The organism is Salipiger sp. CCB-MM3 (genome assembly GCF_001687105.1).
In the GTDB taxonomy this organism is placed as follows: domain Bacteria; phylum Pseudomonadota; class Alphaproteobacteria; order Rhodobacterales; family Rhodobacteraceae; genus Salipiger.
In genome coordinates this window covers 1,398,545-1,456,215 of record NZ_CP014596.1, presented here as the reverse complement: position 1 = coordinate 1,456,215, position 57,671 = coordinate 1,398,545, and the positions used below count along the sequence as shown (strand labels likewise).

Genomic DNA, 57,671 nt, shown 5'->3' with positions numbered 1-57,671 from the left:
TGCGGCTGCAGGAAAAGCCCGGCCATGCGCCAGTCCGAATCCTTGGGCACCGGGTGCATTGGGACGCCGAGCGCAGCCTGTGGTTCTGCGACATCGAGCTCAACCCCGGCACCGCCTATATGCCCTTCGTGCGACTGGCTTTGGTACGCTACCAGCCCAACGCCCTGCCGCAGGTGAAGATCTCCAAAGTGGTGCTGGCCGAGTTCGCGCAGGTCCTGCCGCGCCGCAAGCTGACCGCGCGCATGGACGGCAGCACGCTTAAGGTGACGCTGCACGGGCCGAACCCGAAGAGCGGGCCGATCCACTTCACGCGGGATTCCTCGCATCAGGGCGTGTCTTACATCAACGGCCCGTTCGAGACCGGGCGCAACCGGGTGGAACTGGTCCTGCAAGAGCAGCGCGACGGCATCGACAGCGATCTGGCGTGGGAGGATGTGAAGGTGCTCGAAAGCCATGTGGTCGGCGCAGAGGAGCAGACGGGGAGTGGCCCCTCGGTGTTCGAGCCGCTGACGCCGATCGGCGGGGTCACGGTGACGCCCGCGCGCACAGGCGCGCGCCAGCCCGTGGAAACGGGCCGCGTCGTCCGCCCGGCGGCTGGGGGAAGGGTGCGCCTGCCGGGGGCGGTCAACCTTGGCACCATGGCCCTGCGCCGCTCGGGTGGCCTCGGCACGATCCTCGACGACGGGCGCACGCGCTTCCCGGCTCCTGGCGATCTGGAGGTGTTCGATCCCTTCATCACCGACCCGCCGTTCTGGCAAGGGCAGGCGAAACTGCCCACGGGCGGAGGGCCGCGCCGTCTGGTGCTGCGCGAGTTCGAGCGCTTCTACTCCGATGACATCGCGCCGCCGCGGCGCGGCTCCCGGCTTGCGGCGCAACGCATCATCGAAGAGCGCCTCGTCTTCGCCGAGACCTTCGAGACAGAAGGGCTCTGACGTATTGCGAATGGAGAGACTCGGGGTGCTGTGGGGGTCTTCTCCCGATAGGCCGATTAGGGCTTGCGATATGGTTAATTTACGCTGGGCCTATTGCCTCGAAAAAGACACAATATCCGAGACGCGGTTTTCTATTCGGATACTGCATCTTCAATTATAAAGTGAGCTTTGGATTGTAACGCTCTGAAAACGACAGAAAGCTGAAGTATCGCTCTGCGGTCCCACGCCGGGCCATGCGGCGCCGGATGCCCTCCGATCAGGGTTGGCTTGGGGTCTGAGAGGCTGGAAAATATAGCGAAAAGTTGACCGATGGTGCGTTGTGGGCCAAAGTTGATGGATTGAATGAAGGCCCATTTCACCCTCCGCTGGAGGTACTCATGTTTCCGATAAAGCATTTGTCGCGGTCGGATGAGATTGCCGCCGCCAATCAACTGGGGGTCCCCGTCTCGGTCATAAAGGCCGTCAAGGCGGTCGAGGCGCGACAACGCGGATTTATTTCTGGAACCGACCGCCCCTGTATCCTCTTCGAAGGGCATCATTTCAGTCGGCTGACCAAAGGAAAATACGACAGGGCGAATCCCGATATCTCCTATCCGAAATGGACGCGGGTGCACTACAAGGGCGGGCGCGGGGAATATGACAGGCTGCTCAAGGCGATCCGCATCAACCGCGGCGACAGCGATCCGGCGCTAAAGTCAGCGTCCTGGGGGCTGTTTCAGATCATGGGGTTCAACCATGATCTGGTCGGCTATGAAACCGTGGGCGCCTTTGTCAACGCCATGGCTCTGGGAGAGCCGCAGCAACTGACGGCCTTCGTTCGCTTTGTCGAGCACAACAATCTTGCCGACAAGTTGCGCAGCGAGAGATGGGACGAGTTCGCGCGCGCCTATAATGGCCCCGCCTACCGAGCCAACAAATACCACATCAAGCTGGCCGCAGAATTCACCAAGGCGCGGGCGATGATCGACGAGGAACGCACCGGCGGGCAGGTCAATCTCGAGCGCGGCGACACGATGCAGTTGCAGGCGGCGCTCAACGTGGCGATCGACACCGGGCTCGTTGTCGATGGCTGGATTGGCGACAACACCCGCGCCGCGATCCGCACCTTTCAGGAGCGCGAGGGCATGCCGGTCGACGGCAAGGTGAGCAAAGAGCTGCTGGATCGTCTCGAACTCGAAGTGCCCAACTATGACGCCATTGTGGAGGCCTGAGCCATGGTCGCAAGCGCAACCGCCCTCTCCGCCGCCCGGATCATCGCCGGTCGCTTTCTGCCAGTTCTGCTTGGCAAGCTCTCCGGCTCGCGTGCGGGGGACCTTGCCGAGCGTGTGGTGAGCACCGCCGCCGGGGTCGTCGGGCTGCCGCTCGACGCCAGCGTCGACGAAATTGTTGCCAAACTGGGGGACGATCCTGAGGCCGAGCGGCGTTTCACCCTCGCGATGATGGAGATTGAGCGCGACGTCTACCGGCTGGAGCTTGAGGATCGCCGCGCCGCCCGCGAAAGCCAGAACGCGCGCGGGCAGCAGCGCGCGGACATGATGCTGAAGATGGTGGTGACCGGTCTGCTGGCCTGCATCCTCGCCGTGGTGGCGCTCGGTATGGTTGGGATGGAGAACGACACCGCCCGCGCCTCGCTGATCGCGCTGCTGACGACCATCGCGGGTGCTTTGCTGAAGATGTTTAGTGATGCGTTTGCCTTCGAGTTCGGCAGTTCGCGCGGCTCGAAGAACAAGGACGAGCAGATCGAGGAATTCAATCAGGCGCTGCTGGCTGTGGGGCGCAAGCAGCAGGACCGGACGCAGGAGATGCTGCGAGAGAACCTCGACAAACGGACCGTGGTCGCCGTCGAGGCGGAGGCGAGTGCTACCACCGTCGCGGCGGCGCCGGGCAAGCGGGACTTCGTGGCCGAGCTGGAGGCCGAAGCGGCGGCTTGAAGAGGGAAGGGAGCGCGGCTTTGCGCCGGAGATCGACACATGGCTGAAGGTGAGGAGAAGCCGGTTCCTGGAGGGCTTTGGACGCGGCTCTGTGCATGGAATGCCAGCGTCTTTCAGGGGGCGAAACTGCTGCGCGCGGTGCTGATGGCGGCGGCGATCTTGGGCGTTTTGTCTCTGCTCTTCGTGCTTGGATCCTATGCTGCGCCGCTGCTGACCCAGCGCTACCAAAATGCGCGCTCGGATGTGGCCCGCTCGCTGCGCGGGGATCCCGATCGTCCGGGCGTGTCGGGCCTGATCTACGTCGAGAGCCCTGAGGTTTATACCCGTCAGCGTCTGGTGAACGATCGCTACCTGCAGGATGCGTGGCTGCGCGAGCGGCTCGAAGAGATCGACGACCCCGATGCCGGTTGGATCGAAGAGGCGCAGGCCGAGATGCGGCGGGCGGTACTGAGCATCGTCGCCGGACGCGAGGCCGTAAAGCCGGAAGATGAGGCGGCGTCCGAGTCTGCCACGAGCATTTCGGACACAGCGTTGCAGGAACTGCTGAAGGTACCTTTCGACGCGCGGTTCCAACTTCAGTCAGAGGCGCGCGACAAGATCCGTCAGTTGATTCTTGAGAACGCGCTCGATGACCGGCACGATCTCAGCGGGAACACCGTGTTCGGGCTGAAATTCGACACCTCGATCCTGCCGGGCTCGGAGACCTACCTCAATCCCACGGTCGCTGTGCGGATGCATCAGAACCCGCTCGACCGGCTGTTTGATCTGCACCGGAGCGGGCCGGACGGCACCGCTGTCGGGCCGCGCGGCCCCGAGGATTTCGTCCGGCACTTCATGCGTTACGAGGAAGTCTCGGGCGGGGATAGGCAAAGCCCGCCGTGGAAGTTCAGCAGCGACGAGCTCGATATTCTCGAGCAGATAGACGAGTATTTCGCGGGTTGGCTGTTGAGCCTCGAACGGCGGCTGGCCGAATATAGGGGTGATGTGGGTGATAGCTGCCCCGATGCCGAGAGCGCGGCTGTTCGGGCGCTTTTGCGAGCCCCCATCTGCGAGGCGGATGCGGGCGGTGGCCTGCGGCTCAGCACGCCTGCGCGGGCGCGTATCGAGACGGTTTTGGCGCAGGTCGAAAGCGTCGACGATGCGCTGAGCTTTATCACCCGCGCCCCGCATTTCGGACGCAAGACCGCCGAGAAGCTGCGTGCGCAGGTGATCCGCAACGCCGAGGACATCTGCGGCGTGTTCGGCGATGACAAGGTGACGCTGGAGCAATTCCTTTCTGAACAACAGTCCAGCATCCCCTCGGCGCAGGGGCGCGTGCCCGGCGTCTGGGGGGTATTTCTTGATGCCAAGACCACCTTCCGGGATTCCTATAAGCCGGGCTTGTGCCCCTTCGACATCGACATGTCCTTCGGCGGCAGCAGCGTCACGCTCTTTGTCACCTATCAAGAAGGTGTGCAGAATTTCGGTCCTTCGGCCGATCCCAGTTTCCTGCGCGAGGGCGGGCTGCTGCCGCTGGTTTGTGAACGCGAGTTCTGCCCGAATTTTCATGTCTGGCTGGACGCGGGCCCAGAGGCGGATGAGGCGCAGATTGAGGAAATGAAGAACAGCCTTAGCCCCGAGGCGCTGGCGACGATTGGGCGCGAGGCTGCGGCGATCTCGGAACGGGTGGTGTGCCGCTTGCAGATCGGCGGTTCCGGACCCGGTCGTCGGGTGACCGGCCCCGACCGTGAGACGCTGCTGGCGCAATACAAGGCGCTGGTCGGAGACGATGGGGCGGGTGTTGAGGTGACTGATTGCGTTGCGGGCCGCTCTCTGCGGCTGCGGCTTGGCGCCTTCGAGTTCTTCCGGCGCATGGCCGAGGTCGAAAGCTACACCTACGCCGCCTTTCCACGCGGCGACGTGACCGGCGTGGTGCGCGAGGTCGGAGAGCATCAGTCGCTGGGGCTCGAAGGGGAGGCCAGCGGCGCCTCGGGTCGCGCGGGCTATGAGCGCAGCAGCCGTGAGCGCACAATCGAGGCCGTGCCGAGGGTGATCAATTTCGCCTCCGGGCAAAGTCGCTCGTCGCAGCCAGAGCTCGAACGGAGCAAGCATTTCGATTTTGGCTGGACGGTGGTCAAGGAGGGCGCGAAGGAGCCGATGATGGTCTCGCAGCTCGTGCTGATTTCCATGCCCGCCTATATGGACGAGATCAGCCTGACGCTGTGGAAAGGGTTTCTAGATCTCGACAAGGTGCCCGCGGACCGCTCGGCGCTTCTGCCTGAGCTTGAAAAGGCGCTGCAGGACGTTGCGGAGGCGGAGCGTGTGGCCGGAGACGCGGGCTATGGCGATGCAGCCGGGGATGGACCTGCGCCCCCGGCGCGGCGGTTCAACGACATGGGGTTCGAAGAGCGCATCCGCTTTTTGATGAAAGGCTATGAGACGGGAACGATCACGCTGAAGGTTCCCCCCGATTTCACCGCGCTCGACAGCATTGTGATTGGCCGAAGCAAGATCCTCGGCCCGCAAATCAATGCCTCGGCGCTGGATCAGGCGGTGCGGCCCGAGCAGATCAACGGCTCCCATCGCGAGGAATGCGTGCGCTGGTCGAAAATTGTCGAGGAGGCCGCGACCGACGCCGATAAGGATGAGGTCTATTATCACGTCGAGATGGTCGTGCCCGGCGAGCGTCTCTGGCGCTCGACGGTGGTCACCCTTGGGGGGGCCAAGGCGCAGCGGATCGAGGTGATGCCGGACATGCGCGGCATTCTCGCGACCTTCCGCCTGCCCGAGCCTCCGGTCGCCGGGGAAGAGCGCATCTGGGTCTGGACCAGCGAGGGCCGCGACACCGCTGTCGTGCGCGTGTGCAATTCCGAGGGGAAGTTCGGGCCAGAGCCCGTCGCGGCGGCGTCGGCGCCTTAGCGATGCTTGATCAGCGGACCACCTGCCCGATGTAGCGCCCGCATTTGCAGGGCGAATTGATCGGCTGCGGCGCTACGGTGCAAATGCCATTGGGCGTCTCGCAGACAGTGCCGGTGCTTTGCTGTACAAGCTCGCGCAGCGCGGGTTTGCCGGAGGGTGTGTAACTGCGCTTTTCCGGCAGTTTTTCGGAGGAGGACATCGGCACCGTGGCGACCGGCGCCGGGGTGGCGCTTTCTTCGGCGAGTGCGACGCGCTGGCCATCTTGATTCGGAAGCAGGACGTAGCCGATGGCAAGAATGCCAGCGACGGCGAGAAGGATCCCGAGGGCTAGGCCTTTGACTTTTTTCACTGCTTTGAACCTCTGGTCGTTCAGGGCGGGCTATGGCGCCTCTTGGTTGATCTGCAGTGTACCGGATCGGCGGACTGCGGCCAATAAATACGGGGTCAGTGGGCGAAGACCTGCCTTGCACCTCGGGCCGATCAAGGGCCGCGCGGCTCTGTTTCGGCGGGCGGGGCGGTTACATTGCCCAAGCTTCGGTGAACCCTTCCACGCCAAACTCGCGGTCGATCGTCGGCAGGTCGTGCGGGCTCAGCAGCAGAACGCCGGTCGTGGCGGCAAGGCGGCGCGCGCTTGGCGTGAACCCCGCCGTGGCAAGCACCGCCGCGCCGGCGAGCCCATAGTAGTTCTTGCCGGTGAACGCCTCTTGGATGGCCTTGTTGCCGACCGGAGAATTGTAGCGTTTGACCTGCAGGCCGATGACCAGCGCGCCTTTGCGCGCGACGATGTCGATGCCCTGATCATAGCCGCGTTTGGTGACATCGGCGTCCCAGCCGAAATGCCGCAATTGCGCCGCGCACCAATGTTCGAACTCGGCGGGATCGCTCGGGTAATCCTCGGCGTCAAAGCCGCCGTCCTTGGCCTCGCTTTCGATCCGTTCGACCTCGGCCAGCACGTAGTCGACCACCGCGGGCTCGATCCGGTGGTAGTCGAAAGACAGGTCGATGCTGTCGAGAAACTCCAGCGCGATCTCGTGCCGTTCGTCGGCGATCACCCGGTTGTAGTCGTTCTTTTTGACCGCCAGCCGCAGGTTCCGCGACAGGGCGGCGGAATGCGCTTCCACATGGCGGGTCAACTCGCGGCGCTTGGCGGGGCTGAGCGCGAGGCCAAGCGCCTTGAACACCAGCACCAGCACCGTGAGATAGCCAAAGCCGATGAGCGGCAGAGCCCGTGTCGTGGCGACTGAGGCTTCGAGCGCGTAATAGGCATAACCTACGCAGACCAGCGCCAGAAAGGTCACGGCGCCAAGGATCGTTTCGTATTCTTTTCTCATTCGCTGCCGCCTCGGTGCGTTGTTTTCCCTTAGTCTACCTCGAGGGGAACATTTCGGCAACATGTGACGTGAGAGTCGGCGCGTAAGCGCTTATCACAATGGTATGAATCTGGTTTGTGCCATGTCCTGGGCACTTGCTTTGTCCGCCGATAGCAAAAGGCCCAGAGCAACGCTCTGGGCCTTCCTGTCATCTTGTGGCGGCGGGTTTCAGGCCGCGATGGCGTCGTCGATGGTCGTGAAGAACTCGCCGCGCGTGAAGGGCATGGTCAGAATGCCGCTGGCGCCGAGGCCCTTGGCGAGCAGTGTTGTTGCGACCTTGGCGTAGCGGTTCAGCACGACGATCGGCTGGCGGTCGTTGCGCGCGCGCAGATCGCGCAGGAACGAGAAACCGTCCTGATCGGGCAGGTCGGGATCCATCATCACCAGATCGTACTGGCCGCTTTCGATCAGTGGGCGGGCGTCATCGGCGGTGGCGGTCTGGAAGGCGGCGTGGCCGCCCTCGGAAAGAATGCGATCCAGCGCGCGGCGCTGGTCGTGGTCTGGCAGGAGCAGAAGGATCCGGGCCATGCTGATCGCCTCATCTGTTGGTTTCGACAGCCCAAAGATGCGGTCGCAGAGGCTTTCGCTCAACCGAGTCGTCCAGAGGTTTACGCTACGTCCACGGGGATAACTGCGGGGGAAGTGTGGGGGAATTGCGGGGGTGAAATTCAGGCCGCTTTGGCGCGCTACGGGGGCGCCGCCGATGCATCACGAGACCGCGTATCCGGACCTAACGCAAAACGGCACCCGCTTTGGCGGCGCGCCCGGCGGGGGAAATCCCTGAACCCGAAGCGCGCCCCGAAGCGGGTGCCGTCTGTTTGTTTGGCCTGCGGGCGGCTCAGGGACGCCCGCAGAAGACCGCTTTTGGCGATCAGAAGTGGACCGAGCGCGCGGTGCCCGGCACCTCTTGCGGCGGCGCGAATTTGGTCAGGTCGATGCCTTCGACAGCCGACTTGTACTCATCCGCGTTGGGCGTGCGGCCAAGAATGGCCGAGAGCACCACAACCGGCGTCGAGGCGAGAAGGCTTTCGCCCTTCTTCTCGGCGGAGTCTTCCACCACGCGGCCTTGGAACAGGCGGGTCGAGGTGGCGAGAACCGTGTCGCCCTTGGCGGCCTTTTCCTGGTTGCCCATGCAGAGGTTACAGCCCGGACGCTCGAGGTAGAGGATGTTCTCATACTCGGTGCGGTTCTGGGTCTTCGGGAACAGATCGTCGAACTCGAAGCCCGAGTACTTCTGCAGGATTTCCCAGTCGCCCTCTTCCTTCAGCTCGTCGATGATGTTGTAGGTCGGCGCGGCCACCACGAGCGGTGCCTTGAACTCGACCTTGCCCTGCGATTTCTCGAGGTTCTTCAGCATCTGCGCGACGATCTTCATGTCGCCCTTGTGCACCATGCACGAGCCGACAAAGCCCAGGTCCACCTTCTTCTCGGCCCCGTAATACGAGATCGGGCGGATGGTGTCGTGGGTATAGCGGCGCGACGGATCGGCGTTGTTGACGTCCGGGTCGGCGATCATCGGCTCGTCGATCAGGTCGAGATCGACGACCACTTCGGCGAAATACTTGGCGTTGGCATCCGGGGTCAGCGCGGGCTTCTCGCCCGAACGGATCTCGGCGATGCGCTTGTCGGCCTTGGCAATCAGACCTGCGAGCGTGCCCGCCGCGTTGTCCATGCCCTTGTCGATCATCACCTGAATGCGGTGCTTGGCCAGTTCCAGCGAGCCGATCAGCGTCTCATCGTTGGAGATACAGATCGAGGCCTTGGCCTTCATCTCTGCGGTCCAGTCGGTGAAGGTGAAGGCTTGGTCCGCCAGCAGGGTGCCGATGTGCACTTCGATGACGCGGCCCTGGAAGACGTTGTCGCCGTGCTGCTGGAGCATCTGCGCTTGGGTGGCGTGCACCACGTCGCGGAAGTCCATGTGATCGGCCATCTTGCCCTTGAAGGTCACCTTCACGGACTCGGGGATCGGCATGGTCGCCTCGCCGGTCGCCAGCGCCAGCGCCACGGTGCCGCTGTCCGCACCGAAGGCCACGCCTTTGGACATGCGGGTGTGGCTGTCGCCGCCGATGATCACGTCCCAATCGTCCACGGTGATGTCGTTCAGCACCTTGTGGATCACGTCGGTCATCGCGTGATAATGGTCCTTCGGGTCACGCGCGGTGATCAGGCCGAAGTCGTTCATGAACTTCATCAGGCGCGGGATGTTGGCCTGTGCCTTCTTGTCCCAGACCGAGGCGGTGTGACAGCCGGACTGATAGGCGCCATCGACGGTGGGCGAGATGACCGTGGCGGCCATCGCTTCCAGTTCCTGCGAGGTCATCAGGCCGGTGGTGTCCTGCGAGCCCACGATGTTGACCTTCACGCGCACGTCCGAACCGGCGTGCAGGGTCTTGCCCGAGGTCACGCCGAGTGCGTTGCGGTTGAAGATTTTCTCGACGGCGGTGAGGCCCTGACCTTCGATCGAGACCTCTTTCGAGGGCGCGTAGACCGGGGTCGGCTCGACGCCGAGCGTCTCTGCGGCGAAGGTCTGCAGCTTCTTGCCGAAGACAACGGCGTAGGAGCTGCCGGCCTTCATGAACTCGACCTTCTGCGGGGTGAAGGCAGAGGCGACGTCGGCCAGTTCCTTGCCGGTTTCGTCGAGCAGCTTCTTGTTCTGGGTGTCGATCTTCAGCACGGTGCCGGTGGCGACCGAGTATTTCTGCTCGAGCACCGGGTTGCCGTCGTTGTTGAGGATCGGCTTGCCGTCAGCGTCGACCTTCTTGACCCAGTTCTTCAGGTCGAGACCGATGCCGCCGGTCACGCCGACGGTGGTCAGGAAGATCGGCGAGATGCCGTTGGTGCCCGCGACGACCGGAGCGATGTTCACGAAAGGAACGTAGGGGCTGGCCTTCTTGCCGGTCCAGAGCGCCACGTTGTTGACGCCGGACATCCGCGACGAGCCCACGCCCATGGTGCCCTTCTCGGCGATCAGCATCACGCGCTTGTCGGGGTGCTGTGCCTGCAGGTCCTGAATTTCTTTCTGCGCTTCGGGCGAGATCATGCACTTGCCGTGCAACTCGCGGTCGGAACGCGAGTGCGCCTGATTGCCGGGCGACAGAAGGTCGGTCGAGATGTCGCCTTCGGCGGCGATATAGGTGACGATCTTCACCTCTTCGTCGACGTCGGGCAGCTTGGTGAAGAACTCGGCCTTCGCATAGCTTTCCAGCACGTCCTTGGCCACGGCGTTGCCAGCCTTGTAGGCGCTGCCGAGGCGCTCCATGTCGGCCTCATAGAGGAAGACCTGCGTTTTCAGCACGTCGGCGGCCTGTGCAGCAATCGCGGCGTCGTCTCCGAGCGCGAGGTCGAGCAGCACTTCCACCGAGGGGCCGCCCTTCATGTGCGACAGCAGCTCGAAAGCGAACTCGGGGGTGATTTCCGCAACCACGGCCTCGCCGAGGATGATCTTCTTGAGGAAGGCGGCCTTCACGCCTGCGGCGCTCGTGGTGCCGGGCAGGGTGTTGTAAACGAAGAACTCGAGCGAGTCCTTGCGGTGCTCGTTGCCCTCGTCCTCGATCTGCGCGATCAGCTCTGCGACCAGTGCGCCGTCGTCGATCGGCTTGGGGTGCAGCCCCTCGCCCTTGCGCGTTTCGATTTCCTGCAAGTAATCGGTGTACAAGCTCATGACGGTTCCTGCGACTGGTGTTTGGCAAAGCTGCAGCGCCGAAGGGTCTGATCTGGTTCGGCGAGCGGCGGCGGGCTTATTGTATGCGCCAGTATACCAATCCCCCGGCGGCATCAAGATCCCAGACGTGGACAATCTGTCCGACCCAGCGACAGGAAGGGGCTGCGCCTTTTCCATGGGCGTGCCGATCGCTGGGCTGATGGCATGCGGAAGCAGGGCAACACAAGGGCTTGGGGGCAGTGCCTCGTGCTTGCGGTCGTTTCTGAGTGGGGAGGGTGAGTTGGGATAAGAGCGGCACGATATGGCCGATGTCGTGCCGCAACCTTTCAGATTTTCGGCTTAGCGCCTGACTGCAGCGACCCTTCCGGCACTGATCTTTGCTGACCCGCGGCGCGGAGGTTCAGGTTCGGGCGCACTGGAGAGCAGGGCGCGTCTCCGCGCCCTGCCGTGTCTGATTATTGCATCGCGTTGTCGAGGAAGTCCGCGACCACATTCGACATGTCGAAGGAGGCGCCGCCCTGCACCGGCGGGTATTCCGCCAGCGTCTGCAGGTGCTGGCCCATCAGCACGCTCATCGGCTGCATCAGCCACGAGACCTTCTGCATCAGGTGACCATAGGCATCGGTGCTGCTGTAGCTTTCGAACGGGTCCATCCGGATGTTGAAGACCAGCGGCGCGGTGCGCGCTTCGAGGCTGTCGTAATAGTCTTCCTTGGTGGAGAAGTGGAACTTCCACGGGCCCATCCGTGCGGCGGTCAGCTTGCTTTCATAGTAGTAGAAAATGCTGTTCCGCGCCGACTGGTCCTGCTCGCCTTCCCAGTAGGGCAGGTTGTTCACACCGTCGATATACTGCTGCTTTTCTTCCATGACCTCGGCAGCCACATCTTCGATCCCGGCAGCGGCGGCCAGCGAGGTGAACATGTCCTGATGGCCTTGGATGCCGTTGAGGATCTTGCCCTCGGGCAGGTGGCCTGGCCAGCGGATCATCGACGGCACGCGCACGCCGCCTTCGTAGGTGGTCATCTTCTCGCCGCGGAACGGCGAGGTGCCGCCATGCGGCCACGAATTGTGCTCGGGGCCGTTGTCGGTCGAGTACCAGACGATGGTGTTGTCAGCGAGGCCCTGCTCTTCGAGCCAGTCGAGCAGCACCCCGATGTCATGGTCATGCTGCAGCATGCCCGAGCCGTAGAAATCGGCCTCGGAGGTATATTGCTCGGCCGCATAGCGCCATTCGTCGTTGAGACGGGTGTAGAGGTGCATACGGCTGGTGTTGAGCCAGACGAAGAAGGGCTCGCCCGCATCCTTGGCCCCCAGCATGAAGTCCTGCGCCAGCGGGATCACCTCGGCCATGTCGAAGTCCTTCATCCGCTCTTGGGTCAGCGGGCCGGTGTCTTCGATGGTCTGCATGCCGATCTTGCCAAAGCGCGGCTGCTCGGTGGGATCGTCGGTCTCGGAGGCGAAGGAGTGGATCACGCCACGCGTGCCGAACTGCGCTTCATATTCTTCCAGCGAGCCCGAGAAGGCCTTGCCGAAGTTCTGATAGTCGCGCTGCTCGGCCTCTTCTTGGGTGTTGAGGTGGTAGAGGTTGCCGAAGAACTCGTCGAAGCCGTGCACCGTCGGCAGGTGCTCGTTGCGGTCGCCAAGGTGGTTCTTGCCGAAATGGCCGGTTCGGTAGCCGATCTGCTTGAGCTCTTCTGCGAGCGTGGGCGAGGCGGCCTGCAGGCCAAGCGCAGAGCCCGGCTGGCCCACCGTCGTCATGCCCGAGCGGATCGGGTATTGCCCGGTGATGAAGGCGGCGCGGCCTGCGGTACAGCTTGGCTGCGCGTAGTGATCGGTAAAGCGGATGCCCTCCATCGCGATGCGGTCGATATTGGGCGTGGTGTAGCCCATGGTGCCCATCCCGTAGGACGACAGGTTCGACCAGCCGATGTCATCACCCCAGATAACGAGAATGTTCGGCTTCTCGGTTTGCTCCTGCGCCAAAGCGGCCCCTGTCAGGCCAGCGAAGGCTAGGGGAATCGCCAGAATATACGGCCTCAACATCACTTTTCTCCCGTGCGTCAATTGCTTGGAACCTAAATAGTGAGGCGACCCTAGCACACGTTCTGAGAGAGTCATCCCTCAACCGTCCGTGATCGGATGTTTTCTTGTCGCAGGGTAAGGCGGCGCATGGGACGGGAAATCCCTCCGCTTTATGCGGCGCGCCGGACAAGACCCGCGCGCCGCAAATGGGTCAGGCCTCTGCTTCGTCCGCGCGTTCCAGTGCCTGCCGGCGCAGCGAGGCCAGATGCCCCACCACCAGCGCAAGAATGGCGAGGCCAAGGAAGGCCGCCACCGGGCGCTGGAAGAAATCGGCAAAGACCTCGACCCGCGCCATGGCCGGGCGGAACTTCGTCTCCATGATCCCGCCCAGCACCAGCCCGAGGATGATCGGCACCGGCGGCAGGTCCTGCCGCTTGAGGATCAGCCCGATCCAGCCAAAGACCGCCGCGATGATACAATCGGTGATCGAGTTGCGCAGGCTGTAGACGCCGACAAAGCTCAGCGTCAGGATCATCACCCCCAGAAAGCGCGTCGGAATGCGGATGATCTTCAGCAGCAGGTTCGACGAGACCATCATGAACAGCACCACGATCACGTTGAGCAGGATCATCGCTGCATAAAGCGCGTAGACGAAATCGATCTGCCCCTGAAAGAGCTGCGGGCCGGGGATCACATTGTGCACGTAGAACACCGACAGCATCATGGCGGTGAGCGCCTCGCCGGGGATGCCGAGCGCCAGAAGCGGGATCATCGCGGCGGCGGGCACGGCGTTGTTGGCCGCCTCCGAGGCGACGAGCCCCTCTTCGCTGCCATTGCCAAAGGCGTCGGGGGTCTTCGAGGTCTTCTGCGCGTAGGTGTAGCTCAGGAATTGCGCGGTGAACTCGCCGACGCCGGGGATCATCCCCATCAGCACGCCGAAACCTGTGCCCGCCGCGACCAGTCGCTTGTGGCGGAAGGTGCGGCCCATGGCGCGCGCCATCGAGCCCTTGATCGGCTTGGCATCGGGCGCGTCCTCGGGGCCCGAGAGCAGCAGGAAGGCTTGGCTCAGCGCGAAGAGCCCCAGCACCACGACGATCAGGTCAAAGCCCGAGGCCAGCCAAGGCTGATCGAAGGTGAAGCGCTGGGTGTATTTGAGCGGCTCCAGCCCCACGGTCCCCAGAAAGACACCGAAGCCCGCGAGCATGCCCGCCGCCAGCGCCTGCCCGCGGTGCGCGATGACCACCAGCACGAGGCCAAGGAGGGCGGCGAGGAATATCTCCTTCGAGCCGAACATCGGTGCGACCTTGGCCAGCACCGGCGAGAGCAGGATCAGCGCGAGGATCGACAGGATGCCGCTGCCGAAGGAGGCGCCATAGGCCAGCCCCAGCGCCTTCAGCGCCTCGCCGCGTTTGGTCATCGGGTGGCCGTCGTAGGTGGTCAGCGCATTGACCGCCGTGCCGGGCGTGTTGATCAGGATCGCTGGCAGCGCACCGCCGAACATCGACGAGCCGTAGATGCCCAAGAGCATGACCAGTCCCACGAGCGGCGGCAGGGCGAAGGTCGCGGGCAGCAGGATGGCGATGGCCACGGCGGGGCCGACGCCGGGGATGGCGCCGATGATGACGCCGCCGACTGAGCCGATCAGCAGGGCCAGCAGCACGTCGAGATGCATCAGCATGCCGATGCCGGAAAGGAGCATGTCCATGGCGGGGCCTCAGAAACGGGTCATCAGGAAGGAGCGGAAACCGCCAGGCGGCAGCAACTCGTAGATCGCGCCCGACGGGATGTTCACGCCCAGAAGGCTGCGGAAGACCAGCACGGTGCCGAGCGCAAAAAGCGTGGCCAGCCCTATCCAGCGCAGCGAGCGGTAGCCGAGCCGCCAGCTCAGCGCGCAGGTGAACAGGGCGGTTGCCAGCAGGTATCCGGCCCACGGCACGAGCTGCACATAGGCAAGAAACCACGCCGCGAATTCCAGCGGGCGCAGGCAGCCCTTGATCTCCTGCCATGCGCCGCCCGAGGGGTGCGCGGCGAGCGCGCGCAGCAAATATCCGGCGGAAAAGACCAGCATGGTAAGGGTCGCCACCGCGGGCCAGAAGCGCGGCTGGACGAAGGCTTTGGTGCGCGGCAGCCAGTCGGTCTGGAACGGCAGCAGCAGCAGAAGGATCAGTGACAGGCCAAAGAACCCGGCGGCAAAGATCACCTCTCCCGGCCCGGCGGCGCGGCGCGGCGCGCCGGTGACCTGCCGCAGGCTGATGGTGCGCAGCACGCGCTGGAAGCGCGTGCCGGTGCGCTGCCCCGGGCGTGGAGGAATGTCCACGCCCGGCACCGGTTTGGCGATCGGGTCACTCATCGAGAAGCTCGGCGATCTTCGCCCGCGCGGCCATATCGGCTTCGAGCTGCGCTTGCGATTCCTCGGCGTTCTGCCAGTAGATCAGCGCCCCGGTGTCGGCTGCGAGCTTCTTGGCGGCCTCCGAAGCCATGACCTTTTCGGCCACGGCGGCGATCTTGTCGCGCGCTTCCTGCGGCACGTCCGACTTCACGAAAAGCCCGTTCCACAGCGCAAGGTTCAGTTCGGGCACCACTTCGCCCACGGTCGGCGTGTCGGGGGTCAGCGGGATGCGCTCGGAGCCGATGGAGGCAAGCACCTTGATGTCCTCAAGGCAGGGAAAGACCTGCTGCAGCGTGGTGTTCATCACGTCCACATCGCCCGAAGCAAGCGTGTTGCAGTCGAGCGCGTCGAAGGCGCTCTCATAGGCGAAGTCGAAGCCCTTGGCCTGCGCCACGGCAAAGGTGATCTGCGTCGGGGTCAGCATAGACCCGAAGTGTCCAAGCGCGACGTCGTTGTCCTTGGCATAGTCGGCCAGCTCGTCCAGCGACGAATAGGGCGCGTCACCCGAAGTGGCGATGACGAACGGGTAGGTGACAAAGATGCCGATCGGCTCGAAGGGGTTCGGCGAAAGCTGCGGGATGCCAATCTCGGGGCCCGAGAGCGGCACATCCGAGACGAAAGAGCCGATGGTGTAGCCGTCCGCCGCGGCGCCTGCGACTTCCACAGCGCCGGGGAAGGGGCCACCGCCGCCACCGGGCTTGTTCACCACCGCGGCGGCGACGCCGTATTCGGTCTGAAATTCGTCGGCGATCATCCGGGTCAGGATGTCTTCGAGATCGCCGGGCGGGAAGGGAATGACGAACTCCACCGGCTTTTCGGGGTATTCGGCGAGGGCGGCGACGGGGAGGGCCGCAAGGACGCCGGTGAGGGCGAGAGGGGCAATGCGTGTCATGTCTGTCTCCTGTTGGATCGTTGGTTTTTCTTCTTCAGGTGAGGCCCACGCCCATACCGGCGGTGGCCAAGGTCATCGGGGCGATCTCGCCCAGCCGGGCAAGGTCACGGCACAGCAGCGCGCGCAGGCTCAGCAGCAGGCCAAAGCTCGCGTAGAGCGCCAGCGCCAGCGCGGCGCCCTGCAGGTAGAGGTCCGGCCCCGGCGTCGGCAGGCGGGTGAGGCCCTGCACCGTGAGCAGCGGAATGGCACCGCTGGCGCAAAGCGCGCTGCCGTTGAGGACAAAGAGCGCCCCCAGCACCAGCGCCATCACGAGGTTCGACGCGGCGCGATGCGCGCAGAGCGCAGGGGCCGCGCCGCGTGCGGCCAGCGGCACCAGCGCCAGCAATCCCGCCGCTCCCAGCATCAGCCCCGGCGTGCCGCCCGCCATGGCAAGCGCCATGGCCAGCAGCGAAGCCAGCGCCGCGCCGCGCTGCGCCCGGTCCGTCCCGGCCATGCAGGCCAGCGTGCCGAGCGCCGCGAGGGCCAGAAGGGAGAGGTGCCAGCCGGACAAGGCTTATTCCGCCGCGATCTTGTTCGACCGGCAGCACTGCGCGCCGTTCGGGTCCTTGGGCACATCGAGCGTCGGGTTGCGGTCGAAGAAGTTCTCGGGGCGCAGCTTGAAGCCCGCGTAATCCACCGGCATCACCGGCCAATCCTCGGTGCGCGGGAAATGGGTCAGGCCGAAGGTGTGCCAGACCACGATGTCCTCGCCGTCCACCGAGCGGTTCGCCGCGGCATAGGCCGGAAGCCCCGCACCGCCTGGATGCTGGTTCGGCGTGTAGCCCGCCGCCCACATCTCGTCGCGGTCGAACTTGGTGACCCAGAGCGATTTGGTGGCAAAGCCCGCGCGCTGGGTGATCGAGGCGTCGTCATCCGCCAGCAGCAGCGGCAGCCCTTCGGGCGCCAGCACATAGGCGGTGGGCTCGCCGAGGTAGTTGGTCGCCTCCGCCGAGGAGATGCGCCAGACCCGGCCCAGCTCGTTGCGGGCGACGCGCTGCGCATCGCTTTCGGTCTCAAGCCGGGTGATCTGCCGGGTGAAGGCGTTGCCCACCGGGTTGCCCGGCCCCATCGGCACGCGCTTGACGTCGATCTCGTCGACGCGGTTCTTCAGCCCGTCGATGGCAAAATCGAGCCGTGCCGAGAACATGTGCTGGTGCTGCGGCGCGCCCAGTTGCGGCGCGAGCTCGGTGGCCCATTCATAGTCGCCCTCGGGGCGGCCGGAGGTGAAGACGATGCCGGTCGCCTTGCATTCCAGCTCGATTTTCCCGTCGAGGTAGAAGTACCAATAGAAGCCGTAGTCGTAGTTGCCCACCGTGACGAAGAAGGACACCACGAGGCGGCGCTGGCGGCGCACGTCGGAGCGGCCGGTAAAGATGTCGGTGTGCTTCCACAGCGTGCCGAAGTCTTCTTCGTGGATGCAGATGGCGTTCTTGATCTCGATCGGGTTGCAGAAGTCATCGACCACCGTGGCGTCGACATAGTGGATCTCGCCAAGGCAATCGCAGCCCAGCACCAGCGAGTTCGCCAGACGCCCGAACTGGTATTCGCCCGCGTCGAAGTAATTCTGCCACTCATGCGTCGGCTGCGGCTCGCCGTAGGGCACCACCATCTCCGACACCGAAGCGCGGTTGAGGATCGAGCGGTCGCGGTCGCCGTCCTTGAAACGGATGTCATGCAGGGTCAGCCCCTCGCGGCCGTTGAAGCCGACGCGGATGGACCAGTTTTCCCAGTTCAGCACATTGTCCTCCATGGTGAAGGATCCGCCCTGTGGCTGGGTGATGTTGAGCGGTTTCATGGTTTCGCGCTTCTCGATCGCCGGATCGAGATAGTCGTCGTTCTGCGCGGGCACGGTGGGAAAGCCGGTGTCGACGAAGCGCAGCACTTTCCGCTCGGTGAGGTCGACGTGGCAGACGACGCCTTCGATCGGATGGGCCCAGAGCGCGTGGATGGCATCGGCGCTCGGCGCTTGGAAGCTGAGCACGCGCAGCATGCGGCGGCCTTCCTCTTCCTCGAAGCCAAAGACGCCCGCCGAAAGCGGACAGCAGAACACGGTGTCGAGATCGGTGATGCCGCGCTTGGCCAGCGCCTCGATGAAGCGCGGATCGGCCTTGGCGATCTCTTCGGCGGCGACATAATCCTCGTCGAGCACCGGGCCCCAGCCGTCGACCTTGGGATCGAGGCTGCGCCGATGGATGATCTTCTCGGCGGGAATGTCGACAATGATCTCGGTCAGCGCCCCGGCGGCAAGGTCAGTGACCAGCACGCCGATCTCGCGCGGGATGGCGGCGCCGGGGGTGAAGCTCGCCAGCGTTTCGCGCGCCGGTTCGCGCAGCATGACGTAGGAATAGCGCGTGCTTTCCCCGGCAAAGCCCGCCGCTGCAAGGACGGCCTTCAGCGTGGTGACCTCCTGCGCGGAGATCGGGTCCAGCGGGTGTTTGACGGGCTGCGTTGCGGCGGCTTCTGCGGGCGGTGTGTCGGTGATCGTGTCGCTCATGTCGTCCTCTCGGGGTCGCGGTTTTCCGAAAGGCTGAAGAGAGGCGCAGCGTGCATCTATTGCGATACGCGCCAAAAATTCGATAAAATGCGCCAAATGCGCCGACAGCCGCGCTTTCTTGCCGCAACCTGCGGTGGCGCGGCGCGATGGCCGGAAAAGGCGTTTTCACGCTGCATCTTTGCTGGGCGCTTTGTGGCGCGGTCTGATTGCGCGCGTGGCAGAGCGCGAATTCACGCCGAGGTGAGTCGCCTAGGTGCGGCGGCGCGAGGGGGCGTCTCCGGTCCAGTCGCGGAAGGCGCGCCAGAACACGGTTTCGTCCGAATAGCCCAATGTGGCGGCCACGGCTTTGAGGCGCGTTCCCGGATGCGAAAGCTGCTGCTCGGCAATCGTCTGGCGCTGAGCGCGGACCAGATCGCGCAGCGAACTGCCCTCGGCGGCGAGGTGGCGCTGCAGGCTGCGCGGGGCCATGCCGAGCGCCGCCGAGACCGTCGCCAGATCAACGGGCGCATGGCCGAGGTTGCGGCTGATGACCAGTTGCACCCGCTCGCTCACGCTGCGCTCGGGGTCCTGCGCGTGAACCAGATCGGCCACGTGGCGCTCGATGACAGCGATCAGCCCGGCGTCCTCGGTCCGATGCGGGGTGTCGAGGCCGCTTGTGTCGAAGAGGATCCTGTTGGCGCTTTGCTCGAAACGCACGGGCGCACCAAACAGCCGTTCCAGAAGATCGGGGCGGCGCGAGGGGGCGTGGGTGAAATGCACCTCTTCGGGGGCCCAATGCCGGTCGAACGAAAGGCGCAGCAACTGGCACAGGCAAGACAGCGAGAACTCTGCATCCTGCGCGCCGGGGGCGCCGGTGGGGCTGCGGATCTGGTAGCTGATGCTGTGCCAGCCGGTGTCGTCCTTGGCCTGCGTCAGCGTCATCTCGGTGGCGCTCTGCAGCGCCGCCAGCGCCCCCATGAAGCGGTGCAGCCCGCGCCGGATGGTGGCCGATTGCGCCAGCAAGAGCCCGGTCGGCCCAAGGTCTGCCGGGGTGATGGCGCGGCCCAGACGGGCCCCCAGCACCGGGTCCTTGGCGGCACGTGCGGCGCCTTCAAAGATCGTCAGATAGGCCGAGAGCGGGATCTCTTCATAGGGATCGCGCAGCGCCGCAAGATCGAGCCCCTCGGCCCCGACGATCTCCGCCAGCGCCTCGTGCTGCGCCTCGAAATGGCGCAGCACCGGCACGAGCGCGGTGGCACGAACGAAGGGGCGGCCCAAAGTAGGGGCGGACGGTGTGGCGGCAGGGGGCATGAGGCTCCTCGTCGGTTGAGGGGCAAGTATTCCCCGCCGGGCGGCCCTCGGCAAGCGCCGCCAAGCTGCCGCGGTACCGGCCACCCTAGCTCAGCCCTGCAGCAGCGACATGAGCCTTTCGGTATCCATCGCGCGGCAGGTGCCGACCGCGGGCCGGGCCATGGGCACGTCCTCGGCGGCGCAGAGCGCGTTGAGAACCGCTTCGTCCACCGCTTCAACGGCGGCCATATAGACCGGGTCGAGAAGCTCGTCGTTCAGGCAGGTCATCTGCCGCCACGGGCCCGAGAGCTGCGGAAGCGGCATCTCATTGGCGGTCGAGAAAGCAAGGAAGATGTCGCCCGAGTTGTTGCCGCCCGGGCTTCCGGCGCGGCCGATGCCGATGGCGGCGCGGCGCGACAGGCGCTCGAGCTGGCTGGGCGAGAGCGGCAGGTCGGTGGCGAGGATCACGATGATCGAGCCGCGCTCGGTCATCATGTCCACGATCCGATGCTCGGTCATCTGCGCCCCGACGGGGCGGCCGGCCACGGTGAGCCAGGGCCGCAGCCCGTGGTTGGCCTGCACCAGCGCGCCCATGGTGAAACTCGCGCCGTCCACCTCCAGCGTGCGTGAGGCGGTGCCGGTGCCGCCCTTGAACTCGTAGCAGATCATCCCCGCACCGCCGCCGGAGTTGCCTTCGCGCAGCGGACCGGGTTTCGCCGCATCCAGCGCCTGCCGCGCCAGCGCCTCGGTCACATGCAGCCCGTTGATGTCGTTGAGCACGCCGTCATAGGTCTCGGCCACCACCGGCATCGCCCAGAGGTGGTTGTCCTCCCACGTGCTGCCGTAGGTCTCGATCATCCAGCGCACCGCCGCCGTGTGGCAGGGGCCGATGGCGTGGGAGTTGGAGATCATGATCGGCCCGGCCAGCCAGCCAGCCACCGTCGCGCACCCAATGCGCGCCGGTCATCTCGCCATTGCCGTTAAGGCTGAACTGTCCGGCCCAGACCGGCTTTGGCTCGGGGTCGCGGCCACGCGGCAGGATCGCGGTCACGCCGGTCTGCACCTGAATGCCGCGGGTGGCGAGCGAAGGGTCGCGCGATGACAGCAGCTCGGTGGTGCCCACTTCGATCCCCGGCACATCGGTGATGGCGTTGAGCGGTCCGGGAGTGCCGGGCAGGGGAATGCCCAGTTCGCGCGCGCGCGGTTTGGTCGTCACGGTCATTTCTGTCGTCTCGATCTGAAGTAGAGGCCGATGGCGGCGATCAGCAGGGTGAACAGCAGCATCAGCGTGGCAATGGCGTTGATCTCGGGCTTGTTGCCGCGGCGAAGCAGGCCCCAGATGTGGATCGGCAGCGTGGTATAGAGCGCGCCCCTGCGGATGGACCAGGTTGGCCGGTTGAATTTACCTCCTGCGGGCTTTCAGAGGAAGAAAGCCTATGCCCAGACGCCACCGAAGCCATAGTACCGAATTCAAGCGCCAGGTCGTCGCCGAGTTTCAGGGCGGCGAGACGCTTCACGCGCTCGACCGCCGCCACGACCTGTCGCGCAACCTGGTCAGGGTCTGGATCGAAAAAGCGGAAGCAGGCGCGCTCGACGAAGACGTGGCGGCGGCCGAGCTGATGGCCGAAGACACCGCGCGGCGGCTGGCGCTGGCGCGGCCCCGGGTGCGCTTCCTGTCGGGCCACGACAGCATGCTCTCGGAATGGCTCGACCCGCCCGCGCCGGGGGGCAGTTGCCTGCTGATCATCGACGTCATCCCCTATGCCGCCGAATGCGAGACGCTGGCGCGGATGGCGCGCGAGCAGGGGCGCTCGGTGGTGGTGATCACCGACGAGTATTGCCATTGGGCGCATGAGGTGACCGACGCTGTGATCAACACGCCTTCGAAGACCGGGCTGTTCCTCGAATCCATCCTTGGTCTCAACGCCGCGACGAGCCTTTTGGTGCACGCCACGGCGACGGCCTCGGGCGCGGACATGGACCAGCGGATGCGCGACTGGAAGCGGCTGGCGCATCGCATCGGGATTTTCTGACGCAGCGAAGCTGGCGCAGCCGTGAGCGGGGTACTGTTGACCATGGGCACGCTGTCTGGCGATATGTCGGGCCAAGGAGGTCCGATGCGCCAGCTTTGCATCATGTTGCTCGTGGGATGGATGACCGTCCTTTTGGCGCCGGTTGCCGCGCAGGCGATGGGCGTGACCATGAGCCATTCCGCCGCTTGTAGCGAGTGCGCCCATCCGGACGGACGCGCGGGCACCAATGCGCATCACGACGAGCATCCCTGCGCGGGCGCCTCGCCCTGTTGCGCGATGCTTGAGGCGTGGCAGGCCACTGCCCCGCGCGTGGTGGCCGTCGGGCTGCCCGGCCACGGCGTGCCCACGCCGCGTATCCTGCGGGCCCGTAGCGTCGCCACCGATCCGCCCCCTCCGTGCGCCTGACAAAAAATGATCGCTGCCGGGACCGTCCGGCACCACCATTTTCCGGATCGCCCCGATAATCAGGGACGATCCCAGTCAGGATAGCTCTAATGAAGACCAAACCCCTCATCGGCCTCGCGGCCGTCGCCCTTGCCGGAGTTGCGGGATGGGCCGTTTTTGTGCCGCAAAAGACAGAGCCGGACGAGGCGGCGCAGACCGCGCCCGCCGAGGGCGCTCCGATCGCCGACGTGACGCTGCCTGCACGTTTGTCCGAGACCGCCAGCTTGGGCAAAACCGCCTTCGACGCGGTCTGCGCCGCCTGTCATGGCGAGAACGCCGCGGGCAAGCAGGGCTTCGGCCCGCCTCTGGTGCATAAGATTTACGAGCCCTCGCACCACGGCGATGCCGCCTTTCAGGTCGCCGCCGCGCAGGGCGTCCGGGCGCATCACTGGCGGTTCGGCAATATGCCTCCGCAGGACGGGGTGACAGCAGGCGACGTGACGGCGATCATCGCCTATGTCCGCGAATTGCAGCGCGCCAATGGGATCGAATGACATGACACAAATGATGTCTCGCCGCGCGGTCTGCGCGGGCCTTCTCGCAGCGCCATTGATCCGCCCCGGCAGAGCGGCGGCCAGCGCGCCCGCTCCGCTCACTGCCCGCGCCGCGTCGGTGCAACTGGCGCCGCCGGGCTACGGCATGACCGAGGTCTGGAGCTACGACGGTAGTTTGCCCGGTCCGGTGCTGCGCGCAGCGCAGGGTGGGCGGCTGTCGCGGCGGCTGGTCAACGAACTGGAGGTGCCGACAACGGTGCACTGGCACGGCATCCGCATTGACAACGCCATGGACGGCGTGGCGGGGCTGACGCAAGAGGCGGTGCCGCCCGGCGGAAGTTTCGACTATGACTTCGCGCTGCCGGATGCGGGCACCTATTGGTACCACGCCCACACCAACTCGATGGAGCAGGTGGCGCGCGGGCTCTCGGGGCCTCTGATCGTCGAGGAGGCGACGCCGCCGGATGTGGACGCGGATGAGATCCTGATGCTGGACGACTGGCTGATCGATCCGGACACCGCGCAGTTCTACGCAGATTTCACCGCCCCGATGATGCGCAGCCATGCCGGGCGGATGGGCAATCTGATCGGGGTCAACGGGCGCTTCGATCACCGGCTGAAGGCCGGACAGAACGCGCGGCTGCGGCTCCGGCTGATCAACGCGGCCAACGCCCGCATCTTTGTGCTGCGGCTGCAGGGGATGGAGGGCTGGACTGTGGCGCTCGACGGCATGCCGCTGGCGTCGCCCGAGCCGCTGGTCGAAGAGATCATTCTCGCTCCGGCGCAGCGCGTGGACCTGATCGTCGATGTCACCGCCGAAGAGGGCACGCCCGCAGGTCTGCTCTACGCGGCGGATGACGACAGCTGGCAGGCGCTGGTGGAACTGGAGGTCAGCGGGAGAGCCTCCGACGCGCGGCGGGCCGCGCCGCAGCCGCTGCCGCGCAACCCGCGTATGGAGATCGGTGGCCTTGAGGAGGCCACGCCGCGCGAAATGCGCATGGAGGGCGGCGCGATGCGCGGCATGGCCTCGGGGCGTTTCGAGGGCCGGCAAATGGACTTTCAAGAGCTCATACAGCGCGGCCAGTTCTGGGCGCTGGCCGGACAGGTGGGGCGCGGCGCTGATCCCTTTGCCCGCTATAGGCTTGGCGAGACGGCGCGCATCACTTTGGTCAACGACACGGTCTTTCCGCACGCCATGCATCTGCACGGCATGCATTTCCGGCAGTTGAACGAGGGCGCTGCGGGGCCGATGCGCGACACGCTTCTGGTGATGCCGCAGCAGAGCGCCGAGATCGCCTTCGTCGCCGACAACCCCGGAAAATGGCTGCTGCATTGCCATATGCTGGGCCATGCGGCTTCGGGGATGAGCAACTGGATCGAGGTGGTCTGACGCGCGCCGTCAGATGTTTTCCGGGGTCACGATGTCAAAGGGGATGGTGCGCTGCAGCGTGGCGCTCTGGGTGTCGTCGTGGATCACGTCGATCATCGTCTGCACCAGCAGCGTCGAGGTGGCCTCGGGCGGGTGGCAGAGCGCCGCGGTGATCAGCCCCTCTGACAGCCCCTTGCGGGTCTCGGGGCCAATGTCGCGGCAGATCAGCCGGATGTTCCGGCGACGCTCTTCCGGTGCCTTGCGCAGCGCCTGCAGCACCCCCGAGATGCCGCCGCCAAGAATGAGGATGCCGCGCAGATCGTCGGTGGTCTCGAGCAGGTCGCGCACCATCTCATAGGCGACGCCGGATTCCTCATGCGTCGGGCGGCTTTCCTCGACCGTGAGATGCGGCGCATGCTCGCGCAGGTAGGAGCGCAGGCTGGCGTCGGCCACGTCCTGACACTGGTAGCGGTGGTTGCCGATGAAGCTGGCGACGCGCCCCGGCTCATGGGTCATCTGCGCGATGAGCCAAGCGGCGGTGCGTCCGATCTTCCAGTTGTCAGCGCCCACATAGGCGGCGCGCTCGGGGGCCGACTGGTCGGTGATATAGGCGACCACCGGCTTGCCCTTTTCGCGCAGCGCGCGGATGCCCTGTCCGATCAGCGGATGGTCGGCGGCGATCACTGCCACCGCGTCGCACTCCTGACCAAGCGCGGTCAGCCGAGCCGAAATATTTTCCGGCGTCAGCAGGTCGACGAAATCCACCAAGGGCTCGATCACCTCGTCGCGCCGCGCGCGGCAGGCGGCGATGATGTGCCGACTGAACAGTTGGTAAAGCTCTCGGTTCGACTGTTGCAGCAGGAATCCCAGCCGGTAGGTCGGTGCCGATTTGCGCAGCCGGTCCTCGATCGCGCCGATCCCATAGAAGCCGATCCGTTCCGCGGCCGCCTGCACGCGTTGCATCGTGCTGCCACGCACCGAGGCGGTGCCGCCAAGAATGCGGTTCACCGTCGAGACGGAAACCCCTGCTTCTTCTGCAAGATCTGCGATTGTCGGCCGGTTCATTCGGGCTCCTCCCCAGGGCTCATGTCATTTTGAATGACACATTTTGAAACGAATGACACTAATGATCTTATTTTCTGTTCCAGAAATTTCAAGCTTCGCGCTATATATCTCGGCACTGAGACCCCCACGGAGGAGGTGGGGACAGGGAGGAAGTTCAATGACCAAATTCAGCCGTATCGCGGCCACCGTTTCGTATGCCGCCGTTGCAGCCGTCGCCGCCACCGCGGTCTCCGCTGCCAATATCTTCGTTGTTGGCGGCAAGCCCGACGATCCCTTCTGGTCCATCGTGAAGCGCGGCGCAGAAGATGCCGGGCTCGTCGCCGAGGCACAGGGCGGATCCGTCACTTGGCTCGGGCCGCAGAACTACGACAACCTCGGTGTCGATGCCGCGGAACTGATCCGCCAGGCGATCGATCAGGGTGCCGACGCCATCGTCGGGCCGAACTGGGTGCCCGAGGCGATGGACCCGGCCTTTCAGGCGGTGGTCGAAGCCGACATTCCGCTGATCATCTACAATGCCGGTGGCCTCGATGCCGCAGACCGTCTGGGCGCGATGAACTATGTCGGCTCGGACGACTACAAGGCCGGTGTCGCCGGCGGCGAGTATCTCACCGAGAACGGCCAGACCAATGGCGTCTGCATCAACACGCTGCCGGGCGCGGCCAACATCGAGGCCTATTGCAACGGCTTCGTCGAGGGCATGGGCAACGGCGGCGGCGAAGGCTCGGTGCTGCCGCTTCCGGCAACCTCCTTCGGGTCGGCCACCGCGGTGGCGCAGGCGGTGCGCGCGCATCTGCTGCAGCACCCCGAGATCGACGCTGTGTTCACCGTCGGCAACGTCGACGCCAACTCGGCGATCAGCGGCATCCAGCAGTCCGGCAAGATGGGGCAGGTGCATGTCTGCGGCATCAACTTCGACGAGACCATCCTGAACAACATCAAGGACGGCAAGCAGACCTGCGCCATCGATCAGCAGGGCTACCATCAGGGCTTTCTCGCGGTGTCGATCCTCAACAGCTACGTGAACTACGGGCTGACCGTGCCGACCCGCGAGATCCTCACCGGTCCGGGCATCATCGACAGCTCCAACGTCGAGGCCACAATGGCCGGCGTGAAGGAAGGCACGCGCTAAGCGCGTCCCCTGACCTCATGAGCATCGGCCGCGCGTGATCCGCGCGGTCAAGGGAAGACACGGCGCAGCCCGGGCTGCGGCGCGGAGCCTCGTGTCTTCCCGACCCACCGGACCGAACCAGCACGGGGGAGCCAAAATGGCCACTGCCACCCAACAGAAATCCACGACGGCGAGCGCGAGACCATCGCTGCAGTCCTCTCTGGGTCAGCTCGTACGCCGGCCCGAGACGGGCTCCGTGCTCGGCATGATCGCGGTCTTCGTCTTCTTCGCCCTTGCCGCGGGCAAGATCTTCCTGTCGCCCGCCGGTTTCGCCAGCTGGCTCAATGTCGCCGCAGAGATCGGCATCGTCGCGCTGCCCGTCGGCCTGCTGATGATCGCCGGAGAGCTTGACCTGTCGGTCGGCGCGGTGATCCCGGCCTCGTCGCTGACGTTGGCGGTGATCTCCGGCCACTACGGCCAGCCCGAGATCGTCGGCATCCTCGCGGCGCTGGGGGTCGGCCTGCTGGTCGGCGCAGCCAACGGTTTTCTGGTGATCCGCACCGAGGTGCCCTCGCTCATCGTTACCATCGGCATGATGTTCGCGGTGATGGGGCTGACGCTGGGCTTTTCGGTGATGCTCACCGGCTCGACCAGCACCTCGATCGTGCCGGACGCCTTCTACAAGGGTCTTCTGGGGCAGTTCATAGGTGGCATGTTCCAGGTCACCATCTTCTGGTGGATCGCCTTCGCGCTGGTCATTGGCTACGTGCTGCATGTCGCGCCTTGGGGCAACTGGATCTACGCCTTGGGCGGCGACAAGATCAGCGCCCGCAACGCGGGTATCCCGACCGAGCGGCTTACCATGTCGCTGTTCATGACCAGCGGCTTCTGCTCGGCCTTTGTCGGCATCAGTCAGGCCATGGTCTACCAGAGCGCGCAGGTCGCGGGCGGCCAATCCTTCATCTTTAACTCGATCATGTGCGTGGTCATCGGCGGCGTGCTTCTGACCGGCGGCTTCGGCTCGGTGATCGGCATCGTGCTCGGCACCATCACCTTCTCGATGGTCAACCAAGGCATCTATTTCACCGGGTTCGACCCGAACCTCGGCAGCGTGATCATCGGCGCGCTCCTGCTTCTTGCGGTGCTGATGAACGACACCTTCCGCCAGATGGCGCTGTCCTACTCCACCAAGAAGAAAAGCTGAGGAGAGAGACAATGTATGACCTCATCGTCGGAAAACTCCTGAAGCGGCCCGAGGCCGGATCCATCCTCAGCCTCATCGCCGTCATCCTGTTCTTCGTGCTCTTTGGCGGCGTCGATCTGACAAGCCTCTTCGGGGCCGCCAGCTGGGTGAACTTCGCCGCCAACCTCGGCATCGTCGCCATCCCGATGGGGATGCTGATGATCGCCGGAGAGCTCGACATCTCGATCGGCGCGATGATCCCGGCAGGCTCCATGAGCATCGCGATCATCTCGGGCTATTACGAGATGCCCATCGTGATCGGCATCCTCGGCGCGCTCGGCATCGGCGTCATCGTCGGACTGATCAACGGGATCCTGACCGTGCGCACCTCGGTGCCCTCGCTGATCATCACCCTCGGCACGCTGGTCGCCATGCAGGGCATCGTGCTCTCGGCCTCGGTGCTGCTGACCGGCAATGCCTCGGTGCCGCTGCAGGCGCCCGGCTGGGCCAAGGCGATCTTTGGCACGCTGCTTGGCGGATCGTTCCAGATCATCATCCTGTGGTGGCTCGCCTTCACCGTCGTGATGGTCCTCGTGGTTCACCACACCCGCTACGGCAACTGGATCTTCGCCATGGGCGGCGACAAGATCAGCGCCCGCAACGCCGGTATCCCGACCGACCGGATGACCATCGCGCTCTTTGTTCTCTCAGCCACCAGCGCCTCCTTCGTGGGCATGTGCGGCGCCATCCTGTTCAACTCGGCGCAGGTCTCGGGCGGCATGAACTACATCTTCAACGCCGTCGTCGCGGTGGTCGTCGGAGGGGTGCTGCTGACCGGAGGCTTCGGCTCGATCCTCGGCATCTTCTTCGGAACGCTGACCTTCGCGGTGGTCAGCCAAGGCATCTATTTCACCGACATCGACCGCAACTGGTCGAGCCTGATCATCGGCGTGATGCTTCTCGTGGCCGTGCTCATGAACAACAGCTTCCGCAGCGCAGCCCTCAACTTCTCACCCATGAAAAAGAAAGCGGGGACCAAGGCATGACCCATCCGGTTCTGGAACTTCGCAACGTCAACAAGAGCTTTGGCCCGATCGACGTTCTGCACGACATCACTCTGCAAGTGAACGCGGGCGAAGTGCTCTGCCTGCTCGGAGACAATGGCGCAGGCAAGTCCACCCTCATCAAGACCCTCGCCGGCGTGCACAAGCCGACCTCGGGCGAGATGTTCATGGACGGCGAGAAGGTGAGCTTCGACAAACCCAAGGACGCCGCCGACCGCGGCATCGCCACGGTGCACCAGTTTGGCGGGACCTTTCCGCTGATGTCCATCGGGCGCAGCTTCTTCGTGGGGGTCGAGCCGACCAAGAAATTCGGCCCGTTCCGCATCTTCGACAAGAAGACCGCAAATGAGACCGCGGTGAAGGCGGTGCAGGAATTCGGCATCACCCGCATCGACGACGGCGACCGGCTGATCGGCGGTCTCTCGGGCGGCGAGCGCCAGTCGCTGGCCATCGCCCGTGCGGTCCACTTCGGTGCGCGCGTGCTGATCCTCGACGAGCCCACGGCGGCGCTCGGGGTGAAGCAGGCCAGCCACGTGCTGCGCATCGTGCTCGAGGCGCGCAAGCGCGGTCTGGCGGTGATCTTCATCACCCACCAGGTGACCCACGCCATGGCGGTCGGCGACCATTTCGCGGTGCTGATCCGCGGCGCGCTCGCGGCCAACTTCATGCGCGGCGAGAAGACCCGGGAAGAGATCACCGATCTCATGGCAGGGGGGGAGGCCCTCGCCAGTCTGGACGCCGACATCGAAGGGTACATGGAGACCCACGAAGGTCATCCGCCCCAGCCGGTGGCCTGAGGACAAAAAGCCGCGCCGCCCGTCACGCGGCGCGCGCCCCGACATCTCTTAGGGAGGAGACAGAGCCATGAAGATTGCGCTCGACCCGTTCATGCACCGCCACCTGAGCCTTGAAGAGCTGCCCTCGAAGGTCGCCGAGCTTGGCTACGAGTGGATCGAACTCAGCCCCCGCGCGGATTTTCTGGAGTGGTTCAAGGCACCCCGCGTCTTCCCGGATCGCGTGAAGAGCTTCAAGAAGGCGCTCTCGGACTCCGGCGTCGGCATCGCGTCGCTGCTGCCGATGTACCGCTGGGCCAGCCCCGACGAGGCCGAGCGGCAGGCCGCGGTGCGCCACTGGAAACGTGCCATCGAGATCTGCATCGAACTGGGCGTCGACACGATGAACAGCGAATTCGGTCGCGGCCCGCACCCCGACAAGGGCGGCTGCTACTGCTGCCACACCGGCTCGATGATCGAGAGCTGCGAGGATGCGTGGTGGCGCTCCATGGAAGAGCTCGTGCCGATTTTCGAGCGCGAGGGGATCATGCTGCACATCGAGCCGCACCCCGAGGATTGGGTCGAGGAACTGCAGCCTGCGGTCGACATCATCCGCACGGTGAACTCCAAGCAGGTGAAGTTCCTCTATTGCGCGCCGCACACCTATTACTTCGGTGACGACACCAAGGCTATGCTGCGCGAATGCGCCGACGTGCTGGCGCATGTGCATGTGGCCGACACGTTCAACCACAAGGCCAGCTCGGGCCTGCGCTACATCCTCAACCCGCCAGGCACCAACGCCCGCATCCACCAGCATCTCGACATCGGTCAGGGCGAAGTGCCTTGGGACGACTTCTTCGGCACGCTCGCCGAAATCGGCTTCGACGGCATCATGACCGCCTGCGTCTTTGCGTGGGAGGACCGCATGGACGCCTCGGGCACCTTCATGCGCTCCGAGATGCAGCGCTACATCGACAAGCATTTCGGGGGTGCAAAATGAGCCTTCGTGTTGGCGTGATCGGGACGGGGATGATCGGGCAGGATCACATCCGCCGTCTGACCCAAGTCCTCTCTGGGGTCGAGGTGGTCGCAGTGAGCGACATCGACCGCGACCGTGCAACCTCTGCCGCGCCGCAGGGCGCCGAGGTCTATGACACCCCTCAGGCGCTGATCCGCGCCGAGAATGTCGACGCCGTGGTGATCTGCTCGTGGGGACCGGCGCACGAAGAGCAGCTGCTCGACTGCATCGCCGCGGGCAAGCCGGTGTTCTGCGAAAAGCCGCTCGTCACCTCGGAAGAGGCGGCGCTGCGGGTGATGGAGGCCGAGGTCGCCTTTGGGCGCCGGCTTGTGCAGGTGGGCTTCATGCGCCGGTTCGACGCCGATTATCGGCGGCTGAAGGCGGTGCTCGACGGCGGCACGCTGGGCCTTCCGCTGATGTATCATTCGGTGCACCGCAACGCATCGGTTCCGCCGGGGCTCTATACCTCGGAGATGCCGCTCAACGACACGCTGGTGCATGACGCGGATATCTCGCGCTGGCTGCTGTCGGACGAGATTGCCTCGGTCGAGGTGCGCCTGCCGCGTAAGTCGCGTCAGGGCGGCGAGCTGCGCGATCCGCATTTCGTGCTGCTGCATATGGCGGGCGGGGCGATCGTGGATGTCGAGATCTCGGTGAACATCGCCTACGGCTATGACATCCGCGGCGAGGCCTCCTGCGAGCGCGGTGTCGCGGCGCTGCCCAACCGTCCGGCCACGGTGGTCTCGGACGCCAGCGGTATCCGCCAGACCATCCCCGAGGATTGGCGGGAGCGTTTCATCGAAGCCTACGATCAGGAGTTCCGCGAATGGATCGCCGCCGCCCGCGAGGGCACGGCGACCGGGCCGAGCACCTGGGACGGCTATGCCTCGACGCTGGTGGCCGATGCCGCGCTGCGCGCGGTCGCCAGCGGCGGCCGCGAGATGATCCGCATGCGCGACAAACCGGCGCTTTACGAAGCGCCGATCTCGCGGGCGGCCTGAGAGGAGCGGATATGATCAACGGCGAACGCACACTCTCGCGCCCCCTGCGTTGGGGCATGGTCGGCGGCGGGCGCACCGGGCAGGTGGGCTACAAGCACCGCACCGGTGCGCTGCGCGACGGCACCTACCAGCTGCTGGCCGGGGCCTTCGATCTCGACGCCGAGCGCGGTCGCGACTTCGGCACCAACCTCGGCGTGGCGGCGGACCGCTGCTACGCCACCTATCAGGATCTGATCGCCGGTGAAGCCGGGCGCGAGGATGGCGTCGAGGTGGTCTCGGTCGCCACGCCCAACTTCACCCACTACGAGATCACCAAGGCGCTGCTGCAGGCAGGCATCCATGTGATCTGCGAAAAGCCGCTCTTCTTCACCGTGGCCGAATGCGACGAGATCGCCGCGCTGGCCGAGGAAAAGGGGCTGATCGTCGGCGTCACCTACGGGTTCACCGGCCATCCGCTGGTGCATCAGATGGCGGCGATGGTGGCCAAGGGAATGCTGGGCGAGATCCGTATCGTCGACATGCAGTACACCCACGGCTTCAACGCCGGGGACGATACCGATGCGGGCGAAGCGGTGAAATGGCGCACCAACCCGGCAACCGCGGGTTCGACCTTCGTGCTCGGGGATATCGGCACGCATCTCTACTATCTGTCGGAAGTGGTGCTGCCCGAGCTCCGGATCGAAAAACTGCTCTGCGACCGCAAGGCCTTCATCCCCAGCCGCGCTCCGCTCGAGGACCATGCCACGGTGCTCATGCATTACGACAATGGCGCGCGCGGGCGGCTCTGGGTCAGCTCGGTCAACGCCGGGAACATGGGCTCGCAGCACTACCGCTTCGTTGGCTCCAAGGCCTCGGTGCAATGGTCCGACAGCCATCCCGATCAACTGATCTATGAGGTGCAGGGCGAGCCGAACCGCATTCTGCACCACGGCATGCCCTATCTCGAGGACGAAAGCCTCGCGGTGGACCGTATGGGCGCGCTGCACACCGAAGGGCTGGGGGACAGCTGGGCCAATATCTACCTGTGGATCGCCGAGGCCATCGACGCCAAGGCGCGCGGGGATGAGGCCTTCCTCGACACCCACCACTACCCGGGCATCACCGCCGGCACCGAAGGTGTGCGCTGGCTGGAAAATTGCGTCCGCTCCGCCGATGGCGGCTCGGAATGGGTCACCTACCAGTGACCCGGCACGGCGGGGCGGCCTCTGGTTCTCCTCCCACTCCCAAATCGGGGCGGCCCCGCCGGACTGTATTTACTTCTTCGGAGTCAACGAGATGAAACTTTCCATCTGCACCGACGTGATGGGTGATCTGTCCTTCACCGACATGCTCGACAAATGTGTCGCCCTCGGCGTCGAGGGGATCGAGATGACCGGCGGCGGCTGGTCGCCCGCACCGCATTTCCGCGCCGAGACGCTGCTGGCCGACCGCGCCGAGCTGAAGCGCCGTCTCAAGGAGATTGAGGCGCGTGGCCTCGAGATCGCCGCGCTCAACTGCTCGGCCAACCCGCTCGATCCGGGCGAGATGGGCAAGCGTCACCGTAAGGAGATGGAGGACACCATCCGTCTCGCGGGCGAGATCGGCGTGAAGAAGATCGTCACCATGTCGGGCCTGCCCGAAGCGGCACCCGGCGATATGGTGCCGAACTGGCTGGTCTATACCAAGTCGTGGCCCGACGAGATGCCCGAGCGCGACCGCTACCAATGGGAAGACCGGGCCTTCCCGCTCTGGCACGACCTCGTGAAGCACGCCAAGGCCTGCGGCGTCGAGAAATACGCGCTGGAGAACTTCTCGGCCATGCTGGTATGGAACCCCGAGACGCTGTTCCGTCTGCGCGATGGAGTGGGCGACATGGTCGGCATGAACCTCGACCCCAGCCACCTCTTCTGGAAAGGGGCCTGCCCGATTGCCGTGGCGCGCGCGCTTGGCCCGGCGATCCACCACGTACACGGCAAGGACACCCGGATCGAGCGTGGCCTCTGCGACGTCAACGGCCTGCTGGAACTCAAGGAGGTGACCGATGTGGCCAACCGCGCATGGAACTATGTGGCGGTCGGCGCGGGCCATGATCTGCAATGGTGGAAGGAGTTCTTCTCGGTGGTCGGCATGATGGGCTACGACGGCTGGGTCTCGCTGGAGATGGAGGACTTCACCATGTCCACCAACGCCGGGATCCAGTCCTCGATCGACGCCCTTCAGGCCACGATCATTCGCTGAGGGCAGAGATCATGAAGATCGGCGTTGTCGGATACGGAACGGGCGGGCGGCACTTTCATGCGCCGTTCATCGCGGCGGCGCGGGGCGTCAGCCTCGCGGGTGTCGTCGCGCGAGCGCCCGCCACCGTGGCCGCCGTGCAGGCGGAGCTGCCCGGCACGCCGATCTTCTCCAGTCTTGCGGCCATGCTCGAGGCGGGCGTCGATGCGGTGACCATCACCACGCCGCCGCAAACCCGCCGCGCGCTGGTGATCGAGGCTATCGCGGCGGGCGTCCATGTGATCGCCGACAAGCCTTTCGCCCCCTCAGCCACCGCCGCGCGCGAACTGGCCGAGGCGGCGCGGGTCAAGGGTGTCACGCTCGGCGTCTACCACAATCGCCGCTGGGACGCGGATATCCGGACCCTGCGCAAGCTGATCGACGATGGTCGGCTCGGCGCGGTCTGGCGGCTGCACTCGCGCATGGATTTCGACGATCCCGCCACGCTCGAAGCGGGCCCCACGGGCGGGCTGCTGCGCGATCTCGGCAGCCATGTGGTGGATCAGGCGCTCTGGCTGCTGGGGCCGGTGGTCTCGGTCGATGCCCAGCTTGATATGGTAGACCTGCCCGAGGGGCCGACCGACGCTGGCTTCGTGCTGACCCTGCGCCATGAAAATGGTGCGCATTCACATATTTCCGCCAGCAAGCTCAACCACCTCAGCTGCCGCGAACTGCGCGCCTATGGCAGCGCGGGCAGCTATGTGGCCGCTGGCACCGACGTGCAGGCGCAGGCGATCTTTGCCGGGCAGCGCCCAGTGGATGATCCTGAGGGCTGGGGCTACGACGCCGAGCCGCATTGGGGCACGCTGCGCACCGCCGCGGGGGCGGTGAAAATCCCCTCCGAGCAGGGGCGCTACCACGCCTATTACGAAGGCTTCGCCGAGGCCGTGCGCGACGGCACGCCGCCCCCGGTCACTGCCGAAGCGGCCATCGCCACGCTGGCCGTGCTCGACGCCGCCCGGCGCAGCGCCACCGAGGGGCGCAGCATCGCCCTTTCTGAGATCGAAGGGGCCTGAGCCATGTATAAATTCATCATCACCATCGAGCTGAAGCCCGGCACCCGCGACGAGATCCTCGCCCGCGCGCCCATCGCGCAGGCCGCCACCCGCGCCGAGCCGGGCTGCCTTGCCTATGATTTCTTCACCTGCACCGACGATCCCGACAAGCTGGTCTTCGTCGAAAGCTGGGTGGATGAGGCCGCGCATGGCTTTCACATGGAGCAGCAGCACACCAAGGATTTCATCGCCTTCCACGAGCAGTTCCACAAGCGGCTCACCTTCGAAACCATTAATGTGGCGGGCTGAGATGAGCGGGCCGATCTCCATAACCTGCGCGCCCTGCTGCTGGGGGGTGGACGATGTGAGAAACCCACATCTGCCGCCTTGGGAGCAGGTGTTGGACGAAGCCGCCGCAGCGGGCTTCGGCGGGCTCGAGTTGGGGCCGTACGGGTATATGCCGCTGGATGCGGGTCGGGTCGGAGGCGCACTTGAAGAACGCGGCCTATCCATCGTTGCAGGAACGATTTTCGACGATCTCGTCTCAACGTCCAATCGCGAGGAACTGCTGCGGCAGACCGCCGAGATCTGTGCCCTGATCACCGCACTGCCGAAGCCGCAAGTCCATGCGGGCCAGCGCTTCGAGGCGCCGTATCTGACGGTGATGGACTGGGGTCACGACGTGCGCGATTACGCCGCCGGTCATTCGGACCGCGCGCCGCGCCTGTCGCCGGACTACTGGCGCGGCATGATGGACAACATCCGGGCCATCGCAGAGCTGGCTCGGGACCGCTACGGCGTGCGCGCGGTGATCCACCCTCATGCGGGCGGCTATATCGAGTTCGCCGACGAGTTGGATCAACTGGCACAGGACATTCCCGCGGAAACCGCGGGCCTCTGCCTCGATACCGGCCATATGGACTATTCCGGCATGGACCCCGTGGCCACGCTGCGCGCCTATGCAGGTCGCGTGGATTACATTCACTTCAAAGACATAGATGCCGAAGTTTATGCGGATATCATGTCGCGCGAAATCCGCTTCTTCGACGCCTGCGCCGAAGGGGTCATGTGCCCGATCGGCAAAGGCCGCATCGACTATTCCGCCATCCGGTCACTGCTCACGGAACTCGGCTATGGCGGCTTTATCACCATCGAACAGGAACGCGACCCACGGAACAGCGGCAGCATCCTGCAGGACCTGGCGGCCAGCCGGGACTTTCTGCGGCGCGCCGGGTTCTGAAGCAAGAAGGGGGGAGACCCATGACCAAGACCTTGGATGTGATCACCATCGGCCGGGCCGGTGTGGATTTCTACGGCAGCCAGATCGGTGGCCGTCTGGAAGACATGGGGTCCTTCGACAAATACATCGGCGGCTCGCCCACCAATATCGCCTGCGGCACCGCGCGGCTTGGGATGAAGTCGGCACTGATCAGCCGTGTCGGCGATGAGCATATGGGGCGCTTCATCCTCGAACAGCTGGCGCGCGAGGGCGTGGAAACGAGGGGCGTCGTCACCGACCCCGAGCGGCTCACGGCGCTGGTGATCCTCGGCATCCGCGATCAGGAACAATTCCCGCTGATCTTCTACCGCGAGAATTGCGCCGATATGGGCCTGTGCGAGGACGATATCGACGAGGCGTTCATCGCCTCGGCCCGCGCGGTGGTGCCGACCGGCACGCATCTGAGCCACGAGCGCACCCGCGCTGCCGTGCTCAAGGCGCTGGAGCTGGCGCGGAAACATGGCGCGCAGACCGCGCTCGACATCGACTATCGCCCGAACCTCTGGGGCGTGCTCGGCCATGGCGACGGCGAGAGCCGCTTCGCCGAGAGCGCCGAGGTCACCGCGCAGCTGCAATCCACGCTGCACCTCTTCGACCTGATCGTCGGCACCGAGGAGGAGTTCCACATCGCTGGTGGTTCGACCGACACGCTTGAGGCGCTGCGCAACGTGCGCAAGGTCTCGGACGCGACGCTGGTCTGCAAGCGCGGACCGATGGGGGCGACGGCCTTCGAGGGCGAGATCCCGGACAGCCTCGACGGCGGCCAGACCGGGCCGGGCTTTCCCATCGAGGTGTTCAACGTGCTGGGCGCCGGCGACGGTTTCATGTCGGGTCTTCTGAAGGGCTGGCTCGATGGTGAGGACTGGCCCACCACGCTGAAATACGCCAATGCCTGCGGCGCCTTCGCCGTCTCGCGCCACGGCTGCACCCCGGCCTACCCGAGCTGGGAAGAGCTGCAGTATTTCTTCGAGCGCGGCATCAAGCGAAAGGACCTGCGCAATGACGCGGCGCTCGAGCAGGTGCATTGGGCGACGAACCGCAAGGGCGACTGGTCGACCATGCGCGTCTTCGCCTTCGATCACCGCAGCCAGATGGAAGAGATGGCCGGCGCTACACCCGAGAAGATCGGCGCCTTCAAGCAGCTCTGCCTGCGCGCCGCGCATGAGGTGGCGGGCGGGCAGGGCGGCTACGGCATCCTCTGCGACGGGCGTCTCGGGCGCGACGCGCTCTACGAGGCCGAGGGCACTGGGCTGTGGATCGGACGCCCGGTGGAATGGCCGGGCTCGCGGCCGCTGATGCTCGAGCCCGATCTCGGGCCGGACTACGGCGGGCTGACCGAATGGCCGCGCGACCACGTGGTGAAATGCCTGTGCTTCTGCCACCCCGACGACGACGCCGAGACCTGGGCGGCGCAGGAGGAGACCGTGCTGCGGCTCTTCACCGCCGCGCGGCGCAACGGGCTGGAGTTCCTGCTGGAGGTGATCCCCTCGAAGGTCGCGCCGGTGAACGACGAGACCACGGCGCAGGTGATCCGCCGCTTCTACGCGCTCGGCGTCTGCCCCGACTGGTGGAAGCTCGAGCCGTTCAAGACCGAGGCGGCCTGGGCCAAGGCGGTGGCGGCGATCGAGGAGAACGACCCGCGCACCCGCGGCATCGTGGTGCTGGGTCTCGACGCGCCGGAGCAAGAGTTGGCCGAGAGCTTTGCGCTCGCCGCGCGCCAGCCGCTGGTGAAGGGCTTTGCCGTGGGCCGGACGATCTTCGGCGACGCGGCGCGGGCCTGGATGGGCGGCGCGGTCAGCGACGGCGAGGCAGTCGAGCAGATGGCGGCGCGCTACGCCAAGCTCTGCAAAGTCTGGGACGCGGCGCGCGCCGGTGCCCGGCTGAACGCAGCATGAAGGATGGCGGGAATGGAGGGGGCGCTGCCCCCGTCCGCGCCGGGGCGCGAACTCCCCCGGGATATTTTGATCTAGACGAAGGGGCCGCTGGCGGCCGCATGGGAGGAACGACGATGGGCACGATCCGGCTGACCGCCGCGCAGGCGATGGTGAAATGGCTCTCGGTGCAGATGACCGAAGAGGGCGAGCGCTTCATCGAGGGCGTCTGGGCGATCTTCGGGCATGGCAACGTGGCGGGGATCGGCGAGGCGCTGCACCGCTATCAGGATGTGCTGCCGACATGGCGCGGCCAGAACGAGCAGACCATGGCGCATGCCGCCATCGCCTATGCCAAGACCAAGCGGCGCAAGCGCGCCCATGCGGTGACCTCTTCGATCGGTCCTGGCTCGACCAATATGGTCACCGCCGCGGCGCTGGCGCATGTGAACCGTCTGCCGCTGCTGATGATCTGCGGCGACGTCTTCGCCAACCGCCGCCCCGATCCGGTGCTGCAGCAGATCGAGGATTTCGACGACGGCACGGTCTCGGCCAACGACTGCTTCCGCCCGGTGTCGCGCTATTTTGACCGCATCACCCGGCCCGAGCATCTGCTCACCTGCCTGCCGCGGGCGATGCGCGTGATGACCGATCCGGCAAACTGCGGCCCGGTGACGCTGGCCTTTTGCCAGGACGTGCAGGCCGAGGCCTTCGACTACCCCGAAGCGTTCTTTGAGCCCAAGATCTGGCGCATCCGCCGGCCCGAGCCCGATCCGGTGGAAGTGGATGCGGCGCTGGCGATGCTGAAGGCGGCAAAGCGTCCGCTGATCGTCTCGGGCGGTGGGGTGCTCTATTCGGGGGGCGAAGAGATGCTGGCCGAGTTCGCCACCCGCCACGGCATCCCGGTGGTCGAGACGCAAGCTGGCAAGGGCGGGCTGTCGTGGCAGCATGAGATGAACTTCGGCTCGCCGGGGGTGACCGGCTCGGCCTGCGCCAATGATCTGGCGGCACGGGCGGACCTGGTGATCGGCGTCGGCACGCGGTTTCAGGACTTCACCACCGGCTCGTGGACGGTCTTCGAGGCGGCGGACCGCAGGCTCTTGTCGATCAACCTTGCGGGCTATGACGCGCAGAAGCACGGCGCCGAGCCGGTGGTCGGCGATGCCAAAGTGGTGCTGGAGAAGCTGGGGGCGGGGCTGAAGGACCGGCTCTACGGCTGGCACGATCCGGCGGCGCGGACCGGCTGGCACGATGCGGTGGCCGAAGTTACCGCGGCGCCCGAGAGTGCCGGGCTGCCAAGCGATGCGCAGGTGATCGGTGCGGTGCAGCGGGTCTCGACCGAGGACACGGTGGTGATGTGCGCCGCGGGCACCATGCCCGGCGCGCTGCAGGTGCTCTGGCAGGCCGCCAAGGGCGGCTATCACATGGAGTACGGCTATTCGTGCATGGGCTATGAGGTGGCTGGCGCCATGGGCATCAAGCTCGCCGCGCCCGAAAAGGAGGTGATCTGCTTCGTCGGCGACGGCTCTTACATGATGGCGAACTCGGAACTGGCGACGGCGGTGATGCGGCGCGTGCCCTTCACCATCGTGCTCACCGACAACCGCGGCTATGGCTGTATCAACCGCCTGCAGATCGAATGCGGCGGCGCCGAGTTCAACAATATGTACAAGGACAGCAACGTCGAGGTGCAGCCGGAGATCGACTTCGTCGCCCACGCCGGCTCGATGGGGGCGCATGCCGAGAAGGCCGCCAACATCGCCGAGCTTGAAGCGAAGATCGCCGAGGCGCGCAGCCGCGACATTCCCACGGTGATCGTCATCGACACCACGGCGGTGCCGGGCACCGGCGCGGGCGGTCACTGGTGGGACGTGGCGGTGCCGCAGGTGGGCGGTCCGGAGCGGCTGGAGAGCGCGCGGGCGACCTATGCGCAGAACGCCGCCAAGCAGCGGGTCTTTGACTGAGCGCGCTTGCGGAGAGCGGGGGAGAGCGGGGGGCAGCCCCCGCACCCCCGGCGTATTTTTGGAACAATGAAGGATCGGCGCGCAGAGTGCAGAGCGTTGGGCGCCGCGTATTTTTGGAAAGATGAAAGGGTGGGGCCATAAATTGCGCCGCCCGGACAGGAGGACCGATGAGCCATCTTCTTCACCGCCCCTTCGGCGCGCACGGCAAGGTGCATGAGATCACGCCGCAGAGCGCCGGTTGGCGCTACGTCGGGTTTTCGCTCTATCGGCTGCGGCCGGGCGAGAGCGCGGCCGAGGCGACCGGCGAGCGCGAGGTGATCCTCGTGATGGTCGAGGGCAAGGCGAAGATCACCGGCGCCGGGCAGGACTGGGGCGAGTTGGGCGAGCGGATGAACGTCTTTGAAAAGACCCCGCCGCATTGCCTCTATCTGCCGAATGGCTGCGATTGGCGGGCCGAGGCGATGAGCGAGTGCACCATCGCGGTGTGCTCGGCGCCCGGCGTGGGCGGTCATGAGGCGCGACGGATCGGGCCCGAGGGGATCACCCTGACGCAGCGCGGCAAGGGCGCGAACACCCGTCATATCAACAATATCGCCATGGAGAACGAGGATTATTGCGACAGCCTGCTGGTCACCGAGGTCTTTACCCCGGCGGGCAATTGGTCGTCCTATCCCAGCCACCGCCACGACGAGGATGATTTCCCGCGCATCACCTATCTCGAAGAGACCTACTACCACCGGCTCAACCCGGCGGATGGCTTTGGCGTGCAGCGGGTCTATACCGACGACCGGCTGCTCGACGAGACCATGGCAGTGCATGATCACGACGTGGTCTGTGTGCCGCGTGGCCACCACCCGTGCGGCGCGCCCTACGGCTTTGAGATGTATTATCTCAACGTGATGGCCGGGCCGCTGCGCAAGTGGCGCTTTGTTCCGGCGCCGCCGGTGGAGTGGATCATGGAGCGCGACGCCACATGATCCCCCGCGCGCTGAACCAAAAGACGGCGCGGCATCTTTCCTGGGAAGGCTTTCTCGATCTCGCGCAGCGCCTCGGCTGTGTCGGGGTCGAGCCGCGCGACGATCTCGGGCGGCCCTTCTTCGACGGGCTGGACCCGCGCGAGGCGGCGCGCATGGCGCGCGGCCGGGGACTGCGGCTGCTGGGGCTGAGCGAGGTCTATGGCATCAACGTCTGGGACCGCGAGCGGGCGGCGCAGGTCGCCGCGCTGATCGAGGTCGCCGAGGCGGCGGGTGCGGAGACGATCAGCCTGATCCCCTCGGTCGATGACCGGCCCGTTGTGCCGCTGCGTGAGGCGCTGCGCGAGGTGCGTGAGATGCTCGCAGGGCGGCGGCTGGTGGCGCTGGTCGAGCCAATCGGCTTTGCCTCGTCGAGCCTGCGGCGCAAAGCCGAGGCGGTGGAGGCGATCGAGGCGGTGGGCGGCAGTAGCTGTTTCGGCATCGTGCATGACACGTTCCAGCATCAGATCGCCGGTGAGCTGCAGGTCTTTGCGCCTTGGACGCGGATGGTGCATATCTCCGGCATTTCCGCGCCAGATGTGCCGCTTGACGCGTCGCAGGACCCACACCGCGTGCTGGTGGATGCGCAGGATCGCTGCGGCACTCTCGAGCAGATAGCGGCGCTGCGTGCGGCGGGCTACGAGGGCGCCTTTTCGTTCGAATGCACCGATGCATCGGTGCAGGAGAGTGGCGCGCTGCAGCAGGAAGTCGCCGCCTCCTTTGCCTATATCGACAGCGCTCTTTGCTGAGCCTCGCGGCTTTCCGCTCGCCGCGGCTGAAGTCGTTGACCCATGGAAAAGGTTAACAAAGTGTTACTGAAAGATCGGACAGTCCGGTTCGATCTTTCAGCGAACAAAGGCGGCAATGATGACGATCGGAACCACGGCAGACAGCTCGGAAACGCTCATGTCCGAACTGCTGGTGATTAACGAGGTGCTGGCGAGCCATGCAGGCACCGACACGAGTGAATTTGTTGAGCTTTGGGGGACGCCCGGTCTCTTGCTTGAGGGCTACAGCCTGATCGTCGTCGAAGGCGATGAAGGCGGCGCGGGCAGCATCGACCTGCGCATCGACTTCGGCGCCGATGATCGCGTCGGCGACAACGGGTTTTTCCTTATCGGCAACTCGGCGGGGCTGGAAAGTGTATATGGCGTCTCGCCCGATTTTGCATTGGCGGACAATTCGCTCGAGAACAGCTCGCTGACGGTGATGATTGTCGAGACGGCGAGCCTCTCGAGCACAGCGCTGACCGGCACGGAGACGGTGATCGACAGCGTCGGGCTGAGCGACGGTGGCGCGAATGATCAATTCTTTGGCGAAGGTCCGGTGATCGGCCCCGATGGCAGCTTCTTTCCGGCGGGCGTGCGTCGGGTCACGGATGGGGTCGATACAGATGCGGCCGCGGATTGGGCGCTCGCGGATTTCAATCTCGGCACCGACAACACGCCGACTGCGGCCAGCTTTAACGCGGCGTTGGTGATCAACGAATTTCTGGCCGACCCGGCCAGCGATCTGAGCGGGGACGCCAATGGCGACGGCACCCGCGATGCCACGCAGGACGAGTTCGTGGAAATCGTCAACGCGGGATCCGAAAGCTTTGACCTCTCGGGTGTGACCCTGTCGGATGCGGTCGGCGTGCGGCATGTGTTTGCGGCGGGCACCACGCTGGCGGCGGGCGCGGCGATCGTCGTCTTTGGCGGCGGCACCCCGAGCGGAGCTTTCGGAGGCGCGCAGGTGACCACCGCCTCGTCGGGGGCACTTGGACTCAACAATGGCGGTGACACGATCACGCTGACATCGGCAGATGGCACGACCGTGCTGGCCGAACTGAGCTATGGAAGCGAAGGCTCTGACAACCAGTCGCTGACCCGCAGTCCCGAACTGACCGGAGATTTCATCGCGCATTCTGAGGCTTCGGGCGCGCTCTTCTCACCCGGCACCGAGTCGGACGGCACGCCTTTCGGCGCCTTTGTGGAGAGCTTCGAGGAGGCCCCCGGCGCGGGCTACACGCTCACCGGTGCCTTTGACGACGGGTCTTTCGACTATTTCGGCCGTTTCCCTGCGCCCGACAGCAGCAATGGCGCGCGCGACGATTTCACCGAAGGCTTTGATGGGGCCTATGCCATTCAGGCGCAGGACGTCGACGGTGACGGCGGCGATGCGACGGGTGTGGTGACCATCGCTGATATCTCGATCGCGGGTCAGGCCGAACCGGTGCTCATCGCTTCTTTCGGCGCCCTCGATAGTGAGCCGAGCTTTAGCAACTACGAGGCCGGAGATGGCATCCAGATCTTCGCCAGCGTGGATGGGGGTGAGCGGGTCCTGATCGGTGCCTTCGCGCCGCCCGAAGACGGCGGCGACCTGCGCCTCGATACCGACCTCGACGGCATCGGGGATGGTGCGGTGCTGACCACCGAACTTAGAGATTTCGCCTTCGCCCTGCCGACCGGCGAGAGTGTGACGCTGGAGTTCGAACTGACCTCCACCGACAGTTTCGAGCCGCTGGTGCTCGACAACGTCCGCGTCGGCGACGGGCTGAGCTTGGAGGCGCCCGAAGCGCCGCCAGAAGAGGTGCTGATCAGCGAGGTCCAGGGCAACGGCACGGCAAGCCCGCTCGAAGGCCAGCGCGTGCTGGTCGAGGCGGTGGTTGTTAGCGACTTCCAGAACACCGATGGCGCAACGCGGCTTGGCGGCTTCTTCATGCAAGAAGAGGACGCTGATGCCGATGGCGATGCGCTGACCTCCGAGGGTATCTTTGTCTATGACGGCAATGCGCCTCAGGTGGACGTCAGCGCCGGTGATCTGGTGCGGGTCACCGGGACCGTTGAGGAGTACAACGGCAAGACCGAACTGACCGATGTGAGCGTCGAGATTGTCTCTTCGGGCAATACGCTGCCCACGGCGGCCGAGATCACCTTCCCCGTGGCGAGCCTTATCGAGAACGAAGGCGTTCTGACGGCGGATCTCGAGATGTATGAAGGCATGCTGGTTACCCTGCCGCAGGAGATGACGGTGGGTGATGTCTATAGCCTTGGGCGTTATGGCGAGATCGACCTCAATGCGCAGGGCATGCTGCCCACCTACACGCAGGTCAATGCGCCCGACGCCGAGGGGTATCACGCCTATCTCGAGGAGGCCGCACGCAATGCCATTGTGCTCGACGACGGCAGTACGGCGCAGAACCCCGAGACCATCCCCTTCGAGATCGCGGGCGAAAGCGGCGATGTGGCGGGCAGCTTCGATGCGGGTGACGCGCTTGGCTCTGGCGATACGGTGAGCGGGCTCACCGGCGTTCTCGATTTCGGGTTCGACCAGTACCGCATTCAAGCGACGGAAGCGCCGGAGTTCGTCGACAGCGCCCCGCGCGAGGAAGACGCGCCGGAGGTGAGCGGAACGCTGAAAGTCTCGACCTTCAACGTGCTGAACTATTTCACCTCGCTGGGCGACGAAGGCCTGACCTCCGGTCCCGACGGCATGGAGCCGCGCGGTGCCGACAACCTTCTGGAGTTCGAGCGGCAGACCGACAAGTTGATCGCGGCGATGGCTGAGATCGGTGCCGATGTGTTCAGTCTGCTGGAGGTGGAGAACGAGTTCGGCGATCAGAACGGCGATGGCGAATTTGCCATCGAGAGCCTCGTCAATGCGCTCAACGCCGCCACGGGTTCGAGCTATGTCTGGCTCGATCCGGGAACGCCCTATGTGGGGAGCGACGCGATTTCGGTGGGGATGATCTACAACTCGCAGACCGTGACGCTGGCCGAGGACACCAACGTTGCGACCCTGACCGAGGGTGATCTAGCGGGCCTCGGGCTCGACTTCGGAAACCCGGTGTTCGAGGGCGATGGCACCAGCCGCGTGCCGCTGGCCGCCACCTTCGAGCAGGCCTCGACCGGCGAAGCGTTCACCGTGGCGGTGAACCACTTCAAGTCCAAGGGATCGGTCAGCCCGTTCGGTGACAACGAGGATGCTGGCGACGGCGCAGGCAACAACAACGAGGCGCGGCTGCAGGCCGCTATGGCGCTGGATGCGTGGCTCGACAGCAACCCAACCGGCTCTGACGATCCCGATATCCTGATCACCGGCGATCTCAATTCCTACGCCATGGAAGACCCGGTGCAGTTCCTGATCAGTGAAGGTTATGTCGACAGCGTCGGTGCCTTTGGCGGGGGCTATTCTTACGGCTTCCCGCTGGGCGATGCGGCGCCGCAGGTACAGGGCTTCGGCACGCTTGACTACGCACTGGCGAGTTCGTCGCTCTTTGAGCAGGTCACTGGGGCCGACGTCTGGAACATCAACGCGGGCGAGGCTTCAGTTCTCGACTACAACACCAATTACAAATCTGATGCGCAGATCGACGAGCTTTACGATGCCGATCCCTACCGTTCTTCGGACCATGATCCGGTGCTTGTGGGGATGGATCTGCAGAGCCGCGAGATCGTACTGGGCGATGCCGGATCGGGGCCGTTGCGCGGCAGCGACGCCGACGAGATCCTCGACGGGCAGGGCGGCCGCTTGGATGTGATGGAGAGCTTTGCCGGGGACGACATCTTTGTCTTCACGGACATCGAAGGCGCGCGAGACGCGCTCAACATCCTCGATTACACGCCCGGCGAGGATCGTCTCGACCTAAGCGGAGAGTTGATCTCGCAAGTGCGCGCCACGGGCAACAACCTGCGCCTGACGCTGGATCCCGAAGATGGCGATTACATCCTACTGCACGGGGTGACGTCGCTCGACCAGCTCCACTTCGTCGACACGGTCTTCCTCGCCTGACCGGCGGGGCTGTTCGGCCCGGTTATGCGACCGGGCCGAGCGCCGCATCCAGCAGCAGTTCCGCCACCGGCGTACCGACGCAGTTCTCGCGGGGGGCGAGGCCCCTCACCGCGCGCGGAATATCGGTGAGCATCGGCAGCGCAGCCTCAAGCGGCAGAGCCACGCGCTGCACCACATTGGCCAGATTGCCGCGCTTGATCCACATGCGCCCCGGCCAGCGCGCCCTCGGTATTGACCAGACGGCCTTCCTGCACGCGGATGTCCTGCCCATAGAGGCTGAAATGATCGGGCCCGCCAACCGTGGCCATGGCGTCGCTCACCGCAAAGCGGCGCCCCCGGCGCGCGCGAACTCATCTGGTCCATCGCGTCGTAAAGATGGGTCACGCAGGACACCCCACGCGCGAAGGCGGCCCGCGCCTCGGTGGCACTGGCGCTGCTGTGCCCGGCGCTGACCACGGCACCGCTGGCGATCAGCGCATCCAGAAGCGCCGGGTCGGCGCGTTCGGGGGCAAGGGTGATCATCACCGGCATCTCGGCAGCGTGCAAGCCGTTCGACCAGCGTCAGCGTCCGGCGATCGAGCGGGCGCAGATATTGCGCGGCATGGGTGCCGCGCCGCGCGGGCGAGAAATGCGGCCCTTCGATATGCAGGCCAAGAATGCCAGTTGCGCCATAGCAGGCCAGCGCGGCCTCGGCGACGGCTTCGATCGCCTCGGGCCGGTCGGTGATCACCGTGGGCAAGATGTCTCCGGTGCCAAGGCGTCGGTGCGCCTGTGCGATGCGCGCCAGCCCCTCGGGGCTGGGATCGCCGTTGACCATCGTGCCGCCGCCGTTCACTTGCAGGTCGGCCAGCAGCGGCGCAGGTGGGCGGCTCAGTTGAGCAGGCGCTCGATGCGGCCGCGCTTTTCGGCGTCATTGCCTTGGCCGTAAAGGATGGCGCGCAGCTTGCCCACTTTGGCTGGCGGCACCAATGCGGGATCGAGGCCGGGCACCAGCGTGCGCAGCGTCTGCTGCTCGCCTTGGGTCAGGGTGACGGGCTTGCCGATGCTCATTGCAAGCAGTGGGCCAGAGGGCTCTGCAGCGTCTTGCGCCGCCGGGGCCGCGGCTCCCGGTTCCTGAAACACATCCGGCCCATGCGCCGCATAAAGCGCTGTCGGGGCCGCAAGCGCCAGAAGCGCGGCGGCGGTCTTGAGCGGGGTCATGGCTCTCTCCCGTTGCTTTGGAACCAGAGGTCAGAGCATAGCGGCTCGCGCAGTGCGGGCAAGCGCATCCCCGCAAGCTGTACTCACGCCGCCGTTATTTGGCGGGCGGTCCGGGCTGGCGCGCGCATTCGTGGAAGATGCGTTTGGTGCAGGTGGCGCAGATGTCGCCGTCAAGTTTGGGCACGATCAGCGCGATGGCGTCGCCTTTTGACAGGTGCAGCCGCTCTCTGCCAAGCTCGCGAACCACTTTGAAGCGCGCCAGTTTCGTCAGGGTGCGCGGCGTTTTGACCTGCAGGTGCAGCGCGCCGCCCATGCGCTCGCGCCGCCGCGCTTCATCAAGGATGAGGTCGGCTCCGGCGAGATCGACGTCGCCGCCGCCCTTGACGATGAACAGCATGGTGCGCTGCAGCGGGCGCTCGCGTTCGAGCCGCCGGAACTCGCGCCGCAGATATTCCACTGAGCCGAAGAACAGCGGCCCGTCTAGGCGGCAGACCATGAGTTGCGGGCATTCCTCGAGCCCATTCGGCGCGGCGTGTTTGAACACTCTACCGGGCGTCGAGGGATCGGGCGCACCCTGTCCGAGGAAGGGGCGCGCGGCACCGCGCAGGAAGAACCCCAGCGACAGCAGGACGCCCACGTAGATCGCCGTCTCAAGGTTGACCAGCAGCACCGTTGCGAAGGTGACCCCGGCGATGATCGTCTCGGTCGAGGAGGAGGTGACGAGGTGCCGAATCTCGCGAAAGTCGATCAATCGCCATGCCACCAGCATGATCACCCCGGCGATGCCGGGGATCGGCACCACGGCAAAGGCCGGGGCGACCAGCAGCAGAATGCCGAACAGGAAGACCGAAGAGAAGATCGCCGACAGCGGCGTGCGCGCCCCAGCGTCGTAGTTGATGCCCGAGCGGGTGAAGGAGGCCGAACTGGGGTAGCAGCGGAACAGGCTGCCGATGACGTTGGACAGGCCCTGCGCGAGGAACTCGCGGTTGCCGTCGATCATCTGCCCCGAGCGCAGCGCCAGCGCCCGCGACACCGACAGCGCTTCGAGCAGGCCGACAATGGCGATGGCCATGGCCCCGCCGCCGAACTCGCGCAGATCGCCGAGCGAGAGGTCGGGAACGTCCATGCTCGGCAGGATTTCTCCCAGCGGGCCGATGGTGGCGATGCCCGCCTCGGCGCCGCCAAGCGCGAGGCTGAGGCCCGTGGCAACGATGAGCGCGGCCAGATAGTTGGGCCAGAGCGGACGCCAGATTTTGATCGCCAGTCCGACGACAAAGGCTGAGAGCGCCACGATGAGCGCGTGCCAATCGGTGGCGAGGGCGGCCTCGGGGATGGCGCTGACGAAGGCGCCGAGGTCGCTGGTCGAGGGCAGCGGCACACCCAGCACATGGCGCAGCTGGCTCAGCGCGATGAGGATCGCGGCCCCGGTGACAAAGCCGGTCATCACCGAATGCGACACGAAATCCACCAGCGCCCCGAGCCGCGCCACGGCAAAGGCTAGCTGGATCAGCCCCACCATCAGACACAGGGTGATCGCGGCGGTGACATACTCGGGCGAGCCCGGCAGGTAACTGTCCGAGAGCGTCGCGAAGAGCATGATCGACAGCGCCGTGGTTGGCCCCGACACCGCGTGCCAGCTGGAGCCGAGCAGCGCCGCCACGAGGGTCGAAACCATCGCGGTGTAGAACCCGTATTCCGCCGGCAGCCCGGCGATGGCGGCAAAGGCGACGCCCTGCGGCAGCACCAGCGTCGCGCCGGTGAGGCCGGCCATCAGGTCGGCGCGCAGCGTGGCCTTGGTGGTCAGCCCGAACCAGTCGGGAACCAAAGCGGCGGCGCGCGCCCGGAGGGCGCGCGGGGAGGGGCTTTCGCGGGTCATCGGATCAGGCTCAGACTTAGGCGCGGGCGACGGGCGCAGGGGCGGTTTCCGTATGCGCCAGTTCCGCCTGCATCAGTTGCTCCAGCAGACGGGCCTTCACTGGCGCGGCCTCGGGCGTGTCCCAAAGGTTGCGCAGCTCGTTCGGGTCGGCCTCAAGATCATAAAGTTCGCCCCAGCCCAGCCCTTGGAACAACGAGAGCCGGTAGCGCGCGTCGCGCAGGCTGTGCACATTGGGGCAGACGCCCAGCCCGTCCATCTGGGCCTGATGCGCGTATTGAATCAGCACGCCCTCGGGGGCGGAGGTCTCAGACATCAGATCGCGCCCCTGCATGCCCCAAGCCTGTTCGATCTTCGCCCGTTCGAGGATCGTCGCCCCGATGTCCAGCGTCTGACCGAGCCGGTCGCTGCGTGTGCCCTGATCGCCCTGCGGGTCGGCCCAGACGAAGGGCACGCGGGTGATCTGCTCGTATTGCTCGGATCCTTTGAACAGCAGCCGGTGATCGCCGAGGTGATCACCATGGTCCGAGGTGAAGATGGTGACGGTCTCATCGCCGCGCCCGCTGGCCGCCAGCGCGCCCTGCACCCGGCCCACCGCGTCGTCGATCATGGTGATCATGCCGCAGGTCAGCGCCTGTGCCTCCTGCGCCTCTCGGGCCGAGCAGCCGATGGCGTTCATGCCCTGAAGGTTCGCCTTGCCGTCCTCGCGCGCGCCCAGCACGCCCGCCACATGCGGCGGCGGCGTCCAGTCGTTTGAGGTGAAGGCCACGGGCACCGGCATGTCCTCGGGCTTGTACATGTCCCAATAGTCGCCGGGCGGGTTGAACGGATGATGCGGGTCGGGCCAGCTGACCATCAGGAAGAACGGCTTGTCGCTGTCCTTGCGCGCCTCCAGCCACGCGCTGGCGCGCTCGGCGATGTAGGAGGTGGAATAAAGCTCGGACGGCACCGCAGTGCGCACGGCCTGCGGGCAGGTGTAGTCATGCGGCAGTTGGTTCTTCGCGCCCATCTTGGCCCCGATGTCGGGATCGCGCTCCAGCGCCCAGCGAGTGTAATCGCCGCCCACGTGATCGCCGTGTCCGGTGACCAGTTCCACATGGTTGAAGCCATAGAAGGGCACGGGCACCGCGGGCATCTCGCCTGACCAGAAGTCGGGCTCTTCGACGTGATAGACCGGCGTGGCGAAATCATTGCGCACCGCCTCGCTGAGCTCGCCGTTGGCCTTGTAGTAGCCGGGGCGCGCCTCGGGCGGGGTCAGCACCGGGGCGATGCCGGTGAAGGTCTGCAGGTGGCTCTTGCCGATCAGCGCCGTGTCATAGCCCGCGTCGCGCAGCAACTCGACAAAGGTCACATTGCGCTGCGACAGCGGGATGCCGTTGAAGCGCACCCCGTGGCCCGAGGGCATGCGCCCGGTCATCAGGCTGGCGCGGTTGGGCATGCAGACGGGGCTCGCCACATAGAAGCGGTCGAAGGCGGTGCCGCGCGCGGCCATGGCGTCGATGTTCGGCGTGCGCACGATCGGGTGGCCGTAGCAACCAAGGAAATCGGCGCGGTGCTGGTCCGTGATGAACAGGATGAAGCTGGGACGGTCGGACATCAGAGGGCCTCGGCGGTTTGAAGTTTCGCGGTGCGGCGCCAAACGGCGAGCGCGATGCCCAAGGCGAGCGCGGCAGCACCGGCGAGCACATAGGGCGACAGAAGGGTGGCGGCGCAGACGAGGCGCAGCAGGCGCTCCCAGCCCGGCAGGCGCTGCTTGTCAAAGCCGATCAGCGCGCTGGAGGCGAGGTAGAGCGAGGCCGCCAGCGTCAGCAGCGAGAAGGCGACGAAGCCGAGCGAGGCACTGGCGGCGGCCTCGGTGCCCAGCAGCAGCGCCGGGTTGTACACGAAGGCGAAGGGCACGAGGAAGATCATCGCGCCGATCCGCGTCGCCTCGACCGCCGTGCCGATGGGCTTGCCCTTTGAGATCGACGCCGCGGCATAGGCCGCGATGGCCACCGGCGGGGTGATCACCGACGCGACGCCGAAGAAGAACACGAACATATGCGCGGTCAGCAACTCGACGCCAAAGCCGGTGAGCGTGGGGCCCATGACGGCGACGATGGCGATATAGGCCGGCAGCGTCGGCATCCCCATGCCCAGCACGATGCAGCCCGCGGCGGCGATCAGCAGGGCGGCCATCAGCGAGCTGCTCGCGGCATTGGCCAGAAGCACGGCAAATTTGGTCGGGATGCCGGTGGCGTTCAGCGTCGAGACCACGATGCCCACCATGGCGATGGCGATGGCCAGCTGCGCGACGGTCTTGCCCCCCTCGGCCAGCGATTCCAGCAGTTTCCACGGCGCGCGGCGGATCTCGGGGTTGATGAAGCTCATCGGGATCAGCAGGAAGATCGCCGCGATGGAGGCCCCGGCCGGCGACAGGCCCGAGACCAGCAGCCAGACGATCAGCGCGATCGGCCCGAAAACCAGCGCGAGGTTGATCCAGTCCTGTCCGGCGGGCGGCTCGACCGCCTCGTCTTCTTCGCGCGCGGTGATGCCCAGCTTCTCGGCCTCGAAGAAGACCGCGAGGAACAGGCTGACGTAGTAGGCGATGGCGGGGATCAGCACGGCGAGGATCACCGCGAGGTAGCTGACGCCGACGATATCGGCCATGACCAGCGCGGCGGCCCCCATGATCGGCGGCAGGATCTGCCCGCCGGTGGAGGCGGCGGCTTCGACCGCGCCCGCGAAATTGCCGGAGAAACCGCGGCGGCGGATCATAGGGATGGTGACCACGCCGGTGCCCACCACATTGGCGACGGCGCTGCCCGAGACGGTGCCGAACAGCGCCGAGGCGGAGATCGCCGCATAGGCCGGTCCTCCGCGGAAGCGGCGCATCAGGTGGAACGAGATGCGGATCATCGAGCCGCCCGCGCCGCAGCCTTCAAGCACGGCGCCGAGGATGATGAAGGGCAGCACCGTCGAGAGCACGATGCCCATGATATTGCCCAAGATGCCTTGGCTGGCGTCGTACCAGATGTTCTGGGCGATGAATTCATTCATGTCGCCGACGATGGTCTGGAAGACGCCGGGCCAGTAGGGGCCGGTGGCGAGATAGGCAAAGACCACGGCACCAAGGATGGCGATGGGCGCGCCCCAGAGCCGCCAGCAGGCGATGATCGACAGCACGGCGGGGATCGCGGCCATCCATGCCTCGCGGGCCGAGAAGAACATGAAGCTGTCCTTCAGCACCATCGAGACCTGATAATAATCCCACGACACCCAGCTCATCAGCGCCAGCGCAATGGCGTAGCCGATCAGGTGGAAGAAGGTGAGCTTGCCGTCGCGGGTCAGTCGCAGGGCGTCCCAGATCAGAAAGCTCAGGAAGCAGAGCCAATAGAACAGCGGCCGGAACCAGTCGAGCTCGAACGGCCCGACGCGCGGCAGCACGCCATAGGTGGGCATCACGTTGGCAAGCCCGGCGAGGGCGATGACAAGACCAACGGCAAGACCTGCCCAGTGCAAGGCCTTCACCCTGCGTTCGATCGAAGATGTCATGAGGTTTCCTCCCGGCCCGGCGTGGGCCCTGCGCCGCGGTGGCGGCGGTGCCCCGGCCCATATGGGGGCCGGGTGCGGTTCATCTGCTCCGGCGGTCTGCCGGGGCCCGGATCACTCTGCCTTCAGCGCGTCCGGAATGGTGATGCCTTGCTCTTCGTAATAGCGAGCCGCGCCGGGGTGGACCGGCATATTGGCGCCCGCGAAGGGCTCGTCGGTGTTCAGCCGCGTCAGCAGCGCGTTGACCGATTTCATCGCATCGAGATTGTCGAAGAACGACTTGGTGAGCGCATAGGCCGCCTCGTCCGACAGGTCCTTGTTGGCGCCCATCATCATCACGGTGACCATGATGTTCTGGTCCTCGTCGCCATTGATCTGGCCCTGATAGGTGCCCGCAGGAACCACATCGGTGCGCACTGCCTGATCGACGAGGTAGTCGGCCCAGCCGTCGCCCGAAACGATGTCATCCGCGACGCCGAGAATGCGGATCTCGCGCTGCAGGCTCAATTCCTGAACCGACTGCTGACCAACGGCGGCGGACATGATGTACATGTCGAACTGGCCATCCTGAAAGGCTTGGCTCGAGGCTTCCCACGGCAGGCGAATGCCTTCGTAATCGCTGCCATCCTCGAAACCGCCGCTGGCCTCGCGCACCATGCCGCGGGCCTGATTGGCCGCGGCACCGGCGGGCGGGCCGACATAGACGCGCTTGCCCTTGATGTCGTCCCAGCTTTCGATGCCGCTGTCGGCCCAGACGATGGGATGGAACGAGCCGCCGGGGAAGGTGAACAGCAGCCGCATGTTGCCAGAAAAAGCCTTGGCCTGATCGGCGGCTTTTGCGTAAGGCCCGGCGCCGCGGGTCATCGCGCCATAGGCGGGCGGCGGCACAACCGCCAGATCAAGCTGACCGGCGCCAACCTTCATCGCCGAGCGCGTCAGCGCCTGACCGAGCGAGACCTGCAGATCATAGCCTGCGCCGCTGGTGAACTGCGCCCATGTCTGCGGCACGATGCCGGTGAGCGACGCGCTGCCGCCACCCTCAATGCTCAGCGTATCGGCGCTCGCCGGAAGGCAGGCGCTCGCCAGCACAACCGCGGCCGTCATGTATTTAAGGGTGTGGAACATCCGCTCTCCTCCGGTTCGGAATTCTCTCCTCTGAGCGCTGACAATATATCATGCGCGCGAGAATGACCTATTCCTTCTCGGCCTCGATCATATCATTATTGGTATGAAGAGGGGCGCGGGACAGGCGTTCGCGGAACATGGTCTGCAGCAGCCGCATGGCCGCGCCGTCCTGCACGCCGGGCAGGGTGGTCAGCCCCACGGGACCGTTGAGCGCGGCATCGCGGATCGGCAGAACCACCACCTCGCCCGCGGCGCGTGCATCGGCCACCAGCGCCTCGACGGTCACCACCACATGGCGCGAGGCGCGGATGGTCTTGTTGATGAAGCCCGCGTCGATCGATTCAATGTCGAAATCCGGCGCGACGAACCCGCTCTTGAACAAAAAGCGCTCCAGTTCCTGCCGGATAATCGTGCCGGGGATCGGCGCCAGCATCGGCTGCTCGAGCAGCGTCCGCAGATCGGCCCGCGCATCGCTTTGCGCCAGCGGATGCTCTGTGCCCACGGCAAAGACGATCGACTCGTCGTAGAGATGCTGAAAGCTCAGCCCATGCATCGCGGTGGAATCCGACAGCCGTCCGATCACCAAATCAAGCGCGCCCTGCCGCAACCGGGCCAGCAGATCGGCGTTGGAGCCAGAGACGACCCGCACCGTGGTGCGCGGATAAATCTCCTGAAAGTCCTCGATGATCGCAGGCAGGGTCAGGCCGCAGACGTTGGGCAGCGCGCCGATGCGCAAGAGCTCGCGCGCCCCGCCCATATCCTGCGTCGCCTGTAGCCCTTCGGTCAGCAGCGCCATCGCCGCTTCGGCAGCGTCGAACAGCTTGCGCCCATGCACCGTCAGCACCGCGCCGCGCTGCGAGCGGTCAAAAAGTACCACATCCAGCGTTGCCTCAAGCTCGCGGATCGAGCGCGAGACCGCTGGTTGCGTCAGCCCCAGCACATCGGCCGCCGCCATGAAACTGCCGTTCTGGGCAACCTCGATGAAGCAGCGGACCTGCCGAAAGCGGAGCTTGCTGAGAAGTCGTGCTGAGGTGTCGATCGCAGATCTCCCATTTTGCGCGCCCGTCTGATTTATCCTCAGGCGGGGCGCAAAGGCCATGGCGGAATGCACCGGCTGGCCCTTGGGAGTTTGCGGCGCGCCTCAGCAGAAGGCGTCGACGATCTCGTCCATGAAGGCAGTGAAATCAAAATCCTCGACCACATCCAGCGCCGACAGACCATCCCAGCTGAAGTTCTCGCGCCGTTCGACGATCGTTTGCCCAAGGGTGATCGGGCTCATGCATTCGATCAGCACGCGCAGCGGCGTGATGCGGGTCCATTCCGGGTGCAGCACGGTGGCGATGGCGACGGAGTCAATCAGCCCGCAATAGGTGCCATGGCCGCGCCGTTCAACAAAATCCGTGACCTCGCGCAGCAGCCGCGCCTCGGGGCGGGGCGAGGCGGCAAGGCGCGCGCGATGCGCCCCGGTGAGATGCAACTCGCGCCGCGTGGTCACGTCGAGCCCGCAGGCGGTGAAGTTGAACCCCGCCTCCAGCACCAGCCGCGCCGCTTCGGGATCGACATAGACGTTCCACTCGCTGGCGGGATTGTCGCCGGTGGCGCGTTCGGTACCCGAGGCGTGCAGGCCGAAAGCGCCAAAGATCGCGGTCAGGCTTTTCACCTTCTTCGGCAGGTCCGGGTCCTTGATCAGCGCCAGCGCGATATTGGTCATCGGACCCAGCGCGGTAATCTCAAGCTCGCCGGGGTGGGCGTTGGCCATCTCGATGATCAGATCGGCAGCAAAGCGCGGGTCGAGCGGGCGGCTGCTGACGGGCAGCGCCATCTCTGCCAGACCGTCCGAACCATGCGAGAAGGGATCGCGCGGGTAGGGGCGGGTCAGCGGCTTGAGCGGGCCCTGCGCCACGGGAATGCCCGGCGCGTCGATCAGGTCGAGCAGCTGGCGTGCGTTGCGCGAACAGGCGTCGGCGGTGAGATTGCCCGACACCGTGGTGATGGCCTTCAGGTCGAAGGCGCCCGAGCGCAGCGCATAGGCGATGGCGACGGAATCGTCGATGCCGGGGTCGCAGTCGATCAGAAGGGGACGCATGTGACCTCCAATAGGTATTAAACGTAATACCTCATATTTTCATTTTCCTCGGGACGCAATACTGTGGCCGCAGCAGAAGGAGCCCTCATGCAAAGCCGACCCGATCCCGCACTCGAGTTCCAGCCGGTGAACCCCGACTCTCCGGTCCCCGCCTATCTGCAGGTCGAGGATGATCTGCGGCGCTCGATCCAAGGCGCCATGGCGCCCGAAGGCACGCGGTTGCCGCGCGAGATCGAACTGGCCGAGGCCTATGGCGTCAGCCGCGTCACCCTGCGCAATGCGCTGCGGCGGCTGGAAGAGGCGGGCTTTATCGAGCGGGTGCACGGGCGCGGCACCATCGTGAAGGCGCAGCCCGCGCCGCTGGAGATCGACCTGACGCTGATGCAGCCGATCTGGCAGCAGATACAGGCGCAGGGCGAGCGCAGCGTGATCTCCTTCCTTTCCCGCGAATCTTGTGCTTTGCCCGCGTCCGTCGCCATGGCGCTCGGGCAGCCCGAGGGCGAGCAGGGCTTCCGGCTGGTGCGCCTCGTCTCGGCGGACATCCGGCCCCTGGTGATCAACACAAGCTGGCTGCCTGCCGCGCTGATGCCGGGGTTCGATCCGCATGCGCTGCTCAACAAGTCGGTCTGGAGCACGCTGTCCGAGGCGTTCAAATTGACGCCCTCGCGCTCGCGCAATCGCGTGGGGATGATCCAGCTTTCCAGTGATCAGGCGGTTTTGCTGCAACGCCCGCTCGGCTCGCAGGGGATCGAGATGGAATCGATCACCTTCGACCAGCAGGAGCGCCCGATCGAACTGTCGCGCCTCGTCTGGGGCGATGCGGTGCGGCTGACGCTGAACTCGGCGCCCATGGGGCAGGGCTGACACAGGAAAGCTGACGTCAGGGCGTTGACAAGGACCAAGGGGTATTAATAGTAATACCTCATAAAAAGCCGCACTCACGGATTCACACGACAGGAGAGCCGGGACGCATCATGCGCGCCAGTCCGAGACATCATTCCAGCCTCTTCTGGTTCTGCCTGCCCGCGCTGCTCCTGTCGGTTTCGGTGATCGCGCTGCCGGCCATCGCAACCTATGCCATGTCGCTGACCGACTGGGATGGTGTGTCCGAGCCTTGGTACATCGGCTTTGAAAACTATCAGGACCTCTTCGCCGACCGCGCCTTCTGGAGCACGATGGTCAACAATGGCTGCTGGCTGATCATCTTCCTGACCATCCCCATGGCGCTGGCGCTGTTCGTCTCGGCGCTGCTGACCACGCGGCGCAGGGCGGCGGCGGTCTATCAGGCGATCTTTCTGCTGCCCTTCGTGATCTCTCCGGTCGCCAATGTCGGCATCTGGATGAATGTGATCCTCGACAACAACGCCGGGCTGCTGGGCTGGATCGACCGCAATATCACGCCCGTCGGCTACCCGCTCGGCGATCCGGATACCGCGCTTTATACCGTCGCGGCGGTGAACATCTGGAGCTTCTGGGGCTATCTGGCGGTGATCCTCTTCGCCGCCATGCGGCAGACGCCCGAAGATCAGCTCGAGGCGGCCTATCTCGAGGGCGCGAACGGCTGGCAGATCTTCCGCGAGGTGACGCTGCCCAACATCCTGCCGACCGTGGCGCTGCTGCTGGCGCTGGTGACCATCCTCAGCTTTCTGAACTTCGACTACGTCTTTCTGATGACCGGCGGCGGCCCGGCGGGCTCGACCGAGATGCTCTCGACGCTGGCCTATGGTTTCGCCTTCCGCACCTTCGAGGTCGGCAAGGCGGCAGCCGTGGCGGTGGTGATGAGCGGTTTCGGCATTCTTGCCTCCTTCGCCTACATCTTCGTCAGCCGGGAGGCGCTGAAATGAGCGTCGCGCACCCCCATACGCCGGGCCGCGCCGGGCGCCTTGCCGGGACCGTGATCCTGCTCCTGCTGGTGGCGGCGGTGCTCTTCCCGCTGGCGCTGATGGCGCTCAACGCGCTGAAAACCCATGCCGAAGTGGTCAGCAATCCGCTGGCGCTGCCGCAGAGCCCGAGCCTCGACGCTTTCGCCCGCGCGTGGCGCACCGGTCAGTTCGGCCATGCGCTCATCAACTCGGTGCTCATCACCGCCGTCACCGTCGCGCTGACCACCGGCACCGCCGCCATGGCGGCATGGCCGCTGGCGCGCAAGGCGGTGCGCGGCTGGCGGATCATCATGCTCTATTTCCTCGCCACGGTGGCGGTGCCGATCCAGCTGTTCCTGTTTCCGCTGTTTTTCGTCTACGCCAAGCTTGGCCTC

The 57,671-nt window shown here is 65.5% G+C and carries 50 protein-coding genes (2 of these 50 running past the window's edge); 27 read left to right on the top strand and 23 right to left on the bottom strand.

Going from position 1 to position 57,671, the window contains the following annotated elements:
- The 4 genes from AYJ57_RS20355 to AYJ57_RS20340 form a co-directional block, all read left to right on the top strand.
- A protein-coding gene (locus AYJ57_RS20355; RefSeq protein WP_066110293.1) for a hypothetical protein crosses the window boundary here: on the top strand, window positions 1-932 show its end. The gene continues 3,805 nt to the left of window position 1, outside the view; the window shows 932 of its 4,737 coding nt (coding positions 3,806-4,737); its start codon lies off the left edge, out of view; the stop codon is at window positions 930-932.
- A 302-nt stretch (window positions 933-1,234) separates the two neighbouring features.
- On the top strand, window positions 1,235-2,143 hold the full coding sequence (locus AYJ57_RS20350) for an N-acetylmuramidase domain-containing protein (protein WP_157374300.1): 909 nt from the start codon (window positions 1,235-1,237) through the stop codon (window positions 2,141-2,143).
- Window positions 2,144-2,146: 3 nt separating this feature from the next.
- Complete coding sequence (locus AYJ57_RS20345; RefSeq protein WP_066110291.1) at window positions 2,147-2,863, top strand: hypothetical protein; 717 nt, start codon at window positions 2,147-2,149, stop codon at window positions 2,861-2,863.
- 39 nt (window positions 2,864-2,902) lie between these two features.
- Window positions 2,903-5,761 (top strand): hypothetical protein, encoded by a 2,859-nt coding sequence (locus tag AYJ57_RS20340; protein ID WP_066110289.1) that lies wholly within the window; start codon window positions 2,903-2,905, stop codon window positions 5,759-5,761.
- 10 nt (window positions 5,762-5,771) lie between these two features.
- Here AYJ57_RS20340 and AYJ57_RS20335 read toward each other — a convergent pair whose 3' ends face one another.
- From AYJ57_RS20335 to AYJ57_RS26500, 13 genes are all read right to left on the bottom strand, one after another.
- Entirely contained in the window at window positions 5,772-6,110 is a 339-nt protein-coding gene (locus tag AYJ57_RS20335) for a hypothetical protein (protein ID WP_066110287.1), read from the bottom strand.
- A gap of 169 nt (window positions 6,111-6,279) precedes the next feature.
- A complete protein-coding gene (locus tag AYJ57_RS20330; RefSeq protein WP_066110284.1) occupies window positions 6,280-7,092 on the bottom strand; it encodes a restriction endonuclease in 813 nt (270 codons plus the stop codon).
- Window positions 7,093-7,299: 207 nt separating this feature from the next.
- Window positions 7,300-7,659, bottom strand: a complete 360-nt coding sequence (locus AYJ57_RS20325; RefSeq protein WP_157374299.1) for a response regulator — start codon at window positions 7,657-7,659, stop codon at window positions 7,300-7,302.
- Window positions 7,660-8,002: 343 nt separating this feature from the next.
- Entirely contained in the window at window positions 8,003-10,792 is a 2,790-nt protein-coding gene (locus tag AYJ57_RS20320; RefSeq protein ID WP_066110281.1) for a bifunctional aconitate hydratase 2/2-methylisocitrate dehydratase, read from the bottom strand.
- A 455-nt stretch (window positions 10,793-11,247) separates the two neighbouring features.
- Window positions 11,248-12,774, bottom strand: coding sequence for an arylsulfatase (locus AYJ57_RS20315; protein WP_237220238.1), 1,527 nt, complete (start codon window positions 12,772-12,774; stop codon window positions 11,248-11,250).
- A gap of 250 nt (window positions 12,775-13,024) precedes the next feature.
- The gene (locus tag AYJ57_RS20310) at window positions 13,025-14,518 is read right to left on the bottom strand and encodes a tripartite tricarboxylate transporter permease (protein WP_066110279.1); all 1,494 of its coding nucleotides are present in this window, start codon (window positions 14,516-14,518) and stop codon (window positions 13,025-13,027) included.
- 9 nt (window positions 14,519-14,527) lie between these two features.
- Window positions 14,528-15,163, bottom strand: a complete 636-nt coding sequence (locus AYJ57_RS20305; protein ID WP_083191386.1) for a tripartite tricarboxylate transporter TctB family protein — start codon at window positions 15,161-15,163, stop codon at window positions 14,528-14,530.
- Window positions 15,156-16,094 (bottom strand): tripartite tricarboxylate transporter substrate-binding protein, encoded by a 939-nt coding sequence (locus AYJ57_RS20300; RefSeq protein ID WP_157374297.1) that lies wholly within the window; start codon window positions 16,092-16,094, stop codon window positions 15,156-15,158. The genes AYJ57_RS20305 and AYJ57_RS20300 overlap by 8 nt, the downstream gene beginning before the upstream one ends.
- A 34-nt stretch (window positions 16,095-16,128) precedes the next feature.
- A complete protein-coding gene (locus tag AYJ57_RS20295; protein WP_066110273.1) occupies window positions 16,129-16,644 on the bottom strand; it encodes a hypothetical protein in 516 nt (171 codons plus the stop codon).
- A gap of 3 nt (window positions 16,645-16,647) precedes the next feature.
- Window positions 16,648-18,627 (bottom strand): primary-amine oxidase, encoded by a 1,980-nt coding sequence (locus AYJ57_RS20290; RefSeq protein ID WP_066110271.1) that lies wholly within the window; start codon window positions 18,625-18,627, stop codon window positions 16,648-16,650.
- Between the two features lie 249 nt (window positions 18,628-18,876).
- A complete protein-coding gene (locus tag AYJ57_RS20285; protein ID WP_066110269.1) occupies window positions 18,877-19,917 on the bottom strand; it encodes an AraC family transcriptional regulator in 1,041 nt (346 codons plus the stop codon).
- A 90-nt stretch (window positions 19,918-20,007) separates the two neighbouring features.
- On the bottom strand, window positions 20,008-20,787 hold the full coding sequence (locus AYJ57_RS20280) for a P1 family peptidase (protein ID WP_250637305.1): 780 nt from the start codon (window positions 20,785-20,787) through the stop codon (window positions 20,008-20,010).
- On the bottom strand, window positions 20,681-21,118 hold the full coding sequence (locus AYJ57_RS26500) for a P1 family peptidase (protein WP_250637303.1): 438 nt from the start codon (window positions 21,116-21,118) through the stop codon (window positions 20,681-20,683). The genes AYJ57_RS20280 and AYJ57_RS26500 overlap by 107 nt, the downstream gene beginning before the upstream one ends.
- A 214-nt stretch (window positions 21,119-21,332) precedes the next feature.
- Here AYJ57_RS26500 and AYJ57_RS20275 point away from each other — a divergent pair, with 214 nt between their 5' ends.
- The 4 genes from AYJ57_RS20275 to AYJ57_RS20260 all read left to right on the top strand — a co-directional run bounded on the left by AYJ57_RS20275 (window position 21,333) and on the right by AYJ57_RS20260 (window position 24,257).
- Window positions 21,333-21,929 carry a transposase gene (locus tag AYJ57_RS20275; protein WP_157374295.1) on the top strand — a complete coding sequence of 199 codons (597 nt, stop codon included), beginning with the start codon at window positions 21,333-21,335 and terminating at the stop codon, window positions 21,927-21,929.
- Between the two features lie 21 nt (window positions 21,930-21,950).
- Entirely contained in the window at window positions 21,951-22,334 is a 384-nt protein-coding gene (locus AYJ57_RS20270) for a hypothetical protein (RefSeq protein WP_157374293.1), read from the top strand.
- An 89-nt stretch (window positions 22,335-22,423) separates the two neighbouring features.
- Window positions 22,424-22,867, top strand: a complete 444-nt coding sequence (locus tag AYJ57_RS20265) for a c-type cytochrome (RefSeq protein ID WP_066110265.1) — start codon at window positions 22,424-22,426, stop codon at window positions 22,865-22,867.
- Between the two features lies 1 nt (window position 22,868).
- A complete protein-coding gene (locus tag AYJ57_RS20260) occupies window positions 22,869-24,257 on the top strand; it encodes a multicopper oxidase family protein (protein ID WP_066110263.1) in 1,389 nt (462 codons plus the stop codon).
- 9 nt (window positions 24,258-24,266) lie between these two features.
- Here the strand turns inward: AYJ57_RS20260 and AYJ57_RS20255 are convergent, their stop codons facing one another.
- Window positions 24,267-25,301 (bottom strand): LacI family DNA-binding transcriptional regulator, encoded by a 1,035-nt coding sequence (locus AYJ57_RS20255; RefSeq protein ID WP_066110261.1) that lies wholly within the window; start codon window positions 25,299-25,301, stop codon window positions 24,267-24,269.
- Between the two features lie 157 nt (window positions 25,302-25,458).
- Here AYJ57_RS20255 and AYJ57_RS20250 point away from each other — a divergent pair, with 157 nt between their 5' ends.
- The 16 genes from AYJ57_RS20250 (at window position 25,459) to AYJ57_RS20175 (ending at window position 45,599) form a co-directional block, all read left to right on the top strand.
- Entirely contained in the window at window positions 25,459-26,433 is a 975-nt protein-coding gene (locus AYJ57_RS20250; protein WP_066110259.1) for a sugar ABC transporter substrate-binding protein, read from the top strand.
- A gap of 244 nt (window positions 26,434-26,677) precedes the next feature.
- Window positions 26,678-27,616, top strand: coding sequence for an ABC transporter permease (locus tag AYJ57_RS20245; RefSeq protein WP_224904087.1), 939 nt, complete (start codon window positions 26,678-26,680; stop codon window positions 27,614-27,616).
- An 11-nt stretch (window positions 27,617-27,627) separates the two neighbouring features.
- A complete protein-coding gene (locus tag AYJ57_RS20240) occupies window positions 27,628-28,641 on the top strand; it encodes an ABC transporter permease (protein WP_066110255.1) in 1,014 nt (337 codons plus the stop codon).
- On the top strand, window positions 28,638-29,456 hold the full coding sequence (locus AYJ57_RS20235) for an ATP-binding cassette domain-containing protein (protein ID WP_066110254.1): 819 nt from the start codon (window positions 28,638-28,640) through the stop codon (window positions 29,454-29,456). The genes AYJ57_RS20240 and AYJ57_RS20235 overlap by 4 nt, the downstream gene beginning before the upstream one ends.
- Before the next feature lie 67 nt (window positions 29,457-29,523).
- Entirely contained in the window at window positions 29,524-30,432 is a 909-nt protein-coding gene (locus tag AYJ57_RS20230) for a sugar phosphate isomerase/epimerase family protein (protein WP_066110252.1), read from the top strand.
- On the top strand, window positions 30,429-31,451 hold the full coding sequence (locus tag AYJ57_RS20225) for a Gfo/Idh/MocA family oxidoreductase (RefSeq protein WP_066110250.1): 1,023 nt from the start codon (window positions 30,429-30,431) through the stop codon (window positions 31,449-31,451). Before AYJ57_RS20230 ends, AYJ57_RS20225 begins: the two co-directional genes overlap by 4 nt.
- Window positions 31,452-31,462: 11 nt before the next feature.
- Window positions 31,463-32,635 (top strand): Gfo/Idh/MocA family protein, encoded by a 1,173-nt coding sequence (locus tag AYJ57_RS20220; protein ID WP_066110248.1) that lies wholly within the window; start codon window positions 31,463-31,465, stop codon window positions 32,633-32,635.
- Window positions 32,636-32,726: 91 nt separating this feature from the next.
- Window positions 32,727-33,668 (top strand): sugar phosphate isomerase/epimerase family protein, encoded by a 942-nt coding sequence (locus AYJ57_RS20215; RefSeq protein WP_066110247.1) that lies wholly within the window; start codon window positions 32,727-32,729, stop codon window positions 33,666-33,668.
- A gap of 11 nt (window positions 33,669-33,679) precedes the next feature.
- Window positions 33,680-34,720 (top strand): Gfo/Idh/MocA family protein, encoded by a 1,041-nt coding sequence (locus tag AYJ57_RS20210; RefSeq protein ID WP_066110245.1) that lies wholly within the window; start codon window positions 33,680-33,682, stop codon window positions 34,718-34,720.
- Between the two features lie 3 nt (window positions 34,721-34,723).
- A complete protein-coding gene (locus AYJ57_RS20205; protein ID WP_066110243.1) occupies window positions 34,724-35,008 on the top strand; it encodes a putative quinol monooxygenase in 285 nt (94 codons plus the stop codon).
- Window positions 35,009-35,099: 91 nt separating this feature from the next.
- On the top strand, window positions 35,100-35,939 hold the full coding sequence (locus AYJ57_RS20200) for a TIM barrel protein (RefSeq protein WP_250637302.1): 840 nt from the start codon (window positions 35,100-35,102) through the stop codon (window positions 35,937-35,939).
- A 20-nt stretch (window positions 35,940-35,959) separates the two neighbouring features.
- Complete coding sequence (locus AYJ57_RS20195) at window positions 35,960-37,873, top strand: bifunctional 5-dehydro-2-deoxygluconokinase/5-dehydro-2-deoxyphosphogluconate aldolase (RefSeq protein WP_066110241.1); 1,914 nt, start codon at window positions 35,960-35,962, stop codon at window positions 37,871-37,873.
- 98 nt (window positions 37,874-37,971) lie between these two features.
- Window positions 37,972-39,813: a 3D-(3,5/4)-trihydroxycyclohexane-1,2-dione acylhydrolase (decyclizing) gene (iolD, locus tag AYJ57_RS20190; RefSeq protein ID WP_157374291.1), complete on the top strand. Its 1,842-nt coding sequence runs from the start codon at window positions 37,972-37,974 to the stop codon at window positions 39,811-39,813.
- Between the two features lie 167 nt (window positions 39,814-39,980).
- Window positions 39,981-40,790 (top strand): 5-deoxy-glucuronate isomerase, encoded by an 810-nt coding sequence (gene iolB, locus AYJ57_RS20185; protein WP_066110236.1) that lies wholly within the window; start codon window positions 39,981-39,983, stop codon window positions 40,788-40,790.
- Complete coding sequence (locus tag AYJ57_RS20180) at window positions 40,787-41,575, top strand: TIM barrel protein (protein ID WP_066110234.1); 789 nt, start codon at window positions 40,787-40,789, stop codon at window positions 41,573-41,575. Before iolB ends, AYJ57_RS20180 begins: the two co-directional genes overlap by 4 nt.
- A 115-nt stretch (window positions 41,576-41,690) precedes the next feature.
- Complete coding sequence (locus AYJ57_RS20175; protein WP_083191384.1) at window positions 41,691-45,599, top strand: ExeM/NucH family extracellular endonuclease; 3,909 nt, start codon at window positions 41,691-41,693, stop codon at window positions 45,597-45,599.
- Between the two features lie 22 nt (window positions 45,600-45,621).
- Here the strand turns inward: AYJ57_RS20175 and AYJ57_RS20170 are convergent, their stop codons facing one another.
- The 9 genes from AYJ57_RS20170 to AYJ57_RS20130 form a co-directional block, all read right to left on the bottom strand.
- Window positions 45,622-45,804: a hypothetical protein gene (locus tag AYJ57_RS20170; protein ID WP_066110231.1), complete on the bottom strand. Its 183-nt coding sequence runs from the start codon at window positions 45,802-45,804 to the stop codon at window positions 45,622-45,624.
- A gap of 111 nt (window positions 45,805-45,915) precedes the next feature.
- Window positions 45,916-46,434, bottom strand: coding sequence for a hypothetical protein (locus AYJ57_RS20165; protein ID WP_157374289.1), 519 nt, complete (start codon window positions 46,432-46,434; stop codon window positions 45,916-45,918).
- Window positions 46,435-46,469: 35 nt separating this feature from the next.
- Window positions 46,470-46,799, bottom strand: a complete 330-nt coding sequence (locus AYJ57_RS20160) for a hypothetical protein (protein ID WP_066110227.1) — start codon at window positions 46,797-46,799, stop codon at window positions 46,470-46,472.
- A gap of 94 nt (window positions 46,800-46,893) precedes the next feature.
- Window positions 46,894-48,675: a SulP family inorganic anion transporter gene (locus AYJ57_RS20155; RefSeq protein WP_066110225.1), complete on the bottom strand. Its 1,782-nt coding sequence runs from the start codon at window positions 48,673-48,675 to the stop codon at window positions 46,894-46,896.
- Window positions 48,676-48,691: 16 nt separating this feature from the next.
- The gene (locus AYJ57_RS20150) at window positions 48,692-50,269 is read right to left on the bottom strand and encodes a sulfatase family protein (RefSeq protein WP_066110222.1); all 1,578 of its coding nucleotides are present in this window, start codon (window positions 50,267-50,269) and stop codon (window positions 48,692-48,694) included.
- Window positions 50,269-52,206, bottom strand: a complete 1,938-nt coding sequence (locus tag AYJ57_RS20145) for a TRAP transporter permease (protein WP_066110220.1) — start codon at window positions 52,204-52,206, stop codon at window positions 50,269-50,271. The genes AYJ57_RS20150 and AYJ57_RS20145 overlap by 1 nt, the downstream gene beginning before the upstream one ends.
- 111 nt (window positions 52,207-52,317) lie before the next feature.
- Window positions 52,318-53,328, bottom strand: coding sequence for a TAXI family TRAP transporter solute-binding subunit (locus AYJ57_RS20140; protein ID WP_066110219.1), 1,011 nt, complete (start codon window positions 53,326-53,328; stop codon window positions 52,318-52,320).
- A 67-nt stretch (window positions 53,329-53,395) separates the two neighbouring features.
- Entirely contained in the window at window positions 53,396-54,283 is an 888-nt protein-coding gene (locus tag AYJ57_RS20135; RefSeq protein WP_066110217.1) for a LysR substrate-binding domain-containing protein, read from the bottom strand.
- A gap of 186 nt (window positions 54,284-54,469) precedes the next feature.
- The gene (locus tag AYJ57_RS20130; RefSeq protein ID WP_066110215.1) at window positions 54,470-55,414 is read right to left on the bottom strand and encodes a nucleoside hydrolase; all 945 of its coding nucleotides are present in this window, start codon (window positions 55,412-55,414) and stop codon (window positions 54,470-54,472) included.
- Window positions 55,415-55,501: 87 nt separating this feature from the next.
- Here AYJ57_RS20130 and AYJ57_RS20125 point away from each other — a divergent pair, with 87 nt between their 5' ends.
- The 3 genes from AYJ57_RS20125 to AYJ57_RS20115 form a co-directional block, all read left to right on the top strand.
- On the top strand, window positions 55,502-56,278 hold the full coding sequence (locus tag AYJ57_RS20125) for a GntR family transcriptional regulator (protein WP_066110213.1): 777 nt from the start codon (window positions 55,502-55,504) through the stop codon (window positions 56,276-56,278).
- Window positions 56,279-56,388: 110 nt separating this feature from the next.
- Window positions 56,389-57,258 carry a carbohydrate ABC transporter permease gene (locus AYJ57_RS20120; RefSeq protein WP_066110211.1) on the top strand — a complete coding sequence of 290 codons (870 nt, stop codon included), beginning with the start codon at window positions 56,389-56,391 and terminating at the stop codon, window positions 57,256-57,258.
- A protein-coding gene (locus AYJ57_RS20115; RefSeq protein WP_066110209.1) for a carbohydrate ABC transporter permease crosses the window boundary here: on the top strand, window positions 57,255-57,671 show its 5' end (the start). 429 nt of this gene lie beyond the right edge of the window; only the first 417 of its 846 coding nucleotides appear in the window; it begins with the start codon at window positions 57,255-57,257; its stop codon lies off the right edge, out of view. The genes AYJ57_RS20120 and AYJ57_RS20115 overlap by 4 nt, the downstream gene beginning before the upstream one ends.

What these genes read in the sequence shown, in the direction of transcription:
- AYJ57_RS20345 (WP_066110291.1), top strand. Translation starts at nt 2,147, where the DNA reads ATGGTCGCAAGCGCAACCGCCCTCTCCGCCGCCCGGATCATCGCCGGT.
- AYJ57_RS20340 (WP_066110289.1), top strand. Translation starts at nt 2,903, where the DNA reads ATGGCTGAAGGTGAGGAGAAGCCGGTTCCTGGAGGGCTTTGGACGCGG.
- AYJ57_RS20330 (WP_066110284.1), bottom strand. Translation starts at nt 7,092, where the DNA reads ATGAGAAAAGAATACGAAACGATCCTTGGCGCCGTGACCTTTCTGGCG.
- AYJ57_RS20325 (WP_157374299.1), bottom strand. Translation starts at nt 7,659, where the DNA reads ATGGCCCGGATCCTTCTGCTCCTGCCAGACCACGACCAGCGCCGCGCG.
- AYJ57_RS20320 (WP_066110281.1), bottom strand. Translation starts at nt 10,792, where the DNA reads ATGAGCTTGTACACCGATTACTTGCAGGAAATCGAAACGCGCAAGGGC.
- AYJ57_RS20310 (WP_066110279.1), bottom strand. Translation starts at nt 14,518, where the DNA reads ATGGACATGCTCCTTTCCGGCATCGGCATGCTGATGCATCTCGACGTG.
- AYJ57_RS20305 (WP_083191386.1), bottom strand. Translation starts at nt 15,163, where the DNA reads ATGAGTGACCCGATCGCCAAACCGGTGCCGGGCGTGGACATTCCTCCA.
- AYJ57_RS20300 (WP_157374297.1), bottom strand. Translation starts at nt 16,094, where the DNA reads ATGACACGCATTGCCCCTCTCGCCCTCACCGGCGTCCTTGCGGCCCTC.
- AYJ57_RS20290 (WP_066110271.1), bottom strand. Translation starts at nt 18,627, where the DNA reads ATGAGCGACACGATCACCGACACACCGCCCGCAGAAGCCGCCGCAACG.
- AYJ57_RS20285 (WP_066110269.1), bottom strand. Translation starts at nt 19,917, where the DNA reads ATGCCCCCTGCCGCCACACCGTCCGCCCCTACTTTGGGCCGCCCCTTC.
- AYJ57_RS26500 (WP_250637303.1), bottom strand. Translation starts at nt 21,118, where the DNA reads ATGACCGTGACGACCAAACCGCGCGCGCGCGAACTGGGCATTCCCCTG.
- AYJ57_RS20275 (WP_157374295.1), top strand. Translation starts at nt 21,333, where the DNA reads ATGCCCAGACGCCACCGAAGCCATAGTACCGAATTCAAGCGCCAGGTC.
- AYJ57_RS20265 (WP_066110265.1), top strand. Translation starts at nt 22,424, where the DNA reads ATGAAGACCAAACCCCTCATCGGCCTCGCGGCCGTCGCCCTTGCCGGA.
- AYJ57_RS20260 (WP_066110263.1), top strand. Translation starts at nt 22,869, where the DNA reads ATGACACAAATGATGTCTCGCCGCGCGGTCTGCGCGGGCCTTCTCGCA.
- AYJ57_RS20255 (WP_066110261.1), bottom strand. Translation starts at nt 25,301, where the DNA reads ATGAACCGGCCGACAATCGCAGATCTTGCAGAAGAAGCAGGGGTTTCC.
- AYJ57_RS20250 (WP_066110259.1), top strand. Translation starts at nt 25,459, where the DNA reads ATGACCAAATTCAGCCGTATCGCGGCCACCGTTTCGTATGCCGCCGTT.
- AYJ57_RS20245 (WP_224904087.1), top strand. Translation starts at nt 26,678, where the DNA reads ATGATCGCGGTCTTCGTCTTCTTCGCCCTTGCCGCGGGCAAGATCTTC.
- AYJ57_RS20240 (WP_066110255.1), top strand. Translation starts at nt 27,628, where the DNA reads ATGTATGACCTCATCGTCGGAAAACTCCTGAAGCGGCCCGAGGCCGGA.
- AYJ57_RS20235 (WP_066110254.1), top strand. Translation starts at nt 28,638, where the DNA reads ATGACCCATCCGGTTCTGGAACTTCGCAACGTCAACAAGAGCTTTGGC.
- AYJ57_RS20230 (WP_066110252.1), top strand. Translation starts at nt 29,524, where the DNA reads ATGAAGATTGCGCTCGACCCGTTCATGCACCGCCACCTGAGCCTTGAA.
- AYJ57_RS20225 (WP_066110250.1), top strand. Translation starts at nt 30,429, where the DNA reads ATGAGCCTTCGTGTTGGCGTGATCGGGACGGGGATGATCGGGCAGGAT.
- AYJ57_RS20220 (WP_066110248.1), top strand. Translation starts at nt 31,463, where the DNA reads ATGATCAACGGCGAACGCACACTCTCGCGCCCCCTGCGTTGGGGCATG.
- AYJ57_RS20215 (WP_066110247.1), top strand. Translation starts at nt 32,727, where the DNA reads ATGAAACTTTCCATCTGCACCGACGTGATGGGTGATCTGTCCTTCACC.
- AYJ57_RS20210 (WP_066110245.1), top strand. Translation starts at nt 33,680, where the DNA reads ATGAAGATCGGCGTTGTCGGATACGGAACGGGCGGGCGGCACTTTCAT.
- AYJ57_RS20205 (WP_066110243.1), top strand. Translation starts at nt 34,724, where the DNA reads ATGTATAAATTCATCATCACCATCGAGCTGAAGCCCGGCACCCGCGAC.
- AYJ57_RS20195 (WP_066110241.1), top strand. Translation starts at nt 35,960, where the DNA reads ATGACCAAGACCTTGGATGTGATCACCATCGGCCGGGCCGGTGTGGAT.
- iolD (WP_157374291.1), top strand. Translation starts at nt 37,972, where the DNA reads ATGGGAGGAACGACGATGGGCACGATCCGGCTGACCGCCGCGCAGGCG.
- iolB (WP_066110236.1), top strand. Translation starts at nt 39,981, where the DNA reads ATGAGCCATCTTCTTCACCGCCCCTTCGGCGCGCACGGCAAGGTGCAT.
- AYJ57_RS20180 (WP_066110234.1), top strand. Translation starts at nt 40,787, where the DNA reads ATGATCCCCCGCGCGCTGAACCAAAAGACGGCGCGGCATCTTTCCTGG.
- AYJ57_RS20175 (WP_083191384.1), top strand. Translation starts at nt 41,691, where the DNA reads ATGATGACGATCGGAACCACGGCAGACAGCTCGGAAACGCTCATGTCC.
- AYJ57_RS20170 (WP_066110231.1), bottom strand. Translation starts at nt 45,804, where the DNA reads ATGTGGATCAAGCGCGGCAATCTGGCCAATGTGGTGCAGCGCGTGGCT.
- AYJ57_RS20160 (WP_066110227.1), bottom strand. Translation starts at nt 46,799, where the DNA reads ATGACCCCGCTCAAGACCGCCGCCGCGCTTCTGGCGCTTGCGGCCCCG.
- AYJ57_RS20155 (WP_066110225.1), bottom strand. Translation starts at nt 48,675, where the DNA reads ATGACCCGCGAAAGCCCCTCCCCGCGCGCCCTCCGGGCGCGCGCCGCC.
- AYJ57_RS20150 (WP_066110222.1), bottom strand. Translation starts at nt 50,269, where the DNA reads ATGTCCGACCGTCCCAGCTTCATCCTGTTCATCACGGACCAGCACCGC.
- AYJ57_RS20145 (WP_066110220.1), bottom strand. Translation starts at nt 52,206, where the DNA reads ATGACATCTTCGATCGAACGCAGGGTGAAGGCCTTGCACTGGGCAGGT.
- AYJ57_RS20140 (WP_066110219.1), bottom strand. Translation starts at nt 53,328, where the DNA reads ATGTTCCACACCCTTAAATACATGACGGCCGCGGTTGTGCTGGCGAGC.
- AYJ57_RS20135 (WP_066110217.1), bottom strand. Translation starts at nt 54,283, where the DNA reads ATGGCGGCGGCCGATGTGCTGGGGCTGACGCAACCAGCGGTCTCGCGC.
- AYJ57_RS20130 (WP_066110215.1), bottom strand. Translation starts at nt 55,414, where the DNA reads ATGCGTCCCCTTCTGATCGACTGCGACCCCGGCATCGACGATTCCGTC.
- AYJ57_RS20125 (WP_066110213.1), top strand. Translation starts at nt 55,502, where the DNA reads ATGCAAAGCCGACCCGATCCCGCACTCGAGTTCCAGCCGGTGAACCCC.
- AYJ57_RS20120 (WP_066110211.1), top strand. Translation starts at nt 56,389, where the DNA reads ATGCGCGCCAGTCCGAGACATCATTCCAGCCTCTTCTGGTTCTGCCTG.